Source organism: Nitrospira sp., assembly GCA_016788885.1.
In the GTDB taxonomy this organism is placed as follows: domain Bacteria; phylum Nitrospirota; class Nitrospiria; order Nitrospirales; family Nitrospiraceae; genus Nitrospira_A.
In genome coordinates, this window is the sequence record JAEURX010000047.1 from 1 (window position 1) to 56,301 (window position 56,301).

Annotated in this window: 59 protein-coding genes and 1 tRNA gene (1 of these 60 only partly in view); 36 read left to right on the forward strand and 24 right to left on the reverse strand. The window is 59.7% G+C overall.

Annotated features, from left to right (window positions below; translation table 11 throughout):
- The 9 genes from JNL86_12460 to JNL86_12500 all read left to right on the forward strand — a co-directional run.
- On the forward strand, positions 1-270 hold a 270-nt coding region (locus JNL86_12460), incomplete at its 5' end, for a chorismate-binding protein (protein MBL8043720.1).
- Between the two features lie 89 nt (positions 271-359).
- On the forward strand, positions 360-923 hold the full coding sequence (pabA, locus tag JNL86_12465; GenBank protein ID MBL8043721.1) for an aminodeoxychorismate/anthranilate synthase component II: 564 nt from the start codon (positions 360-362) through the stop codon (positions 921-923).
- A gap of 38 nt (positions 924-961) precedes the next feature.
- Positions 962-1,978, forward strand: coding sequence for an anthranilate phosphoribosyltransferase (trpD, locus tag JNL86_12470; GenBank protein MBL8043722.1), 1,017 nt, complete (start codon positions 962-964; stop codon positions 1,976-1,978).
- A gap of 4 nt (positions 1,979-1,982) precedes the next feature.
- On the forward strand, positions 1,983-2,807 hold the full coding sequence (gene trpC / locus JNL86_12475) for an indole-3-glycerol phosphate synthase TrpC (GenBank protein ID MBL8043723.1): 825 nt from the start codon (positions 1,983-1,985) through the stop codon (positions 2,805-2,807).
- A complete protein-coding gene (locus JNL86_12480) occupies positions 2,804-3,118 on the forward strand; it encodes a hypothetical protein (protein ID MBL8043724.1) in 315 nt (104 codons plus the stop codon). The genes trpC and JNL86_12480 overlap by 4 nt, the downstream gene beginning before the upstream one ends.
- A gap of 7 nt (positions 3,119-3,125) precedes the next feature.
- Positions 3,126-3,755, forward strand: a complete 630-nt coding sequence (locus JNL86_12485; protein MBL8043725.1) for a phosphoribosylanthranilate isomerase — start codon at positions 3,126-3,128, stop codon at positions 3,753-3,755.
- Positions 3,756-3,864: 109 nt separating this feature from the next.
- Positions 3,865-5,055: a tryptophan synthase subunit beta gene (gene trpB / locus JNL86_12490; GenBank protein ID MBL8043726.1), complete on the forward strand. Its 1,191-nt coding sequence runs from the start codon at positions 3,865-3,867 to the stop codon at positions 5,053-5,055.
- Between the two features lie 169 nt (positions 5,056-5,224).
- Entirely contained in the window at positions 5,225-6,025 is an 801-nt protein-coding gene (locus JNL86_12495) for a tryptophan synthase subunit alpha (protein ID MBL8043727.1), read from the forward strand.
- A 193-nt stretch (positions 6,026-6,218) separates the two neighbouring features.
- On the forward strand, positions 6,219-7,277 hold the full coding sequence (locus tag JNL86_12500) for a GAF domain-containing protein (GenBank protein ID MBL8043728.1): 1,059 nt from the start codon (positions 6,219-6,221) through the stop codon (positions 7,275-7,277).
- Between the two features lie 16 nt (positions 7,278-7,293).
- On the opposite strand, the gene JNL86_12505 is transcribed toward JNL86_12500, so the two are convergent.
- The 8 genes from JNL86_12505 to JNL86_12540 all read right to left on the reverse strand — a co-directional run bounded on the left by JNL86_12505 (position 7,294) and on the right by JNL86_12540 (position 16,115).
- Positions 7,294-7,899 carry a hypothetical protein gene (locus tag JNL86_12505; protein ID MBL8043729.1) on the reverse strand — a complete coding sequence of 202 codons (606 nt, stop codon included), beginning with the start codon at positions 7,897-7,899 and terminating at the stop codon, positions 7,294-7,296.
- A 46-nt stretch (positions 7,900-7,945) separates the two neighbouring features.
- Positions 7,946-9,091, reverse strand: coding sequence for a conjugal transfer protein TraF (gene traF / locus JNL86_12510; protein MBL8043730.1), 1,146 nt, complete (start codon positions 9,089-9,091; stop codon positions 7,946-7,948).
- A 140-nt stretch (positions 9,092-9,231) separates the two neighbouring features.
- Positions 9,232-9,900 carry an ABC transporter ATP-binding protein gene (locus tag JNL86_12515; GenBank protein ID MBL8043731.1) on the reverse strand — a complete coding sequence of 223 codons (669 nt, stop codon included), beginning with the start codon at positions 9,898-9,900 and terminating at the stop codon, positions 9,232-9,234.
- A gap of 86 nt (positions 9,901-9,986) precedes the next feature.
- Positions 9,987-11,264 (reverse strand): ABC transporter permease, encoded by a 1,278-nt coding sequence (locus JNL86_12520; protein MBL8043732.1) that lies wholly within the window; start codon positions 11,262-11,264, stop codon positions 9,987-9,989.
- A gap of 3 nt (positions 11,265-11,267) precedes the next feature.
- Positions 11,268-12,770, reverse strand: coding sequence for a lysine--tRNA ligase (gene lysS / locus JNL86_12525; protein ID MBL8043733.1), 1,503 nt, complete (start codon positions 12,768-12,770; stop codon positions 11,268-11,270).
- 50 nt (positions 12,771-12,820) lie between these two features.
- Positions 12,821-13,964 (reverse strand): peptide chain release factor 2 gene (prfB, locus tag JNL86_12530; GenBank protein MBL8043734.1). Its coding sequence is split into 2 segments (ribosomal slippage): positions 12,821-13,894 and positions 13,896-13,964, totalling 1,143 coding nucleotides; the frame shifts between segments, so codons are not numbered across the junction.
- Between the two features lie 18 nt (positions 13,965-13,982).
- A complete protein-coding gene (gene lnt / locus JNL86_12535; protein MBL8043735.1) occupies positions 13,983-15,617 on the reverse strand; it encodes an apolipoprotein N-acyltransferase in 1,635 nt (544 codons plus the stop codon).
- A gap of 99 nt (positions 15,618-15,716) precedes the next feature.
- On the reverse strand, positions 15,717-16,115 hold the full coding sequence (locus tag JNL86_12540) for a hypothetical protein (GenBank protein MBL8043736.1): 399 nt from the start codon (positions 16,113-16,115) through the stop codon (positions 15,717-15,719).
- A gap of 510 nt (positions 16,116-16,625) precedes the next feature.
- On the opposite strand from JNL86_12540, the gene JNL86_12545 reads away from it, so the two are divergent.
- The gene (locus tag JNL86_12545) at positions 16,626-17,573 is read left to right on the forward strand and encodes a hypothetical protein (GenBank protein MBL8043737.1); all 948 of its coding nucleotides are present in this window, start codon (positions 16,626-16,628) and stop codon (positions 17,571-17,573) included.
- Between the two features lie 262 nt (positions 17,574-17,835).
- On the opposite strand, the gene JNL86_12550 is transcribed toward JNL86_12545, so the two are convergent.
- The 3 genes from JNL86_12550 to JNL86_12560 all read right to left on the reverse strand — a co-directional run bounded on the left by JNL86_12550 (position 17,836) and on the right by JNL86_12560 (position 19,291).
- The gene (locus JNL86_12550; GenBank protein ID MBL8043738.1) at positions 17,836-18,177 is read right to left on the reverse strand and encodes a PilZ domain-containing protein; all 342 of its coding nucleotides are present in this window, start codon (positions 18,175-18,177) and stop codon (positions 17,836-17,838) included.
- The gene (locus tag JNL86_12555) at positions 18,158-18,613 is read right to left on the reverse strand and encodes a VanZ family protein (GenBank protein ID MBL8043739.1); all 456 of its coding nucleotides are present in this window, start codon (positions 18,611-18,613) and stop codon (positions 18,158-18,160) included. Before JNL86_12555 ends, JNL86_12550 begins: the two co-directional genes overlap by 20 nt.
- A gap of 165 nt (positions 18,614-18,778) precedes the next feature.
- Complete coding sequence (locus JNL86_12560; protein ID MBL8043740.1) at positions 18,779-19,291, reverse strand: pyridoxamine 5'-phosphate oxidase family protein; 513 nt, start codon at positions 19,289-19,291, stop codon at positions 18,779-18,781.
- Between the two features lie 169 nt (positions 19,292-19,460).
- Here JNL86_12560 and bamE point away from each other — a divergent pair, with 169 nt between their 5' ends.
- From bamE to JNL86_12580, 4 genes are read left to right on the forward strand one after another with little or no spacing between them, the layout of a single operon-like run.
- On the forward strand, positions 19,461-19,862 hold the full coding sequence (gene bamE / locus JNL86_12565) for an outer membrane protein assembly factor BamE (GenBank protein ID MBL8043741.1): 402 nt from the start codon (positions 19,461-19,463) through the stop codon (positions 19,860-19,862).
- 13 nt (positions 19,863-19,875) lie between these two features.
- Positions 19,876-20,457: a hypothetical protein gene (locus tag JNL86_12570; GenBank protein ID MBL8043742.1), complete on the forward strand. Its 582-nt coding sequence runs from the start codon at positions 19,876-19,878 to the stop codon at positions 20,455-20,457.
- 12 nt (positions 20,458-20,469) lie between these two features.
- The gene (locus tag JNL86_12575; GenBank protein ID MBL8043743.1) at positions 20,470-20,907 is read left to right on the forward strand and encodes a hypothetical protein; all 438 of its coding nucleotides are present in this window, start codon (positions 20,470-20,472) and stop codon (positions 20,905-20,907) included.
- Between the two features lie 3 nt (positions 20,908-20,910).
- Entirely contained in the window at positions 20,911-21,519 is a 609-nt protein-coding gene (locus tag JNL86_12580) for a hypothetical protein (protein MBL8043744.1), read from the forward strand.
- 48 nt (positions 21,520-21,567) lie between these two features.
- On the opposite strand, the gene JNL86_12585 is transcribed toward JNL86_12580, so the two are convergent.
- The gene (locus JNL86_12585; protein ID MBL8043745.1) at positions 21,568-22,278 is read right to left on the reverse strand and encodes a 2OG-Fe(II) oxygenase family protein; all 711 of its coding nucleotides are present in this window, start codon (positions 22,276-22,278) and stop codon (positions 21,568-21,570) included.
- Between the two features lie 313 nt (positions 22,279-22,591).
- Between JNL86_12585 and JNL86_12590 the strand changes: the two genes are divergently transcribed.
- The 6 genes from JNL86_12590 (at position 22,592) to JNL86_12615 (ending at position 29,019) form a co-directional block, all read left to right on the forward strand.
- Positions 22,592-22,774 (forward strand): hypothetical protein, encoded by a 183-nt coding sequence (locus JNL86_12590; protein MBL8043746.1) that lies wholly within the window; start codon positions 22,592-22,594, stop codon positions 22,772-22,774.
- A 94-nt stretch (positions 22,775-22,868) separates the two neighbouring features.
- Positions 22,869-24,467 carry a PAS domain S-box protein gene (locus JNL86_12595; protein ID MBL8043747.1) on the forward strand — a complete coding sequence of 533 codons (1,599 nt, stop codon included), beginning with the start codon at positions 22,869-22,871 and terminating at the stop codon, positions 24,465-24,467.
- Positions 24,464-24,937, forward strand: a complete 474-nt coding sequence (locus tag JNL86_12600; protein ID MBL8043748.1) for a hypothetical protein — start codon at positions 24,464-24,466, stop codon at positions 24,935-24,937. The genes JNL86_12595 and JNL86_12600 overlap by 4 nt, the downstream gene beginning before the upstream one ends.
- Before the next feature lie 536 nt (positions 24,938-25,473).
- A complete protein-coding gene (locus JNL86_12605) occupies positions 25,474-27,462 on the forward strand; it encodes a DNA topoisomerase VI subunit B (GenBank protein ID MBL8043749.1) in 1,989 nt (662 codons plus the stop codon).
- A gap of 8 nt (positions 27,463-27,470) precedes the next feature.
- A complete protein-coding gene (locus JNL86_12610) occupies positions 27,471-28,577 on the forward strand; it encodes a DNA topoisomerase IV subunit A (protein ID MBL8043750.1) in 1,107 nt (368 codons plus the stop codon).
- Positions 28,578-28,596: 19 nt separating this feature from the next.
- Positions 28,597-29,019, forward strand: coding sequence for a hypothetical protein (locus JNL86_12615; GenBank protein MBL8043751.1), 423 nt, complete (start codon positions 28,597-28,599; stop codon positions 29,017-29,019).
- A gap of 50 nt (positions 29,020-29,069) precedes the next feature.
- Here JNL86_12615 and JNL86_12620 read toward each other — a convergent pair whose 3' ends face one another.
- A complete protein-coding gene (locus JNL86_12620; protein ID MBL8043752.1) occupies positions 29,070-29,504 on the reverse strand; it encodes a hypothetical protein in 435 nt (144 codons plus the stop codon).
- Between the two features lie 139 nt (positions 29,505-29,643).
- On the opposite strand from JNL86_12620, the gene JNL86_12625 reads away from it, so the two are divergent.
- The 3 genes from JNL86_12625 to JNL86_12635 all read left to right on the forward strand — a co-directional run bounded on the left by JNL86_12625 (position 29,644) and on the right by JNL86_12635 (position 32,625).
- Complete coding sequence (locus tag JNL86_12625) at positions 29,644-30,966, forward strand: DUF1800 domain-containing protein (protein ID MBL8043753.1); 1,323 nt, start codon at positions 29,644-29,646, stop codon at positions 30,964-30,966.
- A 9-nt stretch (positions 30,967-30,975) separates the two neighbouring features.
- The gene (locus JNL86_12630; GenBank protein MBL8043754.1) at positions 30,976-32,184 is read left to right on the forward strand and encodes a DUF1501 domain-containing protein; all 1,209 of its coding nucleotides are present in this window, start codon (positions 30,976-30,978) and stop codon (positions 32,182-32,184) included.
- A 66-nt stretch (positions 32,185-32,250) separates the two neighbouring features.
- Positions 32,251-32,625: a hypothetical protein gene (locus tag JNL86_12635; GenBank protein MBL8043755.1), complete on the forward strand. Its 375-nt coding sequence runs from the start codon at positions 32,251-32,253 to the stop codon at positions 32,623-32,625.
- A gap of 15 nt (positions 32,626-32,640) precedes the next feature.
- Here the strand turns inward: JNL86_12635 and JNL86_12640 are convergent, their stop codons facing one another.
- The 3 genes from JNL86_12640 to JNL86_12650 all read right to left on the reverse strand — a co-directional run bounded on the left by JNL86_12640 (position 32,641) and on the right by JNL86_12650 (position 35,306).
- Positions 32,641-32,841: a DNA gyrase inhibitor YacG gene (locus tag JNL86_12640; GenBank protein MBL8043756.1), complete on the reverse strand. Its 201-nt coding sequence runs from the start codon at positions 32,839-32,841 to the stop codon at positions 32,641-32,643.
- 32 nt (positions 32,842-32,873) lie between these two features.
- The gene (locus JNL86_12645; GenBank protein MBL8043757.1) at positions 32,874-33,548 is read right to left on the reverse strand and encodes a hypothetical protein; all 675 of its coding nucleotides are present in this window, start codon (positions 33,546-33,548) and stop codon (positions 32,874-32,876) included.
- 105 nt (positions 33,549-33,653) lie between these two features.
- Positions 33,654-35,306 carry an alpha-D-glucose phosphate-specific phosphoglucomutase gene (locus JNL86_12650; protein MBL8043758.1) on the reverse strand — a complete coding sequence of 551 codons (1,653 nt, stop codon included), beginning with the start codon at positions 35,304-35,306 and terminating at the stop codon, positions 33,654-33,656.
- Between the two features lie 146 nt (positions 35,307-35,452).
- Between JNL86_12650 and JNL86_12655 the strand changes: the two genes are divergently transcribed.
- The 5 genes from JNL86_12655 (at position 35,453) to JNL86_12675 (ending at position 43,024) form a co-directional block, all read left to right on the forward strand.
- A complete protein-coding gene (locus tag JNL86_12655; GenBank protein MBL8043759.1) occupies positions 35,453-35,719 on the forward strand; it encodes a thioredoxin family protein in 267 nt (88 codons plus the stop codon).
- A gap of 12 nt (positions 35,720-35,731) precedes the next feature.
- A complete protein-coding gene (locus JNL86_12660) occupies positions 35,732-35,896 on the forward strand; it encodes a hypothetical protein (GenBank protein ID MBL8043760.1) in 165 nt (54 codons plus the stop codon).
- A gap of 107 nt (positions 35,897-36,003) precedes the next feature.
- Complete coding sequence (locus JNL86_12665; GenBank protein ID MBL8043761.1) at positions 36,004-39,234, forward strand: exodeoxyribonuclease V subunit gamma; 3,231 nt, start codon at positions 36,004-36,006, stop codon at positions 39,232-39,234.
- A complete protein-coding gene (locus JNL86_12670) occupies positions 39,227-42,604 on the forward strand; it encodes a UvrD-helicase domain-containing protein (protein MBL8043762.1) in 3,378 nt (1,125 codons plus the stop codon). The genes JNL86_12665 and JNL86_12670 overlap by 8 nt, the downstream gene beginning before the upstream one ends.
- 15 nt (positions 42,605-42,619) lie before the next feature.
- A complete protein-coding gene (locus JNL86_12675) occupies positions 42,620-43,024 on the forward strand; it encodes a tetratricopeptide repeat protein (GenBank protein ID MBL8043763.1) in 405 nt (134 codons plus the stop codon).
- A 28-nt stretch (positions 43,025-43,052) separates the two neighbouring features.
- Here the strand turns inward: JNL86_12675 and JNL86_12680 are convergent, their stop codons facing one another.
- Positions 43,053-43,886, reverse strand: a complete 834-nt coding sequence (locus JNL86_12680) for a prolipoprotein diacylglyceryl transferase (GenBank protein ID MBL8043764.1) — start codon at positions 43,884-43,886, stop codon at positions 43,053-43,055.
- A gap of 327 nt (positions 43,887-44,213) precedes the next feature.
- Here JNL86_12680 and JNL86_12685 point away from each other — a divergent pair, with 327 nt between their 5' ends.
- Complete coding sequence (locus JNL86_12685; protein ID MBL8043765.1) at positions 44,214-44,465, forward strand: YtxH domain-containing protein; 252 nt, start codon at positions 44,214-44,216, stop codon at positions 44,463-44,465.
- A 153-nt stretch (positions 44,466-44,618) separates the two neighbouring features.
- Positions 44,619-44,707 (forward strand) — tRNA-Leu (locus tag JNL86_12690).
- A gap of 221 nt (positions 44,708-44,928) precedes the next feature.
- On the opposite strand, the gene JNL86_12695 is transcribed toward JNL86_12690, so the two are convergent.
- Positions 44,929-45,273 carry a hypothetical protein gene (locus JNL86_12695; GenBank protein MBL8043766.1) on the reverse strand — a complete coding sequence of 115 codons (345 nt, stop codon included), beginning with the start codon at positions 45,271-45,273 and terminating at the stop codon, positions 44,929-44,931.
- A 432-nt stretch (positions 45,274-45,705) separates the two neighbouring features.
- Between JNL86_12695 and JNL86_12700 the strand changes: the two genes are divergently transcribed.
- On the forward strand, positions 45,706-46,209 hold the full coding sequence (locus JNL86_12700; protein MBL8043767.1) for a hypothetical protein: 504 nt from the start codon (positions 45,706-45,708) through the stop codon (positions 46,207-46,209).
- 107 nt (positions 46,210-46,316) lie between these two features.
- Here the strand turns inward: JNL86_12700 and JNL86_12705 are convergent, their stop codons facing one another.
- A complete protein-coding gene (locus JNL86_12705; protein MBL8043768.1) occupies positions 46,317-46,883 on the reverse strand; it encodes a hypothetical protein in 567 nt (188 codons plus the stop codon).
- Positions 46,884-46,948: 65 nt separating this feature from the next.
- On the opposite strand from JNL86_12705, the gene JNL86_12710 reads away from it, so the two are divergent.
- Entirely contained in the window at positions 46,949-47,344 is a 396-nt protein-coding gene (locus tag JNL86_12710; protein MBL8043769.1) for a DUF423 domain-containing protein, read from the forward strand.
- Here the strand turns inward: JNL86_12710 and JNL86_12715 are convergent.
- The gene (locus JNL86_12715) at positions 47,338-48,315 is read right to left on the reverse strand and encodes a hypothetical protein (protein MBL8043770.1); all 978 of its coding nucleotides are present in this window, start codon (positions 48,313-48,315) and stop codon (positions 47,338-47,340) included. The two genes, JNL86_12710 and JNL86_12715, sit on opposite strands and share 7 nt — an antisense overlap.
- Positions 48,316-48,363: 48 nt before the next feature.
- Entirely contained in the window at positions 48,364-49,155 is a 792-nt protein-coding gene (locus JNL86_12720) for a dienelactone hydrolase family protein (GenBank protein MBL8043771.1), read from the reverse strand.
- Between the two features lie 151 nt (positions 49,156-49,306).
- Between JNL86_12720 and JNL86_12725 the strand changes: the two genes are divergently transcribed.
- Positions 49,307-50,296, forward strand: coding sequence for a Gfo/Idh/MocA family oxidoreductase (locus JNL86_12725; GenBank protein MBL8043772.1), 990 nt, complete (start codon positions 49,307-49,309; stop codon positions 50,294-50,296).
- Between the two features lies 1 nt (position 50,297).
- Here the strand turns inward: JNL86_12725 and JNL86_12730 are convergent, their stop codons facing one another.
- Together JNL86_12730 and JNL86_12735 are read right to left on the reverse strand one after the other, a co-directional pair.
- Entirely contained in the window at positions 50,298-50,534 is a 237-nt protein-coding gene (locus JNL86_12730) for an Lrp/AsnC ligand binding domain-containing protein (GenBank protein MBL8043773.1), read from the reverse strand.
- Positions 50,535-50,605: 71 nt separating this feature from the next.
- Positions 50,606-51,250, reverse strand: a complete 645-nt coding sequence (locus tag JNL86_12735; GenBank protein ID MBL8043774.1) for a hypothetical protein — start codon at positions 51,248-51,250, stop codon at positions 50,606-50,608.
- Between the two features lie 222 nt (positions 51,251-51,472).
- On the opposite strand from JNL86_12735, the gene JNL86_12740 reads away from it, so the two are divergent.
- From JNL86_12740 to JNL86_12750, 3 genes are read left to right on the forward strand one after another with little or no spacing between them, the layout of a single operon-like run.
- Positions 51,473-53,002 (forward strand): YifB family Mg chelatase-like AAA ATPase, encoded by a 1,530-nt coding sequence (locus JNL86_12740; protein ID MBL8043775.1) that lies wholly within the window; start codon positions 51,473-51,475, stop codon positions 53,000-53,002.
- Positions 52,999-53,229 carry a hypothetical protein gene (locus JNL86_12745; protein MBL8043776.1) on the forward strand — a complete coding sequence of 77 codons (231 nt, stop codon included), beginning with the start codon at positions 52,999-53,001 and terminating at the stop codon, positions 53,227-53,229. The genes JNL86_12740 and JNL86_12745 overlap by 4 nt, the downstream gene beginning before the upstream one ends.
- Positions 53,230-53,270: 41 nt before the next feature.
- Positions 53,271-53,696 (forward strand): hypothetical protein, encoded by a 426-nt coding sequence (locus JNL86_12750; GenBank protein ID MBL8043777.1) that lies wholly within the window; start codon positions 53,271-53,273, stop codon positions 53,694-53,696.
- Between the two features lie 22 nt (positions 53,697-53,718).
- Here the strand turns inward: JNL86_12750 and clpB are convergent, their stop codons facing one another.
- A protein-coding gene (gene clpB / locus JNL86_12755; protein MBL8043778.1) for an ATP-dependent chaperone ClpB crosses the window boundary here: on the reverse strand, positions 53,719-56,301 show its 3' portion. The gene runs 27 nt beyond the window's last position; only the last 2,583 of its 2,610 coding nucleotides appear in the window; the start codon falls outside the window, past its right edge; the stop codon is at positions 53,719-53,721.

Sequence of the window (56,301 nt, forward strand, 5' to 3'; positions counted from 1 at the left end):
CCCAAGATTCGCGCCATGCAGATCATCGAAGAATTGGAGCCGGCGCGACGAGGGCCTTACGCCGGAGCCGTGGGATACTTCGGGTTCTCCGGCAATATGGACATGTGTATCAATATCCGAACCGTAGTGATCAAAGGCCGGCAAGCCTACATTCAAGCCGGCGCCGGGATTGTTGCGGATTCAGTTCCCGAACATGAGTACGAAGAGACTTGCAATAAGGCCAGGGCCATGATGAAAGCCATCGAACTGGCCGAGCAGGGGCTGGAATAAACGCGTGAAACGTGAAGGTACCACGTGAAACGCGGGAACGGCGACCTGACGAGAGACGGTTCACGAACGACGAGCGACAAGCGGTGCCTATGTTGTTGATGATCGATAACTACGATTCCTTTACCTACAACCTCGTCCAATACTTCGGCGAGTTGGGAGAGGAGGTCGTCGTCTACCGCAACGATAAGATTTCTATTCCGGAGATAGAAGCCTTGAAGCCGCGCCGGCTCGTCATTTCACCGGGTCCCTGTACGCCGACTGAAGCGGGTGTCTCGGTGGAGGCCATCAGATATTTCGGCGGCAAGTTGCCGCTGCTGGGCGTCTGCCTCGGTCACCAATCTCTTGCGGTCGCCTTCGGCGGAGAGGTGATTCGCGCCGAGCGCCTCATGCATGGGAAGACGTCCATGGTCCGTCATGACGGCCGCACGATTTTTCGAGATCTCCCCAACCCGTTTGAAGCGACCCGCTATCACTCGCTCATCGTCAACCGAAAGAACCTGCCCGAGTGTTTTGAGATCAGCGCCGAAACCGCCGAGGGTGAAATCATGGGGATGCGGCACAAGACGCTTGGAATCGAAGGGGTCCAATTCCATCCGGAGTCCATTCTCACCACTGCCGGCAAGGAGCTGTTGCGCAACTTCCTGAAGTTGTAGCGCGCCCGTCGACGCGGCACCCGCCACCGGTTCGTACCATGATCAAAGACGCAATCCACAAACTGGCCGAACGGGCCAACCTGACCGAGTCGGAGGCAGAGACGGTCATGGGCGAGATCATGGATGGCAGCGCCACTCCGGCCCAGATTGCGGCGTACTTGATGGGGCTGCGGATGAAGGGGGAGACCGTCGAGGAGATTGCCGGATCGGTGTTGGCGATGCGTGCGCGAGCGACCAGAATCCGGGTCCGGGATACACAGGTCGTGGATACCTGCGGAACCGGAGGCGATCGAGCCCATACGTTCAATATCTCCACGACGGCGGCCTTTGTGGTAGCCGGAGCGGGGCTGACGGTGGCCAAACATGGCAATCGTTCGGTGTCGTCCAAATCCGGCAGCGCCGATGTCCTGGCGGCGCTGGGTGTGGCTATCAACCTGCCGCCTGAGCGGGTGTCCGATTGCGTGAACGAAGTGGGAATCGGGTTTCTCTTCGCGCCGCTGTACCACAGTGCGATGAAACACTGCGCCCAGCCGCGACAGGAATTGGGAATCCGCACCTTGCTGAATATCCTTGGGCCACTCACCAATCCGGCTGGTGCCCGGTTGCAAGTGGTGGGGGTTTTCGACGCGGGGTTGACGGAGTTGTTGGCGAAGGTGTTGCTCCACCTTGGCGCCCAACATTGTTTTGTGGTGCATGGGATGGACGGGTTGGATGAGATGACGGTGACCGATCGGACCAGAGTCTCGGAAGGGAAGGCTGGAGTGGTGTCGAGTTATGCCATCGACCCGTCTGAGTTCGGCCTCGCGCGGGTACGTCCGAAAGAGCTGGTGGGTGGAAGCGCGGAAGAGAACGCGGCCATTACACGAGAGATTTTCCGTGGGCGAAAAGGGCCGAAGCGCGACATCGTGTGCCTCAATGCGGCCCCTGCGCTTGTGGCCGGCCGCAAGGCGAAGACCCTGCAGGACGGATTTGAGTTGGCCCAACGGACGATTGATTCCGGCGCGGCGATGGAGAAATTGGAACAGTTGATCGACTTTACCAAGAAGGCCTCGTGAGATCGTGATTCTCGACCGGATCCTTGAACATAAGAAAGCGGAGATTCGTCATAAGAACAGTCGCGGCTACCTGGCGGAGCTGAAGACCAAAATCCGTGACGCGGGGCCGACGCTCGGATTCGCCGTCACGCTCGATGCGCGCCGCACGCCGACCAGGCCGGCCTTGATCGCCGAGGTCAAAAAGGCGTCTCCCAGTCTGGGGTTATTGCGGCCTGAGTTCGAGCAGCGGTTCGAGCCGGTCCGTATCGCCGAGGCCTATCGAGAGCATGGGGCGACGGCCGTCTCCGTTCTCACCGACAAAGACTTTTTCCAGGGGAATCTGGAGTATCTGGCCGACGTGAAGGAGCGGGTAGGGCTGCCGGCGCTGAACAAAGAGTTCATGGTCGCCGACATCCAATTTTACGAAGCGCGAGCCTATGGGGCAGACGCGGTGCTCTTGATTGTGGCGGGTCTGGAGAAACGCCAGTTGATCGACTTTGCGGCACTGGCTAAAGAATTGTCGCTGGACGTGTTGGTGGAGACGCACCATGAGCGCGAGCTTGATACCGTGCTTGAATGGTTGCCGGATGTGCGGTTGATTGGCATCAACAACCGGGACCTCAAGACCTTCTCGACGGATCTCGGCGTCACCATACGGTTGGCAAAGCGGATTCCTGCCGACAAACTGATCGTGAGCGAGAGTGGTATTCACAAACGCGACGATGTGGTGCGGCTGGTGGAAGCCGGTGTGCATGCCATGCTGATCGGCGAGTCGCTGATCCGGGCACAGGACATCGGGGTGAAGACTCGTGAGCTGCTGGGTGACGAGCCCAAGAAGGAGGCGCAATGAACAGGATCCTCGCGTGGAGCATGACGGTCGGCCTCTTGACCCTAGCCGGCTGCGTGAATCAGGAGATTCATGAATATTCCCCGAAGTGGGATTCCTGGATGGGCAGCAGCAAAGACGATCGCATCAAGGAGATGGGCATTCCCACCCGCTGCCATACATTCAAGGAAGGTGGTGAGGTGTGCGAGTGGATGGTCCCATTGCAGGACGGGCGTCAGGATCTGATCGGGCTCACGTTCACCCCCAAGGGACAGGTCTGCCAATGGTCCTATCGCGGATTTTACGGCATGCAAAAGAGCAAGCAGAGTTGCTGACGTGACGATGGTCAAAGTCAAAATTTGTGGCCTGACGAATGCCGAGGATGCGGCGGTGGCAGTGGAGGCGGGTGCGGATGCCGTCGGGTTTGTCTTTCACAAGAAGAGTCCTCGCTGCGCAGAAACGGCGGCGGTCAAGGCCATTGTCAAGGAACTCCCGCCTTTCGTGTTGCCGATCGGGGTGTTCGTGAATGAGGATGCCAAGGTCGTGCGGGATATCATGGACAGTTGCGGTTTGGCCCTTGCGCAGTTGCATGGCGATGAAACGGCGGCCTATTGCGAGACGTTGGGCCGCCCCGTCCTCAAGGCCATTAGGCTCAGGGACCGTGCATCATTTCTGGCCTTGGCCGAATTCCAGGGGCGTGCCGGCGTGCGCGGGTTCTTGGTGGATGCATTTTCTCCGGATGCCTACGGCGGAACGGGGCAGGTGGCTGATTGGTCCTTGGCCGCCGAAGCCGCGGCGGTGGCCCGTATTCTCCTGGCCGGCGGCTTGACGCCGGAGAATGTCGCGCAGGCCGTCGGTCAGGTTCGTCCCTACGGCGTCGACGTGAGCAGCGGCGTCGAAGCGCGACCCGGAAAGAAGGATCACGCGAAGGTTCGGACGTTTGTACAGGCTGTCAGGATGGTGTCCCGTTAGCGCGTCGTCTTTCTGATCGGTTCGGGTCCCTATCAGGGAGCGCGACGGTGGCGGACGTTTTCAGCAGGCTGTTATACTCTCGTTTTCATGATTAGCTGAAGGACACGCGATGGCAATACCAGATCGACACGGGCGATTCGGACTCTATGGCGGGCGGTACGTCCCTGAGACCCTGATGCCGGCATTGCTGGAGCTCGAAGAGATGTATCAGCGTACGCGGCGCGACCGAACCTTTCAAACCGAGTTCAAACATTACTTAACAGAATATGTGGGACGGCCGACGCCGCTCTATTGTGCGCAGCGTCTGACAAAACGGCTGGGCGGGGCGAAGATTTATCTGAAGCGCGAGGATCTCTGTCACACCGGCGCGCACAAGATCAACAATGCGATCGGGCAGGCGCTTCTGGCGAAACGCATGAAGAAGCCCCGGCTCATCGCCGAGACCGGCGCGGGGCAACACGGTGTGGCGACGGCGACGGTCGCGGCCATGTTCGGTTTGGAATGCGAAATTTACATGGGCACGGAAGACATGCAGCGACAGGCGCTGAACGTGTTCCGGATGCGGCTGCTCGGCTCGAAGGTGACCGGCGTGGACGCCGGAAGCCGGACGTTGAAAGATGCCATCAGCGAAGCGATGCGGGATTGGACCACCAACGTGCGGACGACGCACTACGTGCTGGGCTCGGTCCTGGGCGCGCATCCCTATCCGATGATGATCCGGGATTTTCAGTCCGTGATCGGCCGTGAGGCCAGGAAGCAGATTCTCGCGACGGAAGGACGGCTCCCTGATTGTTTGATCGCCTGCGTCGGCGGCGGGAGTAACGCCATGGGGCTGTTCCATGCCTTCGTGGGTGACAAGAAGGTGAAGATGATCGGCGTGGAAGCGGGTGGTCTCGGTGTGGCGAGCGGGAAACATGCGGCCAGATTTGCGGGCGGACGTCCCGGCGTGCTCCAGGGCACCATGACCTATCTCCTGCAGGATGAGAACGGCCAGGTGAATCTCACCCACTCCGTGTCGGCTGGACTGGACTATGCGGCGGTTGGACCGGAGCATAGTTATTTGAAGGAAACGAATCGTGCCGAATATACGTCGGTGACAGATGATGAAGCGTTGGCGGCCTTCGATCTGCTCGCGCGGGAAGAGGGCATCATGCCGGCGCTCGAAAGTGCCCATGCCATCGCGGAAGTCGTGAAGCGTGCCCCGAAGATGAAGAAAACGCAGATCCTTGTGGCCAACCTCTCGGGTCGTGGTGATAAGGATGTGCAGCAGGTAGCCAGAATCAAAGGCGTGACGCTGTAGCAGAAGGTTGAAAACGGCTTCCAGCGTTGTTCTCGCGGCGTGCAGAGGCTCGACGTACGCATCTGAGTACGCCTCACCTCTTTCCTTGCTGCGGCCTTGCCGGGCAGCCCGATTGAACATCCTGCCAAGGACATGCTGGTGGATGAGTGAGAGACAGGAGTAGATCGAGATGAATCGTTTAGATCAGGCATTCGGTCGATTGAAAGCACATGGAGAGAAGGCGCTCATTACGTACATCATGGCGGGTGATCCTTCGTTGCAGGACACCGAGCAATTGGTGCTGGAATTGGAGCGTGCCGGTGCCGACATCATCGAACTGGGTGTGCCCTTTTCCGATCCGATCGCCGATGGACCGGTGATTCAGCAAGCGGCAGAGCGTGGTCTGCAGAGCGGCACATCGCTCCGTAAGATTCTGGAATCGGTTCGCCGCTTGCGCGCGACGACGCAAATTCCCATCGTGCTCATGGCCTACTACAACAACATTCACGCCTTTGGTGAGGCGGAGTTCTGCGGGAAGGCGGTCGAGGCGGGCGTGGATGGCGTCATTGTGCCGGACATGCCTCCCGATGAAGCCGGTCCCTTACGTGGTCCGGCCGATGCCGCGGGGCTCCACCTGATTTTCCTCTTGGCCCCCACGAGCACGTCTTCGCGCCGGGCATATGTCGCCAAAGAGTCCGGCGGATTTGTCTATTATGTTTCCCTCACAGGCATCACTGGCGCTAAACTGAACGACATGGCGGGGGTTCGGGAGAACGTCGCCAAGATCAAGAAACATACGAAGACCCCCGTCGCCGTAGGATTTGGTGTTGCGACTCCGGAGGATGCTGCAACCGTTGCGCGCGTCGCCGACGGAGTCATCGTCGGCAGCGCGATTGTTCGTCGTGTGGGAGAGCATGGGCAGGATGGCCGACTCGTTCAGGAAGTGGGGAGCTTCGTGCGTTCCCTTAAGGCCGCGATGCAGCCGGCCTAGGCGTGCGGCGATACCCTCATTCCGTTCTGTTTCCGCGAACCCCAGTCAGATTCAACTCCAATCGGTTCTCTATTCTCACATCCGGACCGCCCGGGTGCCGTCTTTCCCCGATTCCAGAGTCATTGCTCGCCCGAATCAGATAGGACGCTGTCTCCTGTCTGGCAATCATTGACGCTTCACATGAGGAGATGCCATGGCCGTCGTTCGCCGTAAGATTGCTCGCAGCAGCCGCAAGACCACCGCAAAAAAACCTCCCGTCGGTTCGCGCCGGAAGACCGTGTCGAGGGTGCCGGCTCCTGTGCGAGAGGACCGTGTATTGCAGACGCTCCAGCAGGCACTCTTCAAGAGCTTGGCGCATGCTGAAGGGGAGGGACGTTCGCCGATCGGAGTTGCGGCTGTATTCGTGCAATCGTTTCTGCAACTGACGAAGGTTCACGCGATTGCCGTCTATGTCCGGGATGAACAGACTCGTGAAATGACCTGCCTGGCGGAAGCGGGCAGCAGTGAGGCCTCCGTGGCCGGGCAATGGCAAGCCGGCCTGACGCAGGCGGAGCAGCAGGCGCGGGTCAGTCTCGGTGAGTTACACGGCATCCGCCTGCATCGCATCGGTCGCATGGACGGCGTGGTGATGTTCCAGGCCGGGAAGTCTCAACGCGTGCCTGCACGAGCCGCTCTGTCGCTGTTGACGGCGATCGAACCCTGGTTGTCGGTGTTGCTGGACCATGCTCGATTGACCGTGAAGTATGCCGCAAAGATTCTGCGTATTCAGCATATGGAGCAGGTCAGCGATCTGTTGAATTCTTCACTGGGCGAGGAGGAGAAACTGCGGCGAGCGTTGGATGCGGCAATTCGACTCGTCGAGGCAGAAGCAGGGGCCTTGTTTCTGGGTACCGGCGATGGGTCGTTAAGGCTGTCGGCGCTCGGTGGGGAACGAGCCACCGGGCTGACCGTGCTGCAATCGATGATTGCGGCCGGGGTGCATCGTACGGGGCAAGCCGTGTTGATTACCCAGGGCGCACAGGATGTGCGGCTGGCTCCTGGCCAAGGGTGGCAGGCGGTTCTCCAGGTCGCCTCCCTGGTTTCGGTGCCGGTTCGCATGGGGGCTCGGGCCGTAGGTGTGCTGGAAGTCGTGAATCGGCGGAGCGGAAAGCCGTTCAGCAATTGGGATGTGCTGGAGCTTGCGAGTCTGTCGAATCAGTTCGGCTTGGCGATCGACAATTTGCGCAGGCGACCGGTCGGTGAGGAGGCGTGAACGAAACGTCTGGATCCTAACGCTTTTCGGGCGGCATGTACTTGATCATGTCCGTGGCGAGCTTCGTGGCAAGATCTTTCATGTCCGGGCGGATGAACAAATAGCTTTCCTGCACCTGGTGCCGGGCTTTCCACACAATCGCCCCGTTCACGGCATCGACCAGGCGCATGCTCAATCCCACGCGGGCGATATTGTCGCCTTCTTCCCGCGTATACTCCCAGGCATTGACCTTCACGACCAGCAGCGAGTCTGCGCCCAGGGCATGGCCGATCTTAATGGCTGAGTTCTTGTCGGATTGGCCGGTCGTCTCCATGCGGGAAAAATAGGTGACGAGCGCGTCGAACGCATCCTTGGTCGTCTGGAAGGTGTCGGTGACTTGATCGGGAGGGACGACCTTTTCGACGCGGCGACTCTTGATGAGCACCTTCGCGACCACTTCCTCGACGTCTTCGCGCGCACTATCGTAGGTGCCGGAGATCGGGAGGATCGCCATGGTTTTCGGGTAGAATCCACGAGCCGCCGGCCCTTCCCACATTTCCTGTAACCCGCCGCAGCCAGTCACAAGCCCCGAGAGCGTTAGGCAGAACACCACACTAAATCGTAAGAAGGTCCGTCGTGTCATGGTTTGTCTAACAAGTGTAGCAGATTGGTTCACAGCCAACAGCGCCCTAGAAGGTCAATGCAATGGACCCGGAAGCTAAAGCGGCCTGATCTCTAAAATCATACCCGCCGGCGATATCGACGCGCAAGGCGAAGATGCGAAGCCCGAAGCCTGCCGTTGGGATGAACGGGGTCTTGGCATCCTGCATGTTCTTGAAGGCACCGAGTCGGAACGACAGCAGTTCGGACAGAATCGTTTGTTCAGCCCCCAGGCTCAAGACCTGGCTGTAGACGCCGGGAGTCAGGGTATTGTTCTTGGTAATATCGACATCTGCGGTGAGCGTCAGCGAGTTATACGGGTTGACTGCGATGCCCGTGCGCACCTGCGGCAGCAGTTTGAATTTGTCGCCGTTCGGCGCATCGAACGTGGGCGCGTTAATGTCCTTCGCGACGATTCCCATCCGTAACCAGGAGGAGGGCCGGAACATGGCGCCGACATCGATGCCGAGTGCGGTGGAAATCTTGGCGCGCCCGATGTCTTCGAAGACTTTGACGTCGTCGCTCGCACCCCGAATATTGGTGGCACCGGTATAGGCCGCGCCCTGGATCACCTTCCCCGTGATGCCGATCGAGAACATGCGGTCCATGAAGGCATAGGCATAGGACAGCGCGGCCTGTCGCACTTCCAATCCGTTCATGGCGAATTGGCCGTTGACGGTCAGGTTCGAGCCATTGTTCGTAAACCCGACCGGACTGCGCAGGAAACCTCCCGCCGTCGCAACATCGGACACGTTAAACCCCAGCGCATGTTCGCCGAAGTTGCCCTTGACGTAGAATCCGCCCGAGGCGGCTGCGGTGAGATTCGTGCCCGGTCTGTTCATGCGATCGAGCTGCTGCTGGAGGCGCGCGATGTTGCCGGCAGAGGTGTCGTTCAAATTGAGATTGTTGATTTCCTTCAACGTGTCGAAGACGTCACCGCGATCGATGAACTGGCCGCTGCCCTGAATCCGCATGTCGAACTTCTTACTCATCGCCATGCCGGCTGGGTTCCAGTAGGTGGCGAGGGAATCCGACGTGGTCGCGACTCCGGCCCCGCCCATACCCATCTGCCGTGAGCCCACGAACACGAATTCGACTGCTGCGGCCTGAATCGGCAGCAAGACGACGAGCATCCAGGCGACGATGGGAAGGCTGCGACGGCAATGTGACAGCATAGGAATCAAGGGACTCTGGGTGACAGCGGTCGAATAGCGCAGTCTACGAAAAGATGCTCAACCCGTCAAGAAGCCGTGGCTGAATTTGAGGGCGTCGTCGAAATCTGTGGGGGTACGTCACCGTGCCGTGCAGCAGTTCCTCACGAGGAGATGATCATACCGTCCTGCATGGAGATGATGCGGTCGGCTTGAGCGGACAGTTTGTCGTTGTGGGTGACGATGACGAAGGTGGTGCCGCGCGAACGGTTCAGTTGTCGGAGTAGTGTGAACAACGCGTCTCCCGTGTGGCTGTCGAGATTGCCGGTCGGTTCATCGGCCAGGACGAGATCGGGCTGCTGCATCAGTGCGCGCGCCACGGAGACCCGCTGTTGTTCGCCACCCGATAGTTCGCCGGGTTTGTGGTGCAAGCGGTCGCCCAGGCCGACCTCTCCGAGGAGTTTCGTCGCCTCTCCGATGACATCGGCCATCTCCCGCTTCTGAATCATCGCCGGCAGGCAGGCATTCTCCAGCGCCGTGAACTCCGGCAGGAGGTGGTGAAATTGGAATACGAATCCTACTCGACGGTTTCTGAACTCCGCCTGCTGTTGTTCCGTGAGCTGGAACAGGTTCTGGCCCTCGAACGACACGGTGCCCTTAGTGGGCCGATCCAACGTCCCGAGAATTTGCAACAGGGTGCTCTTGCCCGCGCCGGAGGCCCCGATAATCGCGATGAGTTCGCCGCGCGCGATATGCAGGTTGATGTCGTTCAACACCACCAGTTCGCGCCCGCCCATCGGAAATGTTTTGTAGAGCCCGACGACGTCAATCATGAAACCATGTTGTCCAATACTGATATGGCGGAGTCGCTGTGCCGCGGCACTATCGTCGCGCCACGCCCCGGTCACTCACAGCGTGATCATTCATATCTCAGCGCGGCAGCCGGATCGAGTTTTGCCGCCTGGAGTGACGGATATAGGGTGGCGGCAAAACTGATGAGAATGGCCGAGCCTGCGACGAGTAACACATCCGATCCAAGGACATGCACTGGAATTTTCGAAATGTAATAAACGGTCGGATCGAAGGTCCAGAAGGTTTGGATCAACCAGAGGAACGCGTATCCGAGCGGCACGCCGATGGCCGCGCCGGAACAGCCGATGATCAGGCCGTTCAGCATAAAAATACGCATGATCCCTTTGCGTGTGGCTCCCATCGCTTTGAGAATGGCGATCTCGCGTTGTTTTTCGGTCACGATCATGGTGAGCGTGCTGACGATGTTGAACGAGGCCACGATCGTGATCAGCACGAGCAACAGGAACATCATCGTCTTTTCCAGCTTGAGGGCCGAGAACAGGTTGCGATTCATCTGCATCCAGTCGCGCGCCCAGAAGGCGAAGCCAAGCTGCTGTTCGATCGAGCGGGCCACGTCACTCGCGCGGAACACGTCGGCGACCTTCACCTCGATGCCCGTGACCGTGGCGCCCATGTTGAAAAACTTTTGCGCCTCCGCCAACTCGATGTAGGCCAGGGAGGAATCGTATTCGTACATGCCGGATTGAAAGATGCCGACGACGACGAATTGCCGGATTTTTGGCGTCATGCTGGCGCCCGTAATCGGCCCCACGGGTGACACCACGTTCAGGGTGTCGCCGGGGAAGACCCCAAGGCGCATCGACAGCTCTTTCCCGAGAATGATGCCGGGCCGCATGGCCGTATCCGGACCGTTCGGTTCCCGTTCTTTCTCGGGAATGACGACTTTGCTCGTGTGTGAGAGGTCGTCCAGGTTGCCGGTGATGAGATTATGGGCGAGTTCAGTCACCGTGCCTTCACGCGCAGGGTCGATGCCGCGCAGGATGATGCCCTGAACCCCTGAGGAGGAGGTCAGCAGCACCTGCCGAAAGATAAACGGAGTGGCGGCAACCACCTCCGGAACAGCGGCGACCTTCTTGACCTGCTCTTCGTACTCGGACATGGACTCCTTCATGCGGTCGTTCACGAGGATGTGCGCCGTGGTGCCGAGGATCTTCGCCTGGACGTCCTCCTTGAACCCGGTCATGATGCCGACCGTGCCGATCAACGCGGCCACGCCGAGCGTGATCCCGACGATGGAGACGATGGTATTGAACGAGATGGTGCGATTGCGTCGTTTCGCGCGCAGGTATCGGAGGCCGATATAGATTTCGTAGGGCAGCGCCATGTCTTACTTTTCAGGCCTCAGTTGCGGGAAGAGCACCACATCCCGGATGGAGGCCTGATTGGTAAAGAGCATGACCAGCCGATCGATCCCGATGCCTTCACCGGCCGTGGGCGGCATGCCGTATTCGAGGGCCCGCAGGAAATCTTCGTCCACTCGATGGGCCTCCTCGTCGCCGGCGGCATGTTGCGCCGCCTGAGCCTCGAAGCGTTCCCGTTGATCCAGCGGGTCATTCAACTCGGAAAACGCGTTGGCCAGTTCGCGCCCCGCGATGTAGAGCTCGAACCGATCGGTCAAGGACGGATCGGAATCCTTCCTGCGCGCGAGGGGGGAGATCTCAATCGGATAGTCGGTGATGAAGGTCGGTTGTTGCAGTTGTGGCTCGACCGTCTCCTCGAACATGTCGTTCAGGATGTTGACGAGGGAAGCTTGAGGATCGACGTCGACGCCAAGCCGCTTGGCAGCCGCAAGGGCCTCGTCGCGATTCTTGAGCACCGAGGGCGGTAAGCTGTTCACCTCTAAGATTGCCTGGTGGTACGACCAGCGTCGCCAGGGCGAGCCCAGTTGGATCTGTGTGCCCTGATACTCGATCGTTGTCGTGCCGAAAATGTCCTGGGCCAAACGGCTGAAGAGTTCTTCCGTCAGCACGATGAGGTCATGGTAGTCGGCATAGGCGACGTAAAACTCCAGCATCGTGAATTCAGGGTTGTGGATCGTCGAGATCCCTTCATTTCGAAAGTTGCGGTTAATTTCGAAGACGCGGGGAAATCCACCCACGATCAAGCGCTTGAGATAGAGTTCCGGCGCGATTCGGAGATACAGCTCGGCGTCCAATGCATTGTGGTGGGTGACGAAGGGTTTGGCTGCCGCGCCGCCGGGAATCGGATGCATCATCGGCGTTTCCACCTCCAGGAACCCGCGCTCGTTGAGAAATGCGCGAATGCCTGAGACGATTCGGCTGCGCAGGGCAAAGATCTGGTGCACCTGCGGATTGGCGATGAGATCCACATACCGCTGACGGTATCTGGTCTCGACATCGGTGAGGCCGTGCCATTTTTCCGGTAGGGGACGGAGGGCCTTGCTCAAAAAGGTGAGGGTCTTGGCTTCGACGGTGAACTCATTGGTCTTGGTGCGGAACAGGGTGCCGGTCACGCCGATCCAATCGCCCAAATCCAGCCCTTCGGAGATCTGGTGAGTCTGCTCACCCAGCGTATCTTTCTTCAAATACACCTGCAGGCGTTCCGAGCCGTCCTGTAACACGGCAAAGGCAGCCTTGCCGAACCGGCGTAGTCCGACGATGCGGCCGGCGATGGTGCACCCGATCTGTTCCTGCTCGAGCGTGTCTTTCGTTTTCTCGCCGTGCAGGCGGACGAGCTGCCCGGCCCGGTCCTTGACCTCGAAACGTGTGCCGTAGGGGGCCACGCCGAGCTGGCGGAGCTGATCCAGTTTCTTGATGCGTTGCTGACGCTGATCGTTCAATTCATCCATCGGTACTCTCTCGTCGTTCATATCTCGTCGCGCGTGGTTCGCGTACGGTGTTCCACGAGCGACGCGTCACGTTAAAGGTCGTCGTCTTTCATGGCGATCGGCTCGGGTGCCTTGCCGCCGGTCATTTTTCTTTGGAGATAGGCTTCGATGAATCCGTCTAGTTCGCCGTCCATGACGGCGGACACCTGGCCGACCTCATGTCCGGTCCGATGGTCTTTGACCATTTGGTATGGCTGAAACACGTAGGAACGGATTTGACTGCCCCAGGCGATATCCTTTTTCTCGCCGACAATCGCGTTGAATTCGGCTTCCTTCTTACGTTGTTCCAGCTCAAACAAGCGGGCGCGCAAAATCTTCATGGCTCCGTTGCGGTTTTGGAGCTGGGACCGCTCGTTTTGGCATTGCACGACGATACCGGTCGGGATGTGTGTAATGCGAATGGCGGTTTCCACTTTGTTGACGTTTTGCCCTCCGGCGCCGCCGGCGCGGAACGTATCAATCCGGAGGTCCTTGTCTTCGATCACGACCTGCACATCATCGTCCAGCTCGGGATAGACAAACACGGAGGCGAAGGACGTATGGCGGCGTTTGTTTGCGTCAAACGGGGAGATCCGCACCAGGCGATGCACGCCGGCTTCGGCTTTCAGATAGCCATAGGCGTAGGGGCCGTTGACGGACAATGTCGCGCTCTTAATGCCGGCTTCTTCGCCAGCCTGCAAATCCAGGGTTTCGACCTTGAATCCTTTTTGTTCCGCCCATCGCACATACATGCGGAGCAGCATTTGCGCCCAGTCCTGAGACTCGGTGCCACCGGCGCCAGGGTGGATGGCAAAGATCGCGTTGTTCGCATCCAGTTCGCCCGAGAGCAACAGTTCGATGCGAAACTGGGCGACGGATTTTTCGAATGGGTCGAGTTCGGCCGTCAGCTCCTGCTCCAACCCGGCGTCCCCCGATTCCAGCGCTAATTCCAGCAGCGCCTCGATGTCGCTTTGGCGGCGTTCGGTGTCCCGCCATCGGGAGAGTTCGCGGTCTAACGCAGCTTTGCGGCGATTGACCTTGGCGGCGGCCTGCGTATCTTTCCAGAAATCAGGCTGGGAGGTTTTGAGTTCGATGTCGTTGAGTTCAGCCGTCATCCGAGCCAGGTCAAAGATGCCCCCGTAATTGAGCCAACTGTTCGCCAAGGGTGCGCACACGGGTCCGGACATCATCTAACATGGCACGTTCCTTTCTTTCTCACGCTGGTCGCCCGGCTGGTTCTCCACCGGCGGGTTCCGTGTCGTGCGAGAAGTAGCCGGTCAGGCACAAAAGCGCGATGAGTATAGCACAGGCATACGCAAAGAGATCACCGTATTGGGAGTAAAAGGTCTGTTGATGGCTGACGGGAATCGTCCCCCGCAGCGCCTCTTGGGTGAAGATCGATGACTGCTGCAACACGCGGCCATACGGATCGATGAATCCGGAGATGCCGGTATTCGCCGCCCGCGCGAACGCGACATGGTTTTCCACGGCGCGAAAGACGACCATGCCGAAGTGTTGATAGGGTGCCGAGGATGGGCCGAACCACGCGTCGTTTGTCACCGTGACCATGAAGTCGGCGCCGTTCGCCGCGAACTGCCGCACGAGGTTGGGGAAGATCACTTCGTAACAAATCACGACGCCGAACTTGAGATGGAAGTCGGGGTTGGTCGCGGCGGCTGCCAGCGGAGGAGATTTCTCATGGGGCTTGAACATCAACAGGGTCGAGCCGGGACCGGCTTCGAAGTCCCCGATTCCTTCCACAAGCTTATCGAGAAAGAACAGCAGCGAGTTATGAAACGGAATGTATTCACCGAAGGGCACGAGGTGTTGTTTGTCGTATCGACCCAGGATTTGGCCGTCCGTCGCGAGGAGGTACGCGCTGTTGAGAAGGAACGGGCGGCCGTCCGGGTGCCGCCGCAAGGCCGGACTGCCGAACAGGAGAGGCGCTCCGGCGCGCCGTACCATGTCGCCCACGAGGAGCCGGTATTGTGGCTCCATCTCATACACGAAGGGCGTGGCGGCTTCCGGCCATACGATGAGATCCAGGTTGTCGCCGAGTCCCGTCGTGAGGCGATCGAATCGCGACATCGTTTCCTGCCGGAATGCGACATCCCATTTTTGAGCCTGTTCGACGTTCGGTTGCACGACTCCGACGGACAACGTGCGAGCCTGCACATGCTGAGCGGCCGACAGGAGTGTGGTGCCGTAAAACAGGGCCACCCCGAATCCGGCGCCGGCGGCGACCGAGGAGGGCCAGGGGAACGAGCGAATCTGAAAACCACGATAGGCCTTGAAGCTCCAGATCAGTGTTTCCGCCAGGGCGGCATTGACCAACACCAGAAGAAACGAGACGCCATAGACGCCGAAATGATCGGCAAACTGGATAATGGGCAGCCACTGATATTGAGAGTACCCGAAGAGCGCCCAGGGCAGGCCGGAGAGAAAGTACGTGCGGATCAACTCCAGGGTGACCCAGAGAAAGGGTGCCGGCAGAAACCCCAAGGTGGGAAACGCCGTTCTGATCCACGACAGGGCTCCGGCATAGACGGCCAGATACAGCCCGAGATAGATCGTGAGCAACAGCATGACGAGTGTGGCAATCGGGAAGGGTACTTTGCCGTACACGTTCATTGCGGTGATGACCCAGAACATCGCTCCCGTAAAGGCGACCGACCCCGCAAGCCAACCGACACGGAACGCGCGCCGTGGAGCAGCATATTCCACCGCGATATGCAGGGGAACCAAGGCGAACCAGGCGATGAGGCCGAAATCAAATGCCGGAAAGGAGAGGGGGTAGAGAAAACCGCTCGCGCAGGCAAGCAGAATGAGGCGTGCGCGGGAGATGGTCATTGCCGCTAACTTAACGAAAGCATTAGAGAGATTCAACAGGCCACTGCGAGAAGGGCTTGCCGGGCCCTTCAGCGTGCCGATGCGGCTCAGTCGGTAAGGTCAGTGGCCTGGTCGTCCACCGGGCGGCGCGATCCGGCCCGGAAACCCGGAGGCGGTCGGTTGCTGGGGTTGCGGATTGGCCATTGCTTTGGGGGAAAGCGGGAGGAGCGGTGCGGGCGTGAGCCGATTCGGCGGTGGCGTGGTTCCAAGGGGCGTGAGTACGCCCGACGAGGCACCGGAGAGCGCATTGATGCCGGGGGACGGCAGTCCCGTTCCCACTGTGGTGGGGTGCGTGATGCCATGAGCATCCGAGTAGATGGCGTCGCTCCCGCTGAGGGGAGATAACAGACCGTTCGTGCCGTCCGGCTGTCGAACCGGGGATGATTGGGCGCTGGTGTGGGAGATCGGGCCCAGGAGTGAGCCGCATGTCAGGAGTAGGATAAGCCTCATCGTGAGCATGGTGCGTCCTCTGAGAGCGCGAGTGAATCAAGACTGACAGGCCCATGGTCATTGTATCAGACGGCTCGCCGCTTCCCCGCACATGATCCTGTTGCTCTTTTGCGAATGACGATGGCCGGGAAGCCGCACCGGTCCTCAACTTTTCCCGTATTGACCGATTTTTTCCCCAGGCGTAGACTGATTTCAGCAATTCAGTACCACCCTTTCTGCAGGTGGTCACATGGTCCTCCGTGGCGAACATGACCGCCGCTGTGACCAAGCCAGCCTTGGCCCGAGAGGGCTCTGCGGCGTTTCCCCTCAACAACCTCACGCTTCAGCAATGTTCGGCTCGCCTGTTGTGCTTCGTGCGACCGAAACCACCATACATGCCGGTCAGTGTCACCACGTTGAAAAAAAGGAGGTCTGTCTATGCAGGCTGGACTCCAGGTCTGTGTCGTGTAGAGAACGGCGTGCCGGTGTCCTACCTGCGTGCCGCGCGCCGAGCTAGGCTGAGGCAGGAAGGAGGGTGCCATGGGACGAAAATATGACCTCGTCGATGTCATGGCTGCCATCGGACTGGTAGCGACCTTGTTTGGAGGATATCTACTCGTGACGGCTGCCGATGGATTCTGGCAGGCTCCCAGTACTCCCCGTATGAGCAGTGCCATCGCCGGGACCGACCCTGCCGCCGGAATGCAGTATCTGCAGCCGGTGCTCGGGCAAGCGATCGTGCAGGACCTGTTGCTTGATCGGGAGGCCGAGGCGGTGCTGTCCGCTTCCAGTATGGAGTTAAATCGTGCAGTCGTGGAATCACAAGCTATGGAGACGTCTATCCTGAGTCCCTTGGTGGTCGCGGAATTGCGCGCCTACGGACAGGACGTCGATCATCGTGCGCGTATGCAATATGTCATGGGCAAGTCCGTGGTGAATCAGACCAGGCGAGGAATCTTCAGCGGGATCTTGTCTGTGGAGCAGGACGGTGGAGAGTTCAATCGCAACCTGATTCGTACGGCCGAATTGACGGGACAACGGATGCATGACGAGTTCGTCGCGACCAGGCAGGCGGCGCTGGGACGGTCGATCGTCGATGCCATTGTGGACGAAGAACGGATGACCGCGGCGTCGCAGGAACGGGTCGGTCGAGCTGTCGTCCAGGTGACGCAGGCGCAGGAAGGGTATGCCGAAGCCAAGGCGGAGCGGCAGATTCAGCTGGCGAGCGCGACGGTCGCGGCGGTTCGTACCGATGCGTTGATGGATCGGTTGGCGCGGCTGGAGGAGATGTCGCAGGAACGGACGATGGTCTCGTATCACAGGAATGCGACCGCAGATGTCTCGCGCGGATTACTGATCCTGGCCTGCGTGGGTCTGATCGCCTTGTTCGTCGGCGGGTTGGCGTTCAGCACGCGCAAGGACGAGATGCAGAGCATCCCGATCTGGAAGCTGGACACGCTACTGCACTTGCACCGGTCGGGACGATAACGGCGTCCCCCTGGGAATCGATGGACGATTCCCAGGGGGCTGAGGAGGGTGACCATGTCGTGGGAAAACTGGGCTGTGGCGATCGGCCTCGGCGCGCTCTTGATGATGTTCTTCGTGCTGATGGAAATGTTCTTCGCCGGCCCTCGCCATCCGTTGGATCACTCGCAGCATAAATAGTCGGTCGCGGTGAGGACGAAGGGCGACGGGCTCGTTGCGCATCGAGAAACGGCGCGTCATCCCCGTCGTTATGAAGTTGAGGTGTTCAATTTAGGCAGGACCAGAGGCCCGGGAGCATCACTTTGGCCATGGCTTTGAGTTCCGATTCTGATTGAGGCGGGACTCCCGAGAGAGCGATGCCGAAGTCGTGTCCTTTCGACCAACGGACCGTTGCTCTACGCACAAGCATGGGCGTGTCCGGAGTCGGTTGGATGACAATGACGACCAACTCCATGCCCACCGTGACCGCTTCCCTTCCTCGAATCCGTCCCCCGACATTGGTAAAATCTTCGGTGACACCGATGGTCTGAAATGCGCCATTCGAATAGTAGATCGGGTATTGGACGTGGATGCGTTTGGTCCCACGGTCACGATATGCCGTATTCATGTCGATTCGATTCCTTTCGTCCGCCGGTACGTGTTCTTCCTTCTCTCCGCAAGCATCGCTTCAGGAGAGAGCCTGCGGGTTGCTGATACCACATCAGTGCGGCGGCCATGAGGCCGCCCATGCAATCATGTACGATGTCGGGGAGGGACGCTTCACGGCTGGGAGTTGTTCCCTGTGCGACCTCGGTCCAAATTCCAAAAACTACAGTGAAGAAGACCCCAACCGGGGCGGCGTACGGCAACGGCCATCCGCGCCGACGCAATCCCCAGATGACCAACCAGGTGAGCATGCCGTAGGCGGGGATGTGCGCCTCATCGCGCCAGTTTGTCGGCACGATGTCGATGATGTGTCCGGTTACCCCCATGCCTGGTGCAGCTACGGCGAGCCCCAGGAGTAACACCATGTACCCTATGATGACGGCACCGACGAACAACATGTGTGGGATCGTCTCCGGCAACGGCTTGTAACCAGCGGAGAGTACCGTGCAGTGTGGAAGAATCACCATCAGCCGTTCGGCCGAAGCGCTAGTGCTTTGGAGGGGCGGAGTTCGCGAGAGATCGGGGAACGTTGCGGGGCGTCGGAGCGGGCGGGCTGGGGTGTTTCAACCTTTTTTGTCGGGGGTCTGGTGATGCCACTCGTTGGGTGTGCTCGCGTAGGCCTGATAGGCCTGGCCGAATCCGAGTACCAGATGCGCATCCTGCATCTTCAGCTCCCACAAGGCAAAGTCGCCGAACCCGAACATCATCTTCGACTGGGGGAACTTCTTCAGATATCGTGTTTTGACCGACTCATAGGCGTCGTGTTCGACGGGGAGGAGGCTTGCGGTTCCCATCAAATTTAGCCGTTGCAGGGCCAGGGGGTTTTTCTCCGGCTCATCGGGTTCCGCAATGAACAGACTGACACGAGAATCCTTCAACAAATGTTGGGTATGCAGCGCCAGGCGGCTGAGGTGGAGGTAGACATGCGACCAATCCTTGTCCAGCAGATAGGGGACATGTGAGCCAAACGGGTGTCCGTTTCTGAGGGTCAGCAGGACGCCGGTTCGCAACTGTGCGATCAGCTGTTCGTAGGCGGCTTGAATTTCCTCATTTGGCTTGGGCTCTTGCATCGGCATCGTGTCACCTCCCTCGGTTCATTGTAGCTGGCCGTTCGCAATTGTCCAGCGGGAGCGGCATGCGCTCGAGCATGCCGCTCATCCCGCTTTGCCTGGCGCAACACAGCAGGATATGATGGAGCGGCAAACGACCAATGGACCGGCCGAGACGGGAAGGGAGAGGCAGACGATGAAACAGTGGCACTGGGGCGTGATGGTAGCAGGGGTATGTATGTCGATCGGGCTGACCGGCTGTGGCGGAAAGCACGCGGAGATCAAAGAAGACCGGCTGACCGTCGGACGGGTACAGGGCGAAGTGAAGGTCGGCATGTCGGCTGCGCAGGTGGCTGAATTGCTGGGCTCGCCGAATATCGTGACCACGGACGACAAGCGCCGTGAGGTGTGGATCTACGACAAGGTCTCGACCGATCGTGTCGACACGTCGAGTTCTACCTACGCCGGATTGATTATTCTGGGCGCGAACTCCAGCGACCATTCCAGTTCGCAGCGTCAACGGACCTTGACGATCATCATCAAATACGACGAAGAGAAGAAGGTTCGCGATTTTGCCTACAACTCGACGCAGTTTTAAGCCGACGGTTCAAGTGGGAGCGCGAGTCGTGGCGGCCATCGTCGTTGCCCTGGGTTGGCCGCTGGTGGTGAGCGGGTGTGCTCAGCAGCGGGCTCAACCGGCTGAGTTTTTTCAATTGACGCCGGAAAGCAGCGCGAATCGAGCCATGCAAACGCGGGTGTTCGAGACTCCCACCGATCACGAATTGTTGTCGGCCTCGGCGGCCGCCCTGCAGGATCTCGGATTTCAGATCGAGGAGAGTGTGGGGGAGGTGGGGTTCCTGCGGGCGGCGAAAGAACGGAGTGCGCGCGAGTACGGGCAGTACCGGAATCGGTTTTTCGTGTGGCTGCTGACGCTCGGCCATGTCCTCATTCCAATCGACCTGCACCAGAAGATTGCGGCGACCATCGTGGCCAGGCCCGTCGCCGAAGACCACTCGCGGCACGAGGTGCGGATCATCTTCTATCGCGTGGTGTGGAAAGGGGACGGGCAGGCCGACCGCAATTACATCCCGCCGGGCGAACAACAAATGGAGATGATTCGCGATCAGGACATCTATCAGCAATTTTTTGCGAAACTCTCCAAGGCGGTCTTCCTGGAGCCGCATGCAATCTAAGCGCGAGGACACATGAACTGGACGTGGAGCTTTCAGGCGATGGTGCTGGCGGGGGGCATGATACTGCTACACGGGTGTGTCGCGCCGGAGCCTCGGCAGGAACTCTTCGCGCCGACCGATGCACAAATGAAAATCCGGAGCGCGCAGACGCGTTCGTTCGAGGTGAAAGATCAGACCGTCGCCATGCGAGGGGTCATTGCGGCCTTGCAGGATCTGGGGTTCATCATCGAACGGGCCAACGAACCGCTCGGACTCGTCACGGCGGCCCGCTTCGCCGAACCCAACTATTACGACGTGCTCGGCGTCACGGTGACGGTGCGGGCCCAGGAGGCCGGGAAGACCATGATTCGGGCCAATGCGATCTATAACAGTAAGCCCATCGACGATCCCAAGGTCTATCAGAATTTCTTTGCGGCGGTCGAGCGGTCGTTGTTTTTGGTGAAGGATTAGCCGGTGCGGCGTCTGTTGCGCTCAGAAACGATCAGCACAGGACCTGTCAGGTTCGTCCGCGGCCTCGCAATGGCTGGTGTTCTGTTGGTGCTCCTGTCGGCAGCTGCCTGTTCGCCCTATGAATGGCGTCACGAAAACCAGTGGGAGTCGCGTGATCAGATCTGGCTGTCTGAAGCCAGTCAGGTGAAAGTGCGAGCCGCGCAAAGTCGTGTCTTCGACACCACCGATCGTCTGAAAACCATCCAGGCAGTCGTGTCGGCGTGTCAGGATCTGGGGTTTGCCGTGGAGGTGCTCGATGAAACGTTGGGCATCGTCTCTGCTAAGAAGTTCGACGACTATGAATCCTCTCGCCTCCGTGACGCGTCCTATCATCTCTACCGGGACGATGGTCTCCTCATACTCACGCGGCAGTTCCGAAGCTGGGGCCCCTTTTACCATCGCAGCAATCTTGTGCGCCTGACCGTGACGGTTCGGCCGCGAGGGACGACGCAACTGGTCGTGCGGGCCAGCGCGCAGTATTATTTGAAAGCCGTCGAATCTCCTGAACCATACCAACAGTTCTTCCGCACCCTCGAGCAGGCGCTGTTCATACAGGCAAATATGCTTCAGTAGGCAGCCTGTGCCCCACGACCGATCTGAACGGCTGGAGTCGATTGAGGACTAGCTGCTCGATTGGCCGACGGCGATCTTCTGACCTCCGTTCAGCTTTCCGGACGTGAAGACCGGATCGAGGTTAAACGCGACACTGATGCGAGGTGCGACCCCCCGGTAGGTATTGACCGCATGAAACAGCCAGCCAGGAAACAGCAGACATTGGCCGGAGGTGGGGGTATACGAGATGCTGGTACCGGCATCATGCAACTCGGTCATGCTGTATTGCAGGTAGGGCGCCAGCATGCGCGGCAGGCAGCCGCGTGGATCGTAAATCTGTAATTCGCCGCCCTTCGTCTCCTGCGGACACACTTCACCGACATCGACGTAATAGACCCCGGCCCAAAAACTGCCCGGGTGTGAGTGGGCCGCATTGGCGCCGCCATTCCGTTGTACGTTCGCCCACACCTCGACCACATCCCAATCAGGCCGGCAGCCCCCATGCCCGCAGCGTTCAGAGAGAGTCGTGACTTGTTTGGCGACTTCGATCACCGGAGCAAATAACGCGCGTAACGGCTCACCCGCCCACTCCAGCATCGACAGGTCGTGGGGAGAAGACCAGCCGATGACCTCCGTATCCCGATGGGGCGGAACGGAGGCCTCTCGTTGCAAAATCAACGTGGAGAGTGTTGCGTTGATGCGTTCGTGGTCAGCCGGAATGAAGGCCAGCAGAGGCGTGGAGAAGAGCGGAGTAATGTGGATCTCGATCTCGGTCGGCATGGAGGACATCCCATACTGCGCTACGACCGTCGATTCGCCGCACGGTAGCTGCCCGTGCAAACGAATGTCAACCTAGGGATTTGCCCAGGGTTGGCGATTGTCATCAGGAATGGCCCATCGGGATGGGCACGAGTGTATGTATGAGGATCTGCAGCCAAGACCTCCCCGCTGTTCGCGAGAGGCCGACAGCCGGCTTGACAGCTCTTCATAGGGAGGCCTAGCCTGAATCGACGAGTGGGTGTGCTCTCACTTGGGGGCACGGCCGTCAGTGTCGGTGCAGAATCAGGTGCGCGCCAAGAAAGAGGAGCGAACGATGAAAAACGTGGAGATGACCGTTGAGGGAACGCTGTTGACCATCAAGGTGGATTTATCGAAGGAATTCGGGCCGTCGGCTTCGGGGAAGACGATCATCATCGCGTCCACTGAGGGCAATGTGACGATTCCAGGGCGAGAGGAGAAGGTCGGATTGAATATCTATCGCAAAAAGCCTGCATAACAAGGTGGGCTGTGATCCGGCGTCGAGACGTTCGCCTTCCGGCGAGTTTCGTGACGCACTGGATGCAGCCCGATATCCTGCTGGATTCTTGTCGTTGAAAAGAGGACAATGGCTCACAGAGCGCGGGAACGGTCGTATCAAGACCTCTTCGGTTTCGTTGACCGCCATGCTGATGTCCACGCCACTGGCTGCGCAGCCCTCTCCCACGATCCTCGTCGTGGATGACGATCCCGACATTACACTCGTCCTGCAGGATCTTCTCGAACATGCCGGATATCGCGTGCAGGTGGCAGGGACTGGCGCGGAGGCTCTCACCAAGGTCAAAGCCGAGTCTATCTCCGCGGTGCTGCTGGATCTGATGCTCCCTGACATGGACGGGCTCTCTGTGTTGGCACTCCTCAAAGAACACGATCCGCTGTTGCCGGTGATCATGCTGACCGCGTTTGTCGAAGTGGCGAAGAAACATGCGTCTCTCACCGAAGGGGCCTTCGGGTATCTCACCAAACCCTATGACGGGGAAGAGGTGAAAGCGCTGATCAAGCGGGCCGTCGGGGTCAAACATCTGTCCCTGGAAGCCGCCTCGGCCAGGCAAGCACTCACCGCCAGCGAAGAGCGGTTTCGAGAGGTCGTCCAGACGGCTCCTGATGCGATCGTGCTGGCCAATGGCGAGGGGGCCATCTTGTCATGGAACAGCGCGGCCGAGCGCCTGTTCGGCTATCCTGCCGTTGAGATCCTGGGGCAGTCCTTGACGCGGATCATGCCGGAACGGTACCGGGCCGATCATGAGCGGGCACTGGCGAGAGTGCGGACGACCGGTGATCTGCGACTGAAGGGCACTGTCGTCACGATGCACGGCTTGCACAAGGACGGCAGGGAATTTCCGATTGAAATGTCGCTCAGCAGTTGGATGTCCGGCGGGCAACGTGTGCATTGCGGCATTGTGCGGGACATTACGGCGCGCAAAGAGGCGGAGGCGCGCCTGCTCCAACAGCAGATCGAGCAACAGGTTCTCTTGGATTTAATCCCGGCCATGGTCTGGTACAAGGATTCGCACAATCGTATTGTGCGCGCGAATCGCCGTGCCGCCGAGTCCTTGCACAAAACCGTCGCCGAGATTGAAGGGCGTCACACCGATGAGTTTTATCCTGAGGAGGCCGAGCGGTATCATCAGGACGATTTGGAAGTGATCGTGTCAGGTCGGGCGAAACTCGGTATCGTTGAGCCGTATCAAACGGGCTCCGGTGAAAAACGCTGGGTGCAGACCGACAAGGTTCCGTATCTGGACACGAAGGGCAATGTGATCGGGGTGTTGGTGTTTGCACAGGATATTACGGAGCGAACACGGCAGGAGGCAGCCTGTCGGGAACGGGAAGAGTTGCTGCGTCTCGTGATGGCGGCATCGGTAAATAGTCTTCTCGTGTCGGATGCCGAGGGGAAGATTGTGTGCGCGAACGCTGCTGCCGAACAGCAATTCGGGTACGAGACTGACGAGCTACGCGGCCGGCTGCTCGCACAGGTCTTCGTCGATCCGCCTCGTGATCAAGGCCTGGGGACGGAGATGAGCGCGGATCAGCGAGTGGGCAGGCGTAAGGATGGGACAGCATTTCCCGCCGGGGTAGAGGTCAGGCGGCTGGAAACGGCGAAAGGAGTACATCTCGTGGTGGCGGTCACTCCTGCGGATGGGGCGGCATGAATTTTCGCTTTGCGTTCATCGTTCTGGTTCTCTGTTTCATCGCCCTATTGCTCGTGGTGGGGATTCGCACGGCGATTCTATGGTTGCGGATTCACTATCCGCTGCGCGCGAATACCATTCTTGCCGGTGCATGCATCGTGGCGGTTGCCGCGGGCGTGATGCTGGTCGTCGAACTGACGGATCAGCCGCGGTTCCGAGCGCATGATCTGCTGACCCTGCAGGAGCCGGTCGTGGCAAAGACGGTCCCTGCTGATCGAGGGGCAGGTAGCCTGACGTGCGTGGTGGATGTGCATGAACATCTCGGTGTCGTGGACGTGGACATCGAGCAGGGTCTGCTGAGAGCGAAGGTGGAAAGTAATAATACCGCCGGACCGGCATTTTGTCCGATCGGATCGGATGTGCGCATCGATCTCACGTGGCTTCATCGTCTGTCGGTGACCCGTCGACAGACTCAGATGAGCGGCTCCTGACCGCGCCGGTGACCGCTCTTGACTCACCAGTGAAGCGCGGCCTATCGTACGCGGGTGGGGGGAGTTAACGCCCCGGGGGAATATGTACAACAAGGGGATCGAGTGTTGAGGATGGTGTGCATGCCCGGCTCGTACCGGGAAGCCTGAAGTCCTCCCGAGGTCTCCGCCGTATCTACCTCTCCTCGGTAGGTGCGTCCTCCTCCCACCCAAATTACCCCGCATCGAACATGCTGTTCGTTCCGCATTCCTGCCTGCGTCATGTGACGTCGCCCGTGTGTTGACTGCCGCGACGAGAATCCCCTCAAGGCTTGACTCTCCGGATCGTTCCCTGTAAACGACGAAGAGGATACGTATTGCTTCAGCCGGGTCTGCCATGCCGCCCGTTGTGAATTCCTTGCTTGAGAGGTTGAATGGCCATCAAGACATCACGCTCACGTGCCGCTTCCTCCGCACCTGCAGCCGCATCCGATTCGAGTGAGCCAGCCGCGACGCCGTCCCGTAAGAACGCTGAAACCGGAGCACCGTCCGCTTCCGGGGTGACGGCCGTGGAAATGGGGGCCCGGCAACGGGAGATTTCCGTCTCCGAATTTTTTACGAAGAACCGGCATCTGCTTGGATTCGACAACCCCCGCAAGGCGCTGCTGACCTGTGTCAAAGAAGCCGTCGACAATTCGCTGGATGCCTGTGAGGAAGCCGGGATCCTGCCGGATGTGACCGTGAAACTGGAGGTCGTGACGACCGGTCAGACTCCGGTCGCGCCGAGTCAGGCGACCCGATTTCGCATCACCGTCACCGACAATGGTCCGGGGATTGTCCGGCAGCAGATTCCGCGCGTGTTCGCCAAGTTGCTGTACGGCTCAAAGTTTCACCGCATGCGGATGAGCCGCGGGCAGCAGGGCATCGGGATTTCCGCCGCCGGCATGTACGGGCAACTGACGACCGGGAAACCGGTCAAGGTGATTTCCCGCACGGGTCCGCGGGCGGCGGCCCACTATTTCGAGGTGCAGATCGACACGAAGAAGAACGAGCCGCTGGTGCACGACAATAAACAAATCGAATGGCATCAGCCGCAAGGGACTGAGGTGACCCTCGAGGTTGAGGGGCGGTATCAAAAGGGGCGGGCGTCGGTCGACGAATGGTTGGAGCAGACGTCAATTGCCAATCCGCATGTGCGGCTGGTCTACCACACCCCTGAGGGTGAGACGAAGGAGTATCCTCGCACCTATCATGAATTGCCGCCGTCGCCGAAGGAAATCAAGCCCCACCCCTACGGCATTGAATTCGGCGCCCTGCTGAAGATGCTGCAGGATACCAAGAGTCACACCGTCGCCGCATTTTTGGCCAGCGACTTTTGCCGTGTGTCTCCGGCGTTGGCGGAAGAGATGTGTAAAGCGGCCAAACTGTCGCCCAACACCAAGCCCCGTGACGTGAAACATCAGGCCGCGGAGATCTTGTACAAGACCATCCAGGCCACCAAGATCATGGCGCCGCCGACGAACTGTATTTCCCCGATCGGAGAAAAGGCGATCCTGTCGGGTCTGTACAAGCAGATCAAGGGCGAGTTTTACACCGCGGTCAGTCGTCCGCCGGCGGTGTACCGGGGGTATCCGTTCATCATCGAGGCCGGACTGGCGTTCGGGAAAGGTCCGGAGGAGGCGACAAAGCCTCAGCAGGCCAGTGCGCCGCTCGCGGAAGGTGAGGACCACGGGCATGAAACGGAGCTAGCGCGGGTGATTCGGTATGCGAACCGGGTGCCGTTGCTCTATCAGCAATCCGCCTGCTCGACCTTCAAGGCCGTGCTTAGCACCACCTGGCGGAACTACGGTGTGAGCCAGTCGCGGGGCGCCTTGCCCGCCGGCCCGATGGTGATTTTCGTGCACATGGCCTCCGTCTGGGTTCCCTTCACGAGCGAGTCGAAGGAAGCCATTGCGGACTATGACGAGATCCAGAAAGAAATCACGCTGGCGCTGCGTGAGGCAGGACGGCGATTGGGGATCTTCCTGCGGAGGCGTGAGCGGGCTGCGAGTGAATTCCGTCGCCGGAATATCTTCGATTTGTATATCGAGGAGGTGGTCGCCGCCTGTAATCGTTTGAAAGGTGGACACTTACCTGTCGAAAAATTGAAAGGGCAGCTGCATAAGATCGCGAGCTCGCGTACGGGCGGCATCAAGACCGATGAAGCGTTGGGGAAGACAGGTGCGGGACCTGAAGGATTGCCGCATTCGATCATCGTGACAGCTGAAGGAATCGAAGGCGAGACGGAGATTGCGCAGCAGGCTCCCGCGGCAGACGCCGGCACTCCGGTGTCGATGCCTGCGGATTCCGTCTCGGGACGGGATGCACCGGCAAAGACCAAGCGGGCCGCCAAGCCTAAGGCGGAACCCATGACACGCAAGGGGACCAGCAAGGCTAAGGCCGCAGGCGGGCAGCAGGACATGTTCGCCGTCGAGCCGACTCCGGCAAAAAAGGCGGCACCCCGTCGGCCATCATCCGGTGCAGCCAAGCCCACCCGTAAGAGGACATAGGACAGGTTATGGCACAGGCAAAACCCAAGAAGAACGGCATCGTAGGCAAGAAGCTGGTCGGCATGGCCGATGTGGTGATTGCGGCGGCACAACGTGCAAAAGACCCCACCTTCGAGATTCCGATCCGTGCGTTGTCGAATGTGTCGTTCAATCCCCGTCGCGGGCTGATCGAAATGGGGGACAAGAAGCAGTCCCGTTCGTTCTTCAACGTCGGCATGGCAAAAAAGTTCATGCAGACCATGCTGGTCGCGGATGCGTTGGCCGAGCTGCAGCAGGCCGATCTGACAACCTCGTTGAGGGAAATCTACTACCGCACGAAGCACACGATCCAAGACTCGCACGAAAACACGTTTGATACGCAGGACGAGTCCGACCCGATCATCGAGGATCTCGAAGTGTCGTTGGTGGCCTTGCGTGAGGAACTCCACGTGCGAGCGGAGAACAGTGGGAGCATCGTCGGGCCGGTGGTCTTTGGCGATGACGGCGATCGGGTGGATTGCGCCAAGCTGGGCAAGGGCGGCTATTCCGTACCCTCCATCGTCGAGCCGGAGTATCTCGAAATCCGTCGTTGCACGGCCGATTTTCTTCTCTTGGTGGAAAAGGGCACCCAGTGGAACCGGCTGTCGGAAGACAAGTTCTGGCGGCGCTACAATTGCGTGCTGCTGACCGGCAACGGTCAGCCGCCGCGCGGTGTCAGACGGCTGGCGCGCCGTCTGCATGAAGAATACAAATTGCCCGTCTACGTGCTGGTGGACAACGATCCCTGGGGGTACTATATCTATTCCGTCGTGAAGCAGGGGTCGATCAATCTCGCGTTTGAAAGCCAACGGATGGCCATTCCGAAAGCGAAATTTATCGGGCTGTCCAGCGCGGACCCGGAACGGTACGAGTTACCGCGCAACGTGGGGATCAAACTGAACGAGAAGGACATCACCCGCGCGAAAGAACTGCTGAACTATCAATGGTTCCAGAAGCCCGCGTGGCAGCAGGAAATCAAACGCATGCTCACGAGCGGGCTGAAGTACGAACTCGATGCGTTAGCCAACAAAGACTTTCAGTACTTGACCAAGAAGTACCTGCCGAGAAAATTGAAAGAGAAGGATTGGCTGGACTAGTGCCGGCCGTGAGGGGATCGTGAGGACACAGGGGCTGGTCCGGCGGTTGATGCATGTGCAGGCGTTCGGCGTCGGGCTCGGTGCGTTGTTGTGGCTGGCGCCCGCGCTCGGGATCGCGCAGACGACCTCGCCGCCTTCCCCTCAACAAACGCCGCAGGGCCAGAGCGCTCAGACTCCTGGAATTCAGCCGCTGATTCAGAATCCCTTCGCGCAGCAATCCACCATCTCGTCGACCGCCTCCGGGGCCAGTGCGCCCCAAAGCAACACCGTGCCATCCAGCCAAGGCAAGTCGTTCGGGACTATCGGCAAAGGGTTGCCGGGAATGACAGGCGGGCCGGCCCTGAACGCTCCCCTGGGATCGCAGGATCCTTCCTCACGCTATATGCGGCCCACCGTGATTCCGCCGCTGTTCTGCGATCCAGCCATCAACATTCCTTGCTGATTGGCGCGGTCGAGGAAACGAGCGAGCCGAGACTTTGCCTTTGAGGTCTTTCAGGATTTTCGCGTGAAGGTGCCGCGTGGTTCGATCCGGATGCTGCCGGTCGGCGTCATGGCGCCCTGAGGGTTCTCGGCGTCCAGCCACACGTTGAAGCGGACGGTGCCGGGTTTGCCGAAGCAGAGACTGGCGTATTGCAGCGGCGCGATCGTCACCGTGTCCTGCGCCACACCGAATTGGGAGAATCCCCTCCCGCACTCGAGACGTGTTGGATTGCCTTCTTCGAGCAGCCGTAACCGGACTGGTTCGGAATTCAGATTCTGCCAGCGAATCTCATCGCCGATCTGTACAATCAACTGTCGAGGGGCGATGTCCGTTCGGATATTGAAGTACCGAACGGTGCCTGTGAGCTTGGAGTTGGGTGTTGTGGTGCACCCGCTGACGAAGCCGGCCGTGAGAAGCAGTAGACAGCATGCAATGACGGTACGCATGGGCGATCCTACAAAAACCGCGCAGGCCTGCGCCACTAGGATTGTTACCAGGTGAGGGCGAGGCAGAAGTACCTGTCAACCAGCGAGACCTCGGATCGTTGTCCTGCATAACAATCACGGTATTGTGCGAGCACCGCCCATGACGCTGACCTTCGATGAAGCCCGTCATCTCCTGTCCCGTACAGGTTTCGGTGGATCTCTCGACGACATCAGACGATTCATGACATTCGATCGCCGGGCTGCGGTTGCGCAGGTGCTCTCCATCACCACGACCAAGGCTCGTACTCCGCCGCCGGTGTGGATCCACGGGTTGCCTCCCTTGCACCACAGGCGTGCGCGGTGGAGCGAGCAGGAGCGGAAAACCTTCCATGAGCAACTGAAAATTCAGGGCCGGGAATTAAAAACCTGGTGGTATCGTGAGCTTGTCACGACGCCCAATCCGCTCTTGGAGCGGATGACGCTCTTCTGGCACAACCACTTCACCTCGAGTGTGCACAAGGTCAGATGGCCCGCCTTCCTCTATCAGCAGAACGTGCTCTTGCGGCTTCATGCGATGGGGTCCTTTCGGACGCTGCTTCATGCCATTGCGAAGAATCCCGCCATGCTGCTCTATCTTGATACACAGACGAACCGCAAGGAACATCCGAACGAAAACTTTGCCCGAGAACTCTTCGAGTTGTTTACGCTCGGTGAGGGGCATTATCACGAACAGGACATCAAGGAAGCGGCGCGCGCTTTTGCCGGATGGCACCTGGATCTGCGCACCGGGGCATTTCGTGTCGATGTGCGACATTTCGACGACGGGCAGAAAACCCTATTCGGCAAGACCGGCCGTTTTGAGGGCGACGACGTATTGTCGCTGACGCTGGAGCAGCCTCAGGTCGCCCGCTATCTCACGGGGAAGCTCTGGAGAGAGTTTGTGTCCGATGAACCGGAGCCGGATGAACTGGCGCGCCTCGCCGAGTCGTTCAGGCGAAGCAACTACGAGATAGGCCCATTGTTGCGTGACCTCTTCCTGACGCCACAGTTCTGGGCGCCGGAGAATCGCGGTGTCCTGATCAAGTCTCCGGTGGAACTGTTGGTGGGCACCATGAGGCTCTTCAATGTTCCGATAGAAGACGCCTCACATCTGATCGGTGTCGCTCGCCGGATCGGCCAGGATGTGTTTGATCCGCCTAACGTGAAAGGTTGGCCGGGCGGGACTCGCTGGATTACCACGTCCACGCTACTGGATCGGCACCAGGTCCTGCATCGGATGATCCGCGGCCATGAATTGGGCCATCCGCAAGGCATGGGCGAAATGAATCCGTCGCATGGGGAGAACTGGCTTGCCACGGCACCTCTCGATCTGGTGCAAGCGACGCTGCTTCCGTTGGCGCCGGTACAGCCGGTCGTACTCGAGGAGGATCGTACCCAAGTCGTCCATCAGTTGGTCTTGGATCCGGTGTATCAGTTGAAGTGAGGTTCCCTCATGACGAATCGAATGACCCGTCGCGCTCTCCTGAAGGCCGGGCTGGCCCTGCCGCTGTTGTTGTGGCGTGCTTCGCCGCCGGCGCGAACATGGGCCGCTGAAGCCAGGACCTCCTCCGGTGTCGGTTCGATTCGAGAGCGGATCCTGCTGCTGGTTGAACTGCATGGTGGAAACGACGGGCTGAATACCCTCATTCCCTATGCGAGTGAGGCGTACTATCGTGCTCGTCCTCAACTGGCTATTCCCCGCGATCAGGTTCGTCAATTGACCTCGAACGTCGGACTGCACCCTGCGCTCTCATCCCTGATGCCTCTCTGGGAAGGGAAAGAGATGGCCTGGGTGCAGGGTGTCGGCTATCCCAGGCCGAACCGGTCGCATTTCCGGTCGATCGAGATTTGGGATACGGCCTCGGATAGTGAGCAGGTCCTGGATCAAGGATGGTTGTCAGGCTTCTTCGAACGTGTTCCATTGCCGGCGCGATTTACGGCGGAGGGAATTGTGCTGGGCAAGGGGGATGCCGGTCCACTGAGTGGAGGAACGGCGCGCACCATTGCGCTCCACGATCCCGCACAGTTTCTGCACCAGGCCGGATCGGTCAAGCCGGCCGTGTTCAGGACGACAAATCGAGCATTGGCGCATATTCTGGACGTGCGACGGGAGATTACCCACGCCGCGAATGATTTGCAGGGCCGTATTCAGCAGGGTCCCCTCGTCGAACAGGCATTTCCCGTGCATCGCTTCGGGAGACAGATGGAACTGGCGGCCAGGTTGATTGCCGCCAAGGTTCCGGTTGCGGTGATCAAGGTAACCCATGGAAGTTTTGATACCCACGCCGGCCAGTTGGCCACTCACCATCGGCTGCTGGAGGAACTGGCTCAGGGGCTGGTGGCCTTTCGTGCGGCGATGGAGCAACTGGGGCTTTGGCAGGACATCCTGGTGATGACCTATTCGGAGTTTGGCCGCCGAGTCGCCGAGAATGCCAGCCATGGAACCGACCATGGCACGGCGGCGCCGCACGTGTTTCTGGGGGGGCGAGTGAAAGGCGGACTCTATGGGGCGGCTTCGTCACTGACGGATTTACAGGACAATGATCTAAAGCATACCGTGGATTTTCGGAGCCTGTATGCGACGGTGGGCGAGAAGTGGTGGGGGGTGTCTGGCGCGTCGATCGGTTTTGGGCGTTACCCGGTGCTCGACGTGTTGGCTTGAGCCGCGGGGCTTGATTTCACGCAGGATTCTTCCTATCCTGGCGGACTCAGACAAGGAGGACGCCCCATGCTGAAGCACAGACTGCGAGACATTCGAATGGTGTTGGCCGGCGGATTGGTGTCGTTGGTCCTGACATGGACGGGGGTGACGTTGCCCGTACAGGCGGAGATGCTCGGGGTGTCGAATGAGGCGTCCGGCAGTCAGTCGTCCGCACACCGCAATACTGCACTGCAACAGACTCCGGCCCCGGTGGAGCCGTCGCTGCCGCTGCTCGTAGCTGAGGGGTCTAATTCCTGCGAGATCGTTTCCTGCGGCATGGGAATCAAACAAACCTGCCAGATCACCTGTCCGGCCGATAAGACGCCCAAGTGCAGCTGCGACTGCGAGCGGAGCTTCGGTCCGATGTGTATGGACTATAAGGCGAACTGTCGCTGCGAGTAGGGCTGTTGCCGCCGATCACTCACTATCTGGTACAGAAGATTCTGACCCGCTCACCGTCAGGCTCGGTCCTGCCACGCGGTATTGTTCTCCCGCCCACGCTCCCAGATCGATGATTTGACAGCGCTCGGAACAAAACGGACGCCAGGGATTGCCTTGCCAGGTGGTCGGCTGGTGGCATTCAGGACAGCGGCGTTGGGAAGAGGGAGAAGGAGACACGGCCTGCACCTCTCGGCTGCTGATGGTTGGCGTTACTCTACCATCCTGGTGCCGAAGGCGGCAAATAACTCGCCGGTCAGGTAGGCCGTCTGTGCCGTGTCACGCCAATGTTTTCGGCGCATATAGTCGTTGAGCACCCGACCGTCGGCCGAGCGGTGGACATGCGGTTGCGCAACGTTCATCCGGTACCGCTCGATGGCGCCGGCGACCCGGCTGATGAACACGATCGTGCCGTCGCGCTCGACCGCCTCCACGATTCCCACATGGGTCAGCGGGTCGTTGACGAGGCCATCGCCATTGAAGTCCCACGTATCGTTGAAAAAGACCAGATCGCCTGCCTGCACGATCGGCCCCCGGTGGAGACGTCCGTGTGTCCGTAGATGGCTGTAGATGAGACCGACGCCGTTTGATGGTCCCTCAGAGGTGCTGCCTTCATACAGATCGATGCCATGCGCCAGGTAGATGGCGCGTGTCACGCCGGCGCAATCATAGTTGATGCGCCGTCCCTGGCTCTCGATCGCTTTTGCGCCGACCAGGTTCGCGGCGGTCCGGACGATGGCCTGCTGGCGAGCATCGGCTGTGGTGGTGCGGCAGCAGTCAGGCAATGGGGTGATCATATGGCGGGGGACCTGCGATGAGGGGGTTGCGCAGGCGCTCAAGGCCGCAATCAGGAGCAGGTTGAACAGGGTGCGAACAAGTACCGGCATACTGCTTCAAGTATAGCTGGTCCGTGGCTTTCCTGGATCCGACCAGATGCCACTCGCTTCGGGCTGCCCGGCCAGCGTTCAATCAGGCAGCCTCCGAGTCTGCCGCTACGCCCCTGCGGCGGTGAATACCTGCTTGATCAAGGCCTGCGCATCGTCCTGAATCCGGCGGAGGTGGGCCTGCCCCTTAAAGCTCTCGGCATAGAGTTTATACACATCCTCGGTGCCGCTTGGGCGAGCCGCGAACCATCCGTTGGCGGTGGTGACCTTGAGTCCTCCAATGGAGGCGTGATTGCCCGGCGCATCGGTCAACATGGCGGTAATCGCCTCTCCCGCGAGTTCACGGCGTTGGACTTGTTGCGGGGAGAATTTCTGGAGCGCGGCTTTTTGTGCTCTGCTCGCCGGGGCATCGATCCGCTCATAGATCGGTTCGCCCAGTGAAGCGGTCAAGTCGTGATACAGCACAGACGGGTTCTTTCCGGTGACCGCCAGCATTTCCGCTGCGAGCAGATCCATGATGATCCCGTCCTTGTCGGTCACCCAGGTGGTGCCGTCGAGGCGCAGAAAGGCGGCGCCCGCGCTTTCTTCTCCACCGAATCCCAATGACCCGTCGCTGAGCCCCGGGACGAACCATTTGAAACCGACCGGTACCTCAACCAATCGGCGTTGTAGTGATCGGGCCACGCGATCGATGATGCTGCTGCTGACCACCGTCTTGCCGATGCCTGCGCCGGGTTGCCAACCGGGACGATGAGTGAAGAGGTAGGCAATGGCGGCGGCCAGGTAATGGTTGGGGTTCATCAACCCGGCATCGGGGGTGACAATGCCGTGTCGATCCGTATCGGTATCGTTGCCGAAGGCCAGATCAAACCGGTCTTTTAAGGTGATCAAGGAGGCCATCGCGTGGGGGGATGAGCAGTCCATGCGAATCTTGCCGTCCCAATCCAGCGTCATGAAGCGGAAGGTGGGGTCGACGCGATCATTCACGATCTGCAGGTCCAGTCCGTACCGTTCGGCGAGCGGACGCCAGTAGGCGACGGCTGCGCCGCCTAGCGGATCGACGCCGAGCCGCAGTTTGGCCGCCTTGATCCGGTCGAGATCGACGACCTTGGCCAGGTCAGACACGTAAGCGTCGACAAAGTCATGGCGTGAGGTGGTGGAGGCCTTGATCGCCTGTTCGTAGGGGACGCGCGTTACCCCGTGCAGCTTTGCCGCCAGCAATTCGTTGGCTCGGGTTTCAATCAGCTTCGTCACGTCGGTGTCGGCGGGGCCGCCGTGGGGCGGATTGTATTTAAAGCCGCCGTCTTCAGGCGGATTGTGCGAGGGCGTCACGATGATGCCATCGGCACGGCCGGCTGTTCGGCCACGATTCGTGGTGATGATGGCATGGGAAATCACCGGGGTCGGGGTATAGCCGTCCTGTTGGTCGAGACGGACGTGAACCCCGTTTGCCGCCAAGACCTCCAATGCGCTTCGTTGAGCCGGAGCGGAAAGGGCATGGGTGTCCTTGCCGATGTAGAGTGGGCCGGTCGTCCCCATCTTGCTCCGGTACTCACAGATGGCCTGCGTGATGGCCAGGATATGTGCTTCGTTGAATGTGCGCTTGAGGGACGAGCCGCGATGCCCGCTCGTGCCGAAGCTCACCCGTTGCTGGGGATCAGCCGGATCGGGCAGTTCCTGGTAATAGGCCTGTTCGAGTGTGTCGAGTGCAACGAGTTGTTCCGGTTGTGCCGGTTGTCCGGCGCGGGGATGGTGAGCCATGGATTCCTCTGGAGGATGTGATGATGGACGCAGGATTGATGAACGGCAGTATATACGGCTCGATCGTGAATGTCAGTGGCGTGCTTGGTTGCGCGGTCCTTGGCCCGGGTGTTAAGATCCGCTCACGTTGAGGAGAAAGGTTGATTATGCCGAATATTACCTTGTTGCATTCACCAACCTGCGGAGCCTGTCCTTCGGCGAAGCGCCTGTGGAAGGAACTGAGGGTGAAGTATAGCTTTAGCTATCGCGAGGTCGACATCACGACCCCAGATGGGCAGGAGTTGGCGAATCGACATTCGGTCCGGGCGGTGCCCGCGACTATTATCGATGGCCGTCTGACCTTTGTCGGGGTGCCGCCTCGTCAGAGCGCCGAAAAAGCGCTGCAGCTGAAAATGAAACCGCAGGGCGCGTGAGATCGGAGCCATATGACTCTTCCAGATGACGATGATTTCGAGTTGCCTGTCCTTCCCATGATCGACAAGGGGCCGCCTCCCGAATGCGGCACCTGCGGCGACCCGATGAAGTTTATCGACGGCGACTGGGCCTGTGTCGATTGCAACGGCGAATTGCTTGGCCCCGAAACCGGGTAGCCGGTCGTTCGGATGTCGCCCGCACCCTGTGAGGTGGACGACCGGAGCCGGCAGATGAGTGAGGTCCTCTCCGCTTCGCAGTTCATGTTCGACGACTGACGGTTTCCATGCTCCGCCTCGTTACCGGCCCATTTCATCCCACCCTCGAATCTCAACTCGTTCACGATCTTCGTGCTCTCAAGTCGCAGGACCCGCAAGCTGCCGTGGCGCTTATCGTGCCGTCGGATCAGCTGCGGCGTGCCCTGAAGCAGCTTTTGGTCAGGCGGCACGGGCTCGCTCTGTTCAATGTCCACATCTTGTCTTTTCACCAGCTCGCGCTACAGCTGAATGGTGAGCAGCAAGGTCGAGCAGGAACTGTCAGAGAGAAACCTCAGCTTGAACTGGTGACGGATGTGTTCTTCGAACACTTGCTGCAGCACCTCAGCCGGCGACGCCTCCCGCAGACCGATGCACTTCATCTTGAGGAGTTGGCGCCGGGCGCCTGGCCGGCACTGTGGGCCAGCCTGCGTGACGTGAAGGATGCGACGATCGATTCACGCGTCGCGCTCCGCGCGGTGGAGGAGGGGCAGTTTGCGGCGGAGGATGAGCCAAAGCTCAAGGGATTATTTACCTTGTCTGCGGCAATCCGGGAAGGGGCGTCAGCGTTGGGAGTCGGGTCGCCGGACGATCTGGCCGCGCTGGTGACAGAGGAGGCCCCGAACTCACCCTTCCTGAATCGTCTCAGCGGGCTGTGGTACTACGGTTCCTACGACTTGACACAAACGCAATTGACTCTGCTGGAAACTCTGGCCGGCTCATTTCCTGTGACGGTGTACTTCCCCGTGGGGCCGGCGCCCGGTTATGCCTTCGCGCAACAGTTTCTCGAGCGGCACCTCTATCCGATGGCCGGAACGGCGCAGCGCGCGGCGTCCTCCTCCTTGCAGACGAACCTGTTCGATTGGGCGGAAACGAACGTATCGGTTGAGGTTCGCAATGCCGTGGGCGTGGACGATGAATTGACGCTCGTCTGCAAGGAGATCCTGACATTAGTCGAGTCGAACCGCTATCGCTTCGAAGAAATCGGCGTGGTGGGTCGGACCCTTGTGCCCTACCAGTCGTCCCTCGCGAGAATCTTCGACCAGCACCGCATTCCCTTTGTGTCGAGTGCAGCGCTGCCGCTGTTGCAAGAGCCGGTCGTGAAGACGCTCCTTCAGCTGGCCCAGTTGAAGTCGAATGGGTTGCATCGAACCTCGATGTTGGAGGTGTTGACGTCCCCGTGGAACCGTCGATTGATGGCCGGTGGCGGTAGGCTTGCGCCTCGTCCCGATCAGTGGCGGCTGGCGGCGCAGGTGTTGGGTATCACGCGGGGTGAGGAGGAATGGCGACGGCTGGAACATGTGACACAGCTGGAATCCTGGCCGGACGAAGGCTCGCCTCGATGTACAGACCAACAGGAGCCTTTTCCCGTCGATGCCAGGCAACTCCGATGGCTCTGGAACGGTCTCTCCCCTCTGCTCGACGACCTGAGGGGCCTGCCGGAGTCCGGGGGGTATGCCGCGTTGACGGAGGCCTTCTGTGCGCTGGCAGAACGCCACTGTGCGATCGACCTGGAGACAGAGCCATCCGGTGACGCGGCGACGCCAGGAGAGGACGCGCAAGACGTACAGGAGGCGCTGGTGGGTGTGTTCGCCCAGATGCGGATGCTGGACCGGCTTGGGCTTACCGTCAGCTGGAAGGAATGGATCGACACGTTCCTGACCGTCCTGGAACGCACGAGGTATGCTCTCGCACCATCCTCTCACCAGGGCGTGCACGTGCTGGATGCCATGGCGGCAAGGGGCGTGGGATTCCGTGCACTGTTTGTCATCGGGATGAATGAAACGGTGTTTCCCCGGGCCATCCAGGAGGACGGGTTTCTTCGTGACCGGCATCGGCTTATTTTGAGTGAGACGTTGGGCTATAAGATCGATCAGAAGCTGCAGGGCTATGGGGAAGAAGCGCTGCTGTTCGAACTCCTCTCGGCCTCCGCGCGGGAACGCGTGTATCTCTCGTATCAGCGCGCCGATGCCGCCGGGCGTCCCCTGGCCCCATCGGGGTATCTGGATGCGATCGGCGCGGTGTCGAAGGCCGGCCTCGCGGACTCGATGTTTCCCTTGCCACGCCGATGGTCGGAGCGTCGTGACTTGCCGCTGTTTGTCCCGCCGCTACTGACGAGGGAGGAGTTGACGGTGAGTGCGGTATTGAGGGGACGCGATGTGTCGGCGCTGTTGGATCTTGTCGGGCGCGAGGGGACGGTGTTTTCCCATGGCGTGGCTGCTCTGGGCGTTATGGAACAAAGTCACGCGCCGTTGAGCGGCTACGATGGCATGCTGCAGGATCCGATCATGCATTGGCAGCGGGTCTGTGAAAAAGGATTCTCACCGACTGCTCTGGAAACCTATGCCCGTTGTCCCTTCCAGTATTTTGCCGCCCAGGTATTGGATCTCACATCGGTCGGCCAGGAACCCTCGATGGAACTGCCGCCGCCGGCCATGGGGCACCTGTGCCACGACGCATTGCGACGGTGTTACCAGGCCCTGATTGCCCAGGGCCTGGCGTCGACCGGTTTCTCGACAGGGGCGGTCACGACCGCCGTGACACAGGCGGTCGAGCAGACATTCGCCGCCTACGCGGAGCGACACGGCACGGGATATCGGCTGACGTGGGACATGGCGCAGGAGCGGGTGCGGCGGGTTGTGACGGCAGTCTTGGCCGATGATTGCGGAGCGGCGGCTTCCGGGTTTGTCCCGTTCGCCTGTGAAGTCGAGGCGAAGGGAACGCTCCCGGATGGGACCGTGGGCATGACCGTATCTATGCGTGGTCGACTGGACCGTGTCGACCGGCATCCGGTCTCCGGTGTGGTAAGAGTCATCGACTATAAATACCGTGCGAATAGCCGGGTCGAGGCGAAGGATCGCAATCTGCTCCAGGCGGCTATACGGGCTCATCGCCTGCAACCGGCTTTGTATGCCTTGATGACCCTTGCCGAGCCTCTCGATGGTGCAAGGCACGCCCTTCCCGAACGGGTTGAATTTGTGTACCTGCTGCCGCAAGGTGAACCAGCCGTCGATCGGGCGTCTTTTGACTCGTCTGCTTGGCAGGGGCCATCCGGGCCGTTGCTGAGTCGGGCGGTGCAGACGTTACTGAACGGCATCCGGGAGGGCCGGCATTTTATTGTGCCGGATGAGACCCATTGCAGTCATTGCGACTATTCCGCACTGTGTCGTCGTACGCACCAGCCTACCTGGTGGCGAGCCTACCGTGCGGCGGCGGCGAAAGAGCTTCGAGAGATACGGTCGCAGAAGGTGGCGCGTGACTGAAAGTACACAAATTCCAGACCAGGCGGCACGGGAAGCTGCCGCGACGACCTTCGATCGCAACGTAGTGGTCATTGCCGGGGCGGGAACCGGAAAGACCACGTTGCTAGTCAACCGGCTGCTCTATCTCCTCATGCGTCATACCGACCCGCTGGATCTCTCGCGCATCGTGGCATTGACCTTCACGAACAAAGCCGCCACTGAAATGAAACTCCGGTTGCGTGAACGGTTGCGCGGGTTGATAGAGGCCGGTTGTCGGGACGCGTCGCCGCCGCAGAGTGGAACGGTCTCGATTGACGACCTGCGGCTTCGCTACGGCTGGACGACCGACGACATTGTCGCCAGAGCGACGGCTGCCTGGCGAGATCTGGAAAAGGCGCAGATCGGGACCTTGCACAGCTTCGCCGCCCACCTGTTGCGTTTGTATCCGATCGAAGCGGGCGTGACACCGACGTTCCAGACGGATGAGGACGGCTCGCGTTTCGATGAACATTTCAGCGCGGAGTGGGCCCGGTGGTTGGAGGTGGAATTGGGGAACGATGGCCAGGATCACGATCGTTGGCGACAGCTGCTGACGTCCTGGAGTCTGGACGACATACGAGGGCTCGCCTACAGCCTACACAGCGATCTCATCGATCTCGAGGGACTACGGCAGCAGATGGGGGAGGAGCGGCTGAGTCCCGGCGTGTATGCATGGTTCCTTGCGAGGCAAGAACGGGCCGAACAGCTCTTGGCCCGGTATGATAGCCCCAAACCGCGCAAGATCGAATTGATGCTGGCGGCAATGGCGGCACTGTTCGAGACCCTTCTGACCGGAGGGCTTGGTGCCCTGAAGACCTTCCCGGATGAATTTCGCGAACTGCTGGCGAAGGAACTCGGCAAGGCCCCGACCGGCTGGTCGGACGTGGATGCTGCAGACGTCGAGTCGTTGCAGCGGATCGCCAAGCGGCTGCTGAAGGTCGATCAGGCCGCGCTCTCGACCCTGTTGGATGTACTCGCTCCGTTTGTCCGCTCGGTACGACGATCGTTTGTGGATTCCGGTTGGCTCACCTTCGATGGTCTGGTCGGCAAGGCCCGCACGTTGCTCCGGGAGCATCCGACCATTCGGGAGCAATTGAAGCGCGAGTACCGTGCGTTGCTGGTTGATGAGTTCCAGGATACCGATCCCGTTCAGTACGAAATTGTTTTATACCTGGCAGAGCGCCAGGGTCGTCACTCGGCATCCTGGCGTGAGATCGACCTTGAGGCGGGCAAGTTATTCATCGTCGGCGACCCGAAACAATCCATCTACGCATTTCGCCGGGCCGATATCGAAGCGTTCGACTATGTGGTGGACCGGATGGAGCGTGACGGGGCGCTGCGCTGCGAATTGGCGACGAACTTTCGCAGCCATGCTCAGGTGCTGGAGGTGGTGAACGGCGTATTTAATACGCTGTTGATCGCGGAGCCCTCGATTCAGCCTCCGAATGTGCCGCTGGTCGTGCAGCCGAATCGATCCAACCAGATGCGACAGTCCGGCGTTGAACTGCAACTGGTCGTATCGGAAGAGGACGACGATGTGGATTCCTCCTCGGCCACGCGCATGGAGGCGGAGCAGATCGGGCGCACTCTCTCCCATGTGCTGGGTGGATTCGACGAAGCTGGTGGGACGGCCGGGGCGAATATGTCGTTGCGGCCAGGCCATGTTGCGCTCCTTTTTCGAAAATTGACCCAGTCAGAACCGTACCTGGAAGCTCTTCGACGGCATGGCATTCGGTACGTCATCGACGGGGAGAAGCACTTCTATCGGCGTCAGGAGGTGATCGACCTGGTGAACCTTCTGCGCTCCATCGGCGATCCGTACGACGGCATTGCGCTGGCGAGCGTCCTGCGCTCGTCGTTGGGAGGGCTTCCCGATTCCGCCTTGGTGCAGCTCAAGGAGTTGAGGGCTCTGGATTACCGCGAAACCGAGCGGATCCTCACCTGGAAGAGTCCACATGCCGATCCGATCAGGCGCTTGTATGGTGTGCTGACCCGGTTGCATGAGCGGGCGTCACGTGTGCCGCTGCCCCAGGTGCTGGATCTCATCTTTCAGGAACTGCCGTTGCTGGAATTGGCTGCCGCCTCCCTCCATGGTGAACAGGCCATGGCCAACCTACTCAAGGTCAGGCTCATGGCTGCGGCCCTGGCGGATCGTCCCGCCCTCACGCTGCACGGATTCATCGACCTGATGTGTGCACGGCTCAGGGAGGAACCCGATGAGGCGGAGAGCGCCCTCTCTGAGGATACGCTGGATGCCGTACGAGTGTTGACGATTCATAAGGCGAAGGGCCTCGAGTTTCCGCTGGTGATTCTGGCTGGCTTGCACCATGGAGATGGTGCCGGACGAGGCCGTTCCGGGCCCCTGATTTGGCATGATTGGTCGACCGGCATTCAGGGGCTGGACTTTGGTGAGTGCTCGTCGGTTGGTGCGGTTGTGGTGGCAGAGAAGGCTCGTGCACGCGAACAAGCTGAGCGCCGCCGTCTGTTTTATGTTGGTATGACCCGTGCCCGGGAACGATTGGTGTTGTCCGGAGCCCTGTCGAAGCGACCGGTGCGTGGCGCTCTGCTCGAGTTATTGGAGGAAGCCGCCGGGACCGAGCTCGACGGGCAAGAGCGGGCGGTCATCTCATTGGCCGGCGTCGAGTTGCCGCACACGATTCTCAAGGGGAGCGGCCGGGTACCGTCGAAAGAACGAACCAGGCCGGCCATCTTGCAAGAAGAGGTGGTAGAGACGGAGGTTTCCCGTCGGTGGGAGGAGCGCGACCGCATCTGGCGAGCGTATCGATCGGAAGCGCCGATTGTCTCGCCTTCCGACTTTGTCCGCAAGCCGCTGCAGCTCTCCACAGCGAATGCAAGGACAGTGAAGCCTGGGCTGGCAGGGAAGACTCTCGGGACCATGGTGCATCGATTGCTTCAGCATTGGGATTTCGCTGCGGAGGTGGAGTCACAACTGGCGGCCATGAATGTGACGGCTCTTGGGCCGGATGATCAGGTCCAGCAATCCGTGATGGAGGAGATTGGCCAAATCGTTCGTTCGTTTGCTCAGTCAGCACCCTACGATCGATTGCGGCGGGCGACAGTGATCGGCCGGGAGGTTCCGTTCCTGATGCCGTGGAACGAAGGCCGGCAGATCCTCGAAGGGGTCATCGATCTCTTGTATCGCCTCGACGGGAAGCTCTGGATTGCGGACTACAAGACCGATAGGGTCCCGCCCGATCAGATCGCGGCGAGGGCCGAGGCTTATTGTGAACAGGCACGGTTGTATCGGGAAGCGGTCGCACGCTCACTGGGAGAGCCGGTGGCAGGTTTTGAATTTATTTTCCTCCGGCAAGGAGTCTCGATCGCGGTCTAAGTGAAAGGAGGGGAGATGCGGCGCATACTTTTGGCAGCGGTGACGATCATTACCTGTATCGGTTGTGCTGGGCCACGCAAGGCGGAGGTGCGGCCACTCCATGCACCGGCTGGTACGAGTGCGGCAGTGAGTCAGCAGTTGGAGCAGGGAAATCGATTATTGGCGCAGGAGGACTGGGCGGGGGCCAGGCAGGTCTATCTGGACACGATCCAGGCCGACCAATCGTTGGCGGAGGCTCATTACAATCTGGCCTTAACGTTGGAAAAATTGGGCGAGAAGGCCGAAGCCAGGAAACACTATGTCGCTGCGGCGAACTTGGCTCCCGGCAACAAGGTCATCTGGGACGCTCCACCCCTGCGGAAATACGACAGCGAGCTTGGGTTGAACAAGAAGTCCTGGATGGACGCCAATCCAAAGTAGTCTCCGGCTTGGGTAGGGATGCGTCACCCTAGAGCGGGGCTGCGGAGCCGGAATCGGTCTGAAGCGGCCGCTTGCGCTGGGATGCGATAGCCAGGATGACCGCACCCGCGACGATCATCGGAATGCTCAGCAGTTGTCCCATCGAGATCGAACCGACGAGAAAACCGATCTGTGCGTCTGGTTCGCGAAAAAACTCCACCACGATTCGGCAGACTCCGTAGCCCATCAGGAACGCCCCAAACACGGTTCCCGACGGGGGAAGCCGGCGGGTGATCCACCACAACACCGTAAACAGCAAGAGCCCTTCGAGGAAGGCTTCGTACAGCTGGGAAGGGTGTCGGCACACCATCCCGCCTGCGGGGAAGACCATGCACCAGTCCACGTCCGTGGGGCGACCGTATAGCTCACCGTTGATGAAGTTGCCGATTCGCCCCAGCCCAAGACCGACCGGGGTCACACCGGCGGCAAGATCAGCCACGGTCAGCACCGTCATGCCCTGGCGTTTGGCGAATAAGATCAATGCGACGATCGTCCCGATCAATCCGCCGTGGAACGACATGCCGCCTTCCCATACGGCCAGGATCTTGAGGGGATTCTCCAGATAATAGGAGAGGTTATAAAAGAGCACATATCCTAATCGCCCGCCGGCGAACACTCCGACCGCTGCGTACACGATCATGTCGTAGACGTGATCCTTATCGAGCGGTAATCGTTGTGCCTTGGCTCGCGCCCCAATGATGAAATAGGCCAGCGTGAGTCCAATCAGATACATCAGGCCGTACCAGCGGAACTGCAGTGGGCCCAAACGCAAAAACACGGGGTCGATGTCGGGATAGGGAATGGCGTGCAACCAAGGCAGCATAGAAGGACTCCACATAGTTTCGCGATCTTATGTGAGCGTGATCGACATTGCAAGGCACGCCGCGAACCCGCGCCGGACAAGGCCTGAGCCGTGGGCATGAGTTTTCCTTAGGCGTACCTGTCGCTTTTCTGAAACGGTTGTCTCCTCTCGATGTCCACAAAACAGCACCCTTTATGAGGCGCCTTTAACCTGTCCTTACCGAATCCTGCAAATCCGGCTCAAAACTTCCGTGACCATGGTCTGGCACAATTGATGCTGTCTATAACGATAGCTACTCGCCGAGTCAGTGAACCATCAACCTTGTTGTATGAGAGGGAGGAAGTCACGATGTCTACCAAGGGGCGTGAAGCAGCCAAGATTGCAGCAATCATCGGTGGCGGGGCGGTGGTGGGCGCGGCGTTGGGTGTACTGTTGGCGCCGAAGTCCGGTGCGGAGACGCGGCGCGATGTCGCCCGATATGCCAAGAAAGCGCAGCTTCAGGCAACCCGCTTCAGCCGTTCCGTTAAGACCGGCGTGTCCACCATGGTGGAACGTAGTAAAGCTCTGGTGAAGAGAGACGATCACAAAGAAGCCGCTTAGCGGCAGGTGAGAAGGGGAGCCGGCCGGATACAATGTCTAGCACTGGTCTGTCCTCGTAGCGGACAGGCCGGTGCATAGCCATGAAGATCTTGATCCTGCGGCTTGACCCTCCGATACCCGGGTGTTAGATTTCGCCGCGACGCATTGTCCTCTGCGGGAGTGGTGGAATCGGCAGACACCCAGGACTTAAAATCCTGTGTCATACCAATGGCGTGCGGGTTCAAGTCCCGCCTCCCGCACCACAATGCCTGCGTCAAAGGATCTTCCTGCCCCCACGATCGTTTCCCATTGACGCCGCTTCCTCCTTCTCACAGAATCCATTTCGGCGGCTGATTTCAGCAAGGGGCGTGGCAGGGCTGCTCGGCCGAATGAGCCTGCAGGGGATGATCCGATGGAGCGCTTGTGGGCGAGAAGGGAGGCGGGAATTGTGAGGCGCACAGAGGTGCGCCCCGCTCGGTTGGCGTTAGAGCCCCCGCACCGACCGGATCGGCTTCATGTAGTTTTGATCCTCGGTTCCCAAATCTTCATGACAGATGCGCGAATCCGTCGACGCTTTCACCTTGTCGATGATGTTGTGTGACTGCAGCGCCTGCTTGAGGGTATCCGGGGTGGGATAGCTGTCCATGATCACGGCGGGGCAAACAATCAGGGTTCGTTCGACGACCTGGTTGAGAATGACTTTGAATTTGGTGTCGGCCAATGGGTCTCTTCTTGGCACCACCGCCTCAACGATGTAGGGAGACTGAAATTCCGTCTCGAGAAACTCCTTAATGATCTGGACTTTCCGTCGTGCGTAGTCGTCTGTCACGATGCGTGTTCCTTTCAGGCTTCGCGTTTGCCCTGGGGGCAAACCAGGGGATGTCTCTCTGGGTTCAGTTTTTGCTCAATCAGATACATGCGTCATCACATGCCGATCTTAAGAGATACGCATGGCAAAATCCAAGACTGTTTGGCGGCGGTGTTCCCTGAATGCCCTCAGCCACCGCTATGTGCCGGATAGATTCGCGGCCATTCAGCGTTCTATGGGCGATCGCACAACGCGTCTTCTCACGCCTGGATGGACGATCCGCTTTCTCTGTGTGCTCAACAGGTTAGGCCACGACCCCGCCTATGGTCGGGAGGCATGGCCTCAGCGGGAGATGATCTGCTCACGCGCCGAGGTGTCTGGTGAGGTCTGATATACTTGCCATAGTTAACCATGGCGCTGTAGCCGTGATGGACAGGTGGGGGAGATCCAAACATGGTACGACGCGCCGCAGAGGTGTCTGTGCAGCAGGATGAAGGCTCAGGAGGCGGCAGCAAGCCGATCGGACCGGCTTGCACATCGGGCCATCCTCCCCTGGCCTCCTCTTCAGACGGCCGCCAGCTCTTGCGCTGTCCTGTCAAACAATGTGACGGGTTGCTCACGGTCAGTGAGAGAGACTACCACTTCCGCACAGGACTCGAGACTTGGGTCTGCAGTGTGTGCGGGCATCGGGGGTATCGCTCACGGGAGGGAGTCATTCCCTTGTTCCGCGGGGGCCATGAGTTCAAATTCAGTTACGGACCGTCCACGCATACGATCACGGTGGTACTCAGTTCCGCATCCGTCAACTTGTGGGGCACACACGGTGTGAATGAGGAACAGCTGGCGAAGATGGCGGCCGAGTGGGCGCTGTTGTGCGGGAATATCAAAAAGCCGGTTCATCTCGGACTTCCCTCCGAAGAGTTTGCCGAGTTCTATATCTACTTTTGCGGTACCTGACGGGCTTTCGGCTCTCGTGCAGGCACTGTGAGTGTCAGGCTACCGTTCCTCCCGGTTGGCTTCTTTTCACTCTCAGGCATTTTCTGCGGCTCTCCCTCGCAGGACGGTCACCATTTTCCCAACCAGTTTCGACACCCGGCATAATAGGATGCAATCGCGATAGCGAGGACGAACAGTGTCTGCATGACGTGCTGCACGAGCACGCTCGGGTCGATCGTCCGGGTGACGAAGAGAATGCCGGAGGCCACCAGGGTGACGACGAAGGTGGTGCGCTTCGGACAGAGACTGCCATCGCGCTTGCTCTGCATGGCCAGCATGATCCACACACAGGCCCAGCCGATGGCACCTACGACCAGGGCTGCGGCCAGGTCCGTCAGGCCAACCATCAGGCTGCTGAGACCCAGTTCCATCTTGGGGCGTCGCGGCAGTTCGATGCGGATGCGATACAACTCTCCAACTGAAAGCGCCAGCCAGATCAGGAGGATTCCAAGCACGAAACTGCCGCGACCCATTTCGTCGGAAAACATCCGCTTCTTAGGGGTGGCATCGCCGACGGATTTGAGCGGGAAGCCTTGAAAGTGCGGAGTGAAATCGTACCCGCATTCGCAATACTGTGCGGCATGGGGATTCGCCAGCAGGCAGCGCGGACATTCCAGCGGGATAGGTGCACTCATTTTGCCACGACACTCATGGTAGAATCGCGCGCTCAGTTCTTGATCATGGTTTTCAGGAGGGCCCTATGCCTGGTTCACCGCGCCCGTTGCGTTTCGCGTCTCTCGGCGCGCTCTTCGCCGCCACATCCGTTGCCGCCGGGGCATTCGGGGCGCATGCGCTCAAGTCGATTCTCGATCCGTCGATGTTGGCCGTCTATGAAACGGCGGCACGGTATCAAATGTATCATGCTCTCGGCTTGTTTGTCGTAGCCTGGGTCTGGCGAGAAACGGAACATCCGTTGGCGATCAAGGCCGGCTGGTTGTTGTGCACCGGCATTGTCTTGTTCAGTGGAAGCTTGTATCTCGTCGCACTGGCCGGGATCAAGTGGATGGGGGCGTTGACTCCGTTGGGCGGGGTCTCGTTTATCAGCGGATGGATCTGCGTTGCGCTTACCGCCTGGCGAGCCGGTCGCGATCAGTGATGCTGACGTCGTGGTGATACCGGTGCCTTTCCTGCTCCGTCGTTGAAGCAACTCGCCGTACGTTTCCCGGTGATCGATCCCCATCCCCCCGCCGTATTGACGAACGTGCCTTCCAATCGCTGTCCCTCCGCCGAAAAGAGCAGACTGTCTTCCTGTACTCCGGCTCGGGTTTCCCATCGCAGATAAACGCTGTCGCCGAGGACCGTAATTTCCGCGGGACTGTTCGAGGACACCGCTCCCGGAGGCGCAAAGATCACGGAGGTTTTCTCTTCACGATGATTTTGATGATTGTGAATCGACCATTGCCAGGTGCCGCAGAGTCGTGTGAGGCCGCGTTGTTGTCGGACCTGATCCTTCCAATTGTAGATGCGAAACCATTCGCGATGCGCGGTTTCGATCGCCCAGGTCTCGATGCGGGCTGCGGCTCCGCCGAGTTGGGCGGCCGTGTCTTCAGTCAGTGGCTCGTTGATGAGTGTCGGGATTGGTCGGAGTGATGATTCAAGCGGGGTGCCTTCGGTGAGCCACGCCATCTGAGCGTCGACCTGGTGTTGGAGTGCCTGTCGTTGCTCGCTCCCGGAGGTCGGCCCCAGATCTTTGGTTGCGTACGCCAATTGCCAGGCGGCGAGCGCACGAACCAGATCATTGGCCGAACGTGTGAGATCCGTAATCAGCAATTCCCGGCTCATCGTCGGGGTGAGCCCCTTGGCCCCGACGGTCATGGCTGCGTCCTGCAACCCCAACTGCGGGCCGATGGCCGTCTTGAACAATCCGAGTGTCTCGCCCTGTGCGGGCAGCGCCGCCAATTGAGCGGCATTGGCTTTCGCCACCTCATGGAATGCCGGCAGGCGGTTCGTCAGTGTCGGCTGAGTTGGTGGTGGTGTCGGCTCTTCAGCTTGGGCGGCGACTGGAGCAGAGAACAGGGTGGTCAGCGCGCAGGCGAGAAGCAGGCTACACACGGCATGATTCGGCATGACTGAGGGGGCTTTCTCCATTGGACGGTGCGAGTGGCGTAGTGGCGGTTAGGCTCCCTGGAACGAGGTTTTGAGGAATGCCACAGTGGCGTCCCAGGCTTGCGCGGTGGCGTCGGCATTGTAGCCTCCCTGCCTGGTTTCGTCGCAGAACGCATGGGTGGTACCGGCGTAGGTCTTGATCTCGATGCGTTTCCCTTGACCCGCGGCCGCGCGGAGAAGATCCACGTCCTGCTGGGTCGCCCACGTATCCTGTTCAGCTTGGTGATACAGCAGCGGGCTCATCATGTTGGTCAGTTGGTCGGGCGCCGTCACCTTCCCATAGTACGCCACGGCTGCGCGCAGGCGCTTGCGTTGGCAGGCGAACTGGATGGCCAGGGATGCGCCAAGGCCGAACCCAACGACGGCGTGAACGTTCCGTTTGATGCGTTCGGTCGTATTGAGGTATTCGCAACAGGTGTTGATGTCCTGCAGGAGGAGCTTGTCGTTGCATTTGGCCGCTAAGGCCTCCGCCACTTCGGCATTGGCCGTGACCATGCCTCCGAGCCGGCCGTATAACTTCGGAATGATGACGCCATACCCTTCGCAGGCCAAGCGAGCCCCCAGGGCCGTGATCTGAGAGTTCAGTCCCCACCAGTCGTGCAGGAGAACGATTCCGGGGTAGGAAACCTTATCTTGCGGCCAGAACTGAATACACTCGACGTGGACGTCTTTGCTTACCCGCGTGCGGATGTATGGATCAACCATTGCATCCGTCGGCGTCGGAATCGCCATTCCGCTCGGGAAGCGAGCCGTACCAGTTCCGATTTGATCCAGCGAAAAGGGGGCGGTCTGCGTCGTCATGGGTAATACGGTCCTTTCTCGTGTGATCGCGCGTCCGACGATGGTCGTTCGGTACTATAGGGAGCGGATTTGGGCAATGTCAATCGAGGCGGGAAGCGGTGACGGGCCGCCTTGACCGCTGATGGCGAGGTCGGTAGAGTGCGCGGCAACCATGTCACCGGATGTACGTTCTCCGCTCGGAATCGGGCTGATCGGGCTCGGCCATCATGGCACCCGCTATGCCAAACACCTCGTTCAGGATCTGCCTGACACACGTCTGGTCGCTGTCTGCCGGCGTCGTACTGGAGTGGGGAGCGGGCTGGCCGTTGCTCCTGCGGTGCCCTGTTACGCTGACTATCATGACTTGATTGCCGATCCCTTGGTGGAGGCCGTCGTAGTGGTGACCCCTCCGGCACTGAATCGAGAGATTTGTGTCGCGGTCGCCCGGGCAAAGAAGGCCTTGCTCGTGGAAAAACCGTTGGCGACGACGGCGGACGACGCGCGAGTGATCGCGCAGGCGGCGCGTGCCTGCGGACAGGTCATGATGACGGCCCAGACGTTGCGATTCGATGCCGCGGTGCAGACCTTGCGCCAGCGGCAGGCTCAGGTCGGCCTGCCTCAATACCTCAGCCTGGCCAGCCGCATGGAACCACACGGCATGAGCGAAGAGGCCCGTGGGTTCGGCGGTCGAGGTTGTTTGCTCGAGACGGGGATCCATTTGCTTGACCTGGTGCGGCTGCTGACGGGAGAGAACATCCACACCGTCTCGTGTGAGATGGACGTGGTTCCTCCGGATGGAGCGGAGCGGAGGGTGCTCGGGCGCCTGACTACGGAGCGGGGCCTGCGTTGCCTATTGGATGTGTCGCGCGTGACGTCAGGACGGGTTGGGCGAATCGAACTCGTCGGCGCCGAGGGGCAGCTTTCGGCCGACTGGTGCGGGCAGCGAGTCACTCAGGTCTCATCCCGGCACGGTGCCGGAGACTGGCCGACCAGGATGGAGCCGACGGTGTTGAGCACGTTACAGGCCTTCGTGCGTGCCATCCGCGACGGCCTACCGCCTCCGGTGTCGATCGAAGACGGCAAGCGTGCGGTTGAAATTGCCGAAGCCTGTTATGCGTCGGCCCGCCAGGGTGGACAGGCGGTTCGAGTGGACTATCGGTAAGCTAGGTTTCCGCGACAATGTGGGTATCGGTTTCCTCCACGCCGTCGATCGCGTGAATGCGCGTGATGACGACGTCGGACAGTGACCGTTCATCCGCCACATTGATAAACACGAAAATATCCGGTTGCCCGAAACAGGCGTGAATTTGTTCGACGCCGGCAATACCCTTGAGTGCTCCGAGCACCGACTTTCCCTTGCCCGCCTTGACCTTAATCAGAATGTACGCTTTGGTTGCCATGTTGCCTCCTTGGGATACGGGTCGTGAACCGTGTGAGTGTTGTGGGTGACGATTGTTGCCGTGAGTGCAGGCTAGTCGACTTTGGCCCCCGGCATCTCCCGACGGCGTTGAGCATAGACCTGCTGGAAGGTGGTGCCCTTGGTGGAAAATGCGCTGTTGCTTTGGCGGTAGAGTTCCGCCAGCAGATCGAAATCCTGTTTCCCGATATTGAATTCCCGGAATCCCTCGCTGATACCGTCGGCGATCCAGGCATTATTCTGTTGTCCGGCCGCAATCACAGCTTCGAACGTGTCTGCCGACCAGCCGGCGAGACGGAAGGCTGCCTCAACCTCTTCCGCATGGTCACCGAGCGTGGCTCGATGCGCATCCCTAAAAAACTGCCGGATGGCTGGATGCTCGCTCTTGAGGAAGGCGGATTGGAATTGAATGACGGCTTTGATGATTCGGTTTGCCTGCGGGGTCCCTTCCGGTGGAAGAATTCCGGCGTCTTCAAACGTCGCCAGCATAGCCATGACCGAGCCGATATACACCGACGACGTGCGGCTGGATTGGACGACGGTGTGCAGGGGGAGAGCCTGGCTGGTCGTCAGGGGGGGACCCCAGGCTTCAAGAGCGAAGAGCCCACTGAGGGCGAACAGCACAAGCGTGAGCTGCAGGTGGAGCGTGCGGCCTGGCGAGCGACATACGGGAAGTTCCGACGACGTGACCCTGTTCATGCAAGCGGGAGAACCGTACCGATGATCACGTGGGGTCGGCATGAGGGCATTATACAGAAGCGGTGCAGGGCACGCTACCGCGTGACAATGGGGCCAAGGGCGCAGGGGCGCGCGATTGAATTCGTGCGGAGTGACTGCCTATAATCGCGCGACTGGAGCCGGTTTTCGGGTAGTTGACTCTCGGTTGACACGTGATGCGAACGACGGCGTTCGGGGGGACTTGTGCTGGCCAATGTGTTGAGTGCTGCGATTGTGGGAGTCGATGCGCATCTGGTGGACGTCGAAGTCGACATTTCCGCCGGGCTGCCTCAGTTCTCCATCGTCGGGCTTCCCGATGCCACCGTGCGTGAGAGTCGTGATCGTGTGCGGGCGGCCCTCAAGAACAGCGGGTTTCATTTTCCCGTCAAAAAAGTCACGGTCAATCTCGCCCCCGCCAACATCAAAAAAGAAGGTGCCGGCCTCGATCTTGCGATTGCCCTGGGTATTCTGGTGGCTGAAGACATCATTCCGTCTGAGGCCGTGAAGGGCTATGTGTTCGTGGGGGAGTTGTCGCTGGATGGCCGTGCCAAGCCTGTACCGGGTGCCCTGTCAATTGGTGTCGTCTGCCGGCAACGGCATCGTATGTTGATATCAGCCGACAATGCCGAAGAAGCAGCGCTGGCCGATGGCACCGAGGTGTTCCCGATTCATACGCTCCCCCAGGCTGTGGAGTTTTTGCGCGGAGTGCAGACGATTGCTCCGCAAGCCTCCTCCTCGGAGCGGGCAGCGGGTTCTGCGCGGGCCGAGGAAGAGGACTTTGCCGATGTGAAGGGGCAGGCCCATGCGAAACGAGCCTTGGAGGTGGCGGCGGCTGGAGGCCATAACCTCTTGATGATAGGGCCTCCTGGTTCAGGGAAAACGATGTTGGCCCGACGCCTGCCGGGCATCTTGCCGCTATTGAGGCAAGACGAGGCGCTGGAGACCAGTCGCATCCACAGCGTCGTCGGGCAGCTGGCCCAAGACCAGCCGCTGCTTCGGCGCCGACCGTTCCGTGCTCCGCACCACAGCATTTCCGAGGCCGGTCTCATCGGCGGCGGCTCGTTGCCGCGTCCCGGTGAGGTGTCTCTGGCACACAACGGCGTGCTGTTTCTGGATGAGGCCGGCGAATTCGGTCGCTCAACCCTTGATGCGTTGAGGCAGCCGCTGGAAGATGGCCATGTCACTGTGACGCGTGCCAGTGGATCCTTGCGGTTTCCAGCCCGGTTTATGTTGGTGGCTGCGATGAATCCCTGTCCCTGCGGGTACTATGGCGATCGCGCCAGAGACTGTGTCTGCAGTGTCACGCAGGTACGACGCTATCGGGGGAGACTATCCGGTCCGCTCCTGGATCGGCTTGATCTTCAAATCGAAGTCCCGGCAGTGCCCATCCGCGCATTAGGGGATGACACAGTGCCGACCGACTCGTCGGAAACCATCCGGGCGAGGGTGGTGGCGGCTAGGGCTCGACAAGCGGAGCGGTACCGGGGCGACGGGATGTACACGAATGCGCAATTGAAACCGCGCCACCTGAAGCAGTATTGTGCACTGGATCCTCAGGGACGGGACCTGCTGGAGCAGGCCATGGCTCGCCTGGGGTTTTCGGCTCGGGCGCACGGGCGTATCCTGCGGGTGGCCAGGACTATTGCCGACTTGGCCGAGTCTGATAGTATCGGTCCGGTGCATCTGGCCGAAGCCATTCAATATCGAAGTTTCGATCGTCGAGTGGAGTTGTGAAGGAATCTCCCGTTATTCATACGGCCCGTGTGTTTGCCTGGTGGTTTATCGTCGGTGCCACCATGGCGTTAGCCGTGATTCTGCTTCAAGGGGGGATGCGTGAGGCGATGCAGGCGCAGGGATCGGTCTGGGAACTCAAGTTGGTCGAGTTTCTGACGACGATCTTGGGTGGCGGGTTACTCGGCGGGTGTATCGCATTGATTCTCGATCGTATCAAGAAGGCCTGACCGGCGTCGTCGGATGTCGTGCAGCATAAGGGGTGGTGAGTATGGATATTGAGGTTGGGTCGAATTTGTATCGGAACTCCAACGGGATCATCGATATCGAAGGAGTTCCGCAATTTGAAGTCGCCATCAAAGAACCCTCTCGGGCGTTGCTCGTGAATTTTGCCCTCTTCGACGAAGTCGGGCGGATGATGGCCAAGGTTGTGGACAGCAATCTCACCTTCAACGAACGTCGCGCCTATCAACTGGCCAAGAGCCCGACCAGCGTATCCCTGAAACATGAAGAGTCGGGGACGGTCGTGTTCGCCTTGGAACTGACAGACGGTAATCGGGTCGTGTTCAGCCGAGGGTCATTCCATACCATCAAGGGCCACCGCCTGGACGTGTCGCAAAGCGAGTGGCGCATTGATAAAAAGCGATTCAGCGGGAAAGAGACGGATACGAAGGGTGGGGCGGTGTTCCTCGGATAGCCGCCCTCACGCTGCCTTCGCCTTACTGCGAGACTGTTTGTGGTGCGACCGTCGGCACGATCACAATCTGCCCGTCTTTCAGATCAACCACCGCCGTATCTCCATCCCGTAACTCACCCTTGATCAGCTGACGTGCCATCGGTGTTTCGATCTCCTGCTGGATAAGCCGCTTCAGCGGTCTTGCTCCGTAGACCGGATCATAGCCGCGGCGACCGAGATTCTGGAGGGCATCTGGAGTCACCGTCAGCGTGATCCGCCGTTCCAGCAATCGGGCCCGCAACCGTTCCAGCTGGATTTCCACGATCTTCGTCAGATGTTCGTGCCCCAGCGCGTGGAACACCACGATTTCATCCACTCGATTCAGAAACTCGGGCCGGAAGTGCATGCGCAACTCGCCCGTCACTTGCGCCTTCATGGCGTCGTACGTGGCTCCAGCCTGTTGTGCCTCCAGAATATGCTGACTGCCGATGTTCGAGGTCATGATCAGCACCGTGTTCTTAAAGTCCACGGTACGCCCTTGTGAGTCGGTCAGCCGTCCATCATCGAGGACCTGTAAGAGGATGTTGAAGACGTCGTGATGCGCCTTTTCGATCTCATCGAACAGGATGACCGAGAACGGATGTCGACGGACAGCCTCGGTCAACTGGCCCCCTTCTTCGTAGCCCACATATCCGGGAGGTGCGCCGATGAGACGGGCAACCGTGTGTTTCTCCATGTACTCGGACATGTCGATCCGGATCAGGTTCGATTCGTCGTCGAACAGGGTCACGGACAGTGCACGGGCCAGTTCAGTTTTTCCGACGCCGGTGGGGCCAAGGAATAAGAATGAGCCGATCGGTCGATTCGGGTCCTTGATGCCGGAGCGTGCCCTCACGACGGCATCGGCCACGGCCGTCACGGCCTGCTCCTGTCCCACGACGCGGAGGTGTAGGAGTTCGTCGAGTTTGAGAAGTTTTTCCATTTCTCCTTCAACGAGACGGGTGACGGGGATGCCGGTCCATCGACTGACGACCGCTGCAATATCTTCTTCGTCCACTTCTTCCTTCAGCAGTCGGGTCTCATTTTGCTTTTTGCCGAGCGATTGCTGCTCCAGTTCCAATTCCCGTTCCAGCCTCGGCAGTTCGCCATACCGCAATTCTGCCACCTTGTTGAGGTCGTAGGCTCGCTCGGATCGGTCGATATGTTGCTTGACCTCTTCAATCTGCTGACGGATTTTGCGAAGCTTGCTGACTGAGTTTTTTTCGGATTCCCAGCGCGTTTTCAGCGCCTGAAGATCTCTATTTTTTTCCGCTAGTTCCTTTTCGATAGACTGCAGCCGAGCTTTGCTCCCTGCGTCGGTTTCCTTTTTGAGCGCTTCGCGCTCGATTTCCAATTGCAGCACCTTGCGTGACACTTCGTCGAGTTCGGCGGGCAGGCTGTCGATCTCCGTCCGGAGGCGCGCAGCGGACTCGTCGACTAGGTCGATGGCCTTGTCGGGGAGAAAGCGGTCGCCAATATAACGGTTCGAGAGTTTTGCTGCCGCCACCAGCGCGGCGTCCTTGATGCGCACTCCGTGATGCACCTCGTACCGTTCTTTGAGGCCGCGCAATATCGAGATGGTATCCTCGACGCTTGGCTGATCGACGAGGACGGTCTGGAATCGGCGCTCCAGGGCCGCGTCTTTCTCGATGTGTTTGCGATATTCATCAAGCGTGGTGGCGCCGATCAGATGCATTTCACCTCTTGCCAACATCGGCTTGAGAAGATTCGCCGCATCCATTGCGCCTTCCGCAGCTCCGGCTCCCACGACCGTATGGAGTTCGTCGATAAAAAGCAGGACCTGGCCCTGCGCCGCCTGGATTTCCTTGAGTACCGCCTTCAATCGCTCCTCGAATTCGCCACGGAACTTGGCGCCGGCCACCAAGGCTCCCATGTCCAGCACGACTACACGCTTCTGCTTGAGCCCTTCCGGCACATCGCCCTTCACGATGCGTTGCGCTAACCCTTCGACGATGGCCGTTTTGCCGACGCCCGGCTCGCCGATGAGCACCGGATTATTCTTCGTGCGACGGGAGAGAATTTGAATGGTGCGGCGAATTTCGTCATCGCGCCCAATGACCGGATCCAGCTTTCCCTGCCCGGCGAGCTTCGTCAGGTCCCGACCATATTTCTCCAATGCCTGATAGGTGCCCTCCGGATCCTGACTGGTCACTCGCTGGTTCCCTCGGACTTGCTGGAGCGCGGTGAGCAGGCGCTCGCGTGTCAGATTCAGCCGACGGAACACGCCGCCCTCTTCCACCATGGCCAGGACGACGTGTTCCACACTCATGAAGTCGTCCCGCAACTCCTTCATGTGGTCTTCGGCTTTCGTGAGGAGCGATCCTAATCGTGAGGTAAGATGTATTTGCCCGGGAGCTGCGCCTGGCCCTTGAACTTGCGGCACTTTTGCCAACGCCTGCTCCGCAGCTTGCCGGACGGCAGCAGGGGAGACACCGGCCTGCTCAAATAAAGAACTGGCGACCCCTCGGTCCTGCTCCAACAGCGCCATGAGCAGGTGTTCGACATCAATTCCTTGATGTCCCCGCCGCACGGCAAGCGCTGAGGCACTCTGCAGGGCTTCTTGTAG

Bases quoted from the DNA above. Each gene is read 5' to 3' on its own strand.
- pabA (MBL8043721.1), top strand. From the start codon at position 360: ATGTTGTTGATGATCGATAACTACGATTCCTTTACCTACAACCTCGTC.
- trpD (MBL8043722.1), top strand. From the start codon at position 962: ATGATCAAAGACGCAATCCACAAACTGGCCGAACGGGCCAACCTGACC.
- JNL86_12480 (MBL8043724.1), top strand. From the start codon at position 2,804: ATGAACAGGATCCTCGCGTGGAGCATGACGGTCGGCCTCTTGACCCTA.
- JNL86_12485 (MBL8043725.1), top strand. From the start codon at position 3,126: ATGGTCAAAGTCAAAATTTGTGGCCTGACGAATGCCGAGGATGCGGCG.
- trpB (MBL8043726.1), top strand. From the start codon at position 3,865: ATGGCAATACCAGATCGACACGGGCGATTCGGACTCTATGGCGGGCGG.
- JNL86_12495 (MBL8043727.1), top strand. From the start codon at position 5,225: ATGAATCGTTTAGATCAGGCATTCGGTCGATTGAAAGCACATGGAGAG.
- JNL86_12500 (MBL8043728.1), top strand. From the start codon at position 6,219: ATGGCCGTCGTTCGCCGTAAGATTGCTCGCAGCAGCCGCAAGACCACC.
- JNL86_12505 (MBL8043729.1), bottom strand. From the start codon at position 7,899: ATGACACGACGGACCTTCTTACGATTTAGTGTGGTGTTCTGCCTAACG.
- traF (MBL8043730.1), bottom strand. From the start codon at position 9,091: ATGCTGTCACATTGCCGTCGCAGCCTTCCCATCGTCGCCTGGATGCTC.
- JNL86_12515 (MBL8043731.1), bottom strand. From the start codon at position 9,900: ATGATTGACGTCGTCGGGCTCTACAAAACATTTCCGATGGGCGGGCGC.
- JNL86_12520 (MBL8043732.1), bottom strand. From the start codon at position 11,264: ATGGCGCTGCCCTACGAAATCTATATCGGCCTCCGATACCTGCGCGCG.
- lysS (MBL8043733.1), bottom strand. From the start codon at position 12,770: ATGAACGACGAGAGAGTACCGATGGATGAATTGAACGATCAGCGTCAG.
- lnt (MBL8043735.1), bottom strand. From the start codon at position 15,617: ATGACCATCTCCCGCGCACGCCTCATTCTGCTTGCCTGCGCGAGCGGT.
- JNL86_12540 (MBL8043736.1), bottom strand. From the start codon at position 16,115: ATGCTCACGATGAGGCTTATCCTACTCCTGACATGCGGCTCACTCCTG.
- JNL86_12545 (MBL8043737.1), top strand. From the start codon at position 16,626: ATGGGACGAAAATATGACCTCGTCGATGTCATGGCTGCCATCGGACTG.
- JNL86_12550 (MBL8043738.1), bottom strand. From the start codon at position 18,177: ATGAATACGGCATATCGTGACCGTGGGACCAAACGCATCCACGTCCAA.
- JNL86_12555 (MBL8043739.1), bottom strand. From the start codon at position 18,613: ATGTTGTTCGTCGGTGCCGTCATCATAGGGTACATGGTGTTACTCCTG.
- JNL86_12560 (MBL8043740.1), bottom strand. From the start codon at position 19,291: ATGCCGATGCAAGAGCCCAAGCCAAATGAGGAAATTCAAGCCGCCTAC.
- bamE (MBL8043741.1), top strand. From the start codon at position 19,461: ATGAAACAGTGGCACTGGGGCGTGATGGTAGCAGGGGTATGTATGTCG.
- JNL86_12575 (MBL8043743.1), top strand. From the start codon at position 20,470: ATGAACTGGACGTGGAGCTTTCAGGCGATGGTGCTGGCGGGGGGCATG.
- JNL86_12585 (MBL8043745.1), bottom strand. From the start codon at position 22,278: ATGCCGACCGAGATCGAGATCCACATTACTCCGCTCTTCTCCACGCCT.
- JNL86_12590 (MBL8043746.1), top strand. From the start codon at position 22,592: ATGAAAAACGTGGAGATGACCGTTGAGGGAACGCTGTTGACCATCAAG.
- JNL86_12600 (MBL8043748.1), top strand. From the start codon at position 24,464: ATGAATTTTCGCTTTGCGTTCATCGTTCTGGTTCTCTGTTTCATCGCC.
- JNL86_12610 (MBL8043750.1), top strand. From the start codon at position 27,471: ATGGCACAGGCAAAACCCAAGAAGAACGGCATCGTAGGCAAGAAGCTG.
- JNL86_12620 (MBL8043752.1), bottom strand. From the start codon at position 29,504: ATGCGTACCGTCATTGCATGCTGTCTACTGCTTCTCACGGCCGGCTTC.
- JNL86_12625 (MBL8043753.1), top strand. From the start codon at position 29,644: ATGACGCTGACCTTCGATGAAGCCCGTCATCTCCTGTCCCGTACAGGT.
- JNL86_12630 (MBL8043754.1), top strand. From the start codon at position 30,976: ATGACGAATCGAATGACCCGTCGCGCTCTCCTGAAGGCCGGGCTGGCC.
- JNL86_12635 (MBL8043755.1), top strand. From the start codon at position 32,251: ATGCTGAAGCACAGACTGCGAGACATTCGAATGGTGTTGGCCGGCGGA.
- JNL86_12645 (MBL8043757.1), bottom strand. From the start codon at position 33,548: ATGCCGGTACTTGTTCGCACCCTGTTCAACCTGCTCCTGATTGCGGCC.
- JNL86_12650 (MBL8043758.1), bottom strand. From the start codon at position 35,306: ATGGCTCACCATCCCCGCGCCGGACAACCGGCACAACCGGAACAACTC.
- JNL86_12655 (MBL8043759.1), top strand. From the start codon at position 35,453: ATGCCGAATATTACCTTGTTGCATTCACCAACCTGCGGAGCCTGTCCT.
- JNL86_12660 (MBL8043760.1), top strand. From the start codon at position 35,732: ATGACTCTTCCAGATGACGATGATTTCGAGTTGCCTGTCCTTCCCATG.
- JNL86_12665 (MBL8043761.1), top strand. From the start codon at position 36,004: ATGCTCCGCCTCGTTACCGGCCCATTTCATCCCACCCTCGAATCTCAA.
- JNL86_12675 (MBL8043763.1), top strand. From the start codon at position 42,620: ATGCGGCGCATACTTTTGGCAGCGGTGACGATCATTACCTGTATCGGT.
- JNL86_12680 (MBL8043764.1), bottom strand. From the start codon at position 43,886: ATGCTGCCTTGGTTGCACGCCATTCCCTATCCCGACATCGACCCCGTG.
- JNL86_12685 (MBL8043765.1), top strand. From the start codon at position 44,214: ATGTCTACCAAGGGGCGTGAAGCAGCCAAGATTGCAGCAATCATCGGT.
- JNL86_12700 (MBL8043767.1), top strand. From the start codon at position 45,706: ATGGTACGACGCGCCGCAGAGGTGTCTGTGCAGCAGGATGAAGGCTCA.
- JNL86_12705 (MBL8043768.1), bottom strand. From the start codon at position 46,883: ATGAGTGCACCTATCCCGCTGGAATGTCCGCGCTGCCTGCTGGCGAAT.
- JNL86_12710 (MBL8043769.1), top strand. From the start codon at position 46,949: ATGCCTGGTTCACCGCGCCCGTTGCGTTTCGCGTCTCTCGGCGCGCTC.
- JNL86_12715 (MBL8043770.1), bottom strand. From the start codon at position 48,315: ATGCCGAATCATGCCGTGTGTAGCCTGCTTCTCGCCTGCGCGCTGACC.
- JNL86_12720 (MBL8043771.1), bottom strand. From the start codon at position 49,155: ATGACGACGCAGACCGCCCCCTTTTCGCTGGATCAAATCGGAACTGGT.
- JNL86_12725 (MBL8043772.1), top strand. From the start codon at position 49,307: ATGTCACCGGATGTACGTTCTCCGCTCGGAATCGGGCTGATCGGGCTC.
- JNL86_12730 (MBL8043773.1), bottom strand. From the start codon at position 50,534: ATGGCAACCAAAGCGTACATTCTGATTAAGGTCAAGGCGGGCAAGGGA.
- JNL86_12735 (MBL8043774.1), bottom strand. From the start codon at position 51,250: ATGAACAGGGTCACGTCGTCGGAACTTCCCGTATGTCGCTCGCCAGGC.
- JNL86_12750 (MBL8043777.1), top strand. From the start codon at position 53,271: ATGGATATTGAGGTTGGGTCGAATTTGTATCGGAACTCCAACGGGATC.